Source organism: Streptomyces pilosus (assembly GCF_014649835.1).
Classification (GTDB): domain Bacteria; phylum Actinomycetota; class Actinomycetes; order Streptomycetales; family Streptomycetaceae; genus Streptomyces; species Streptomyces pilosus.
The window spans coordinates 333080-388568 of the sequence record NZ_BMTU01000006.1; the positions used below are offsets into that span (position 1 = coordinate 333080).

58 protein-coding genes and 1 riboswitch (2 of these 59 cut by a window edge) are annotated in these 55489 nt (G+C 73.7%); of the genes, 36 read left to right on the forward strand and 22 right to left on the reverse strand.

Annotated elements, in window-relative coordinates:
- On the forward strand, positions 1-1155 hold the 3' portion of the coding sequence (locus tag IE118_RS18120) for an NADP-dependent succinic semialdehyde dehydrogenase (RefSeq protein WP_189558973.1). It extends 231 nt beyond the left edge of the window; the window shows 1155 of its 1386 coding nt (coding positions 232-1386); its start codon lies beyond the left edge, outside the window; its stop codon occupies positions 1153-1155.
- 25 nt (positions 1156-1180) lie between these two features.
- Positions 1181-1417, forward strand: a complete 237-nt coding sequence (locus tag IE118_RS18125) for a DUF6213 family protein (RefSeq protein WP_004991175.1) — start codon at positions 1181-1183, stop codon at positions 1415-1417.
- A gap of 48 nt (positions 1418-1465) precedes the next feature.
- Here the strand turns inward: IE118_RS18125 and IE118_RS18130 are convergent, their stop codons facing one another.
- Positions 1466-2692, reverse strand: a complete 1227-nt coding sequence (locus IE118_RS18130) for an acyl-CoA dehydrogenase family protein (protein WP_189558974.1) — start codon at positions 2690-2692, stop codon at positions 1466-1468.
- 172 nt (positions 2693-2864) lie between these two features.
- Between IE118_RS18130 and IE118_RS18135 the strand changes: the two genes are divergently transcribed.
- Positions 2865-3506, forward strand: coding sequence for a TetR/AcrR family transcriptional regulator (locus tag IE118_RS18135; RefSeq protein ID WP_189558975.1), 642 nt, complete (start codon positions 2865-2867; stop codon positions 3504-3506).
- 100 nt (positions 3507-3606) lie between these two features.
- Here the strand turns inward: IE118_RS18135 and def are convergent, their stop codons facing one another.
- Positions 3607-4152, reverse strand: coding sequence for a peptide deformylase (gene def / locus IE118_RS18140; RefSeq protein WP_189558976.1), 546 nt, complete (start codon positions 4150-4152; stop codon positions 3607-3609).
- A 146-nt stretch (positions 4153-4298) separates the two neighbouring features.
- Between def and IE118_RS18145 the strand changes: the two genes are divergently transcribed.
- The 6 genes from IE118_RS18145 to IE118_RS18170 all read left to right on the forward strand — a co-directional run bounded on the left by IE118_RS18145 (position 4299) and on the right by IE118_RS18170 (position 10853).
- Complete coding sequence (locus tag IE118_RS18145) at positions 4299-5537, forward strand: Mur ligase family protein (RefSeq protein ID WP_189558977.1); 1239 nt, start codon at positions 4299-4301, stop codon at positions 5535-5537.
- Positions 5538-5561: 24 nt separating this feature from the next.
- Positions 5562-6290, forward strand: coding sequence for a type 1 glutamine amidotransferase (locus IE118_RS18150; protein ID WP_189558978.1), 729 nt, complete (start codon positions 5562-5564; stop codon positions 6288-6290).
- Positions 6291-6489: 199 nt separating this feature from the next.
- On the forward strand, positions 6490-7515 hold the full coding sequence (locus tag IE118_RS18155; protein WP_189558979.1) for a 6-phosphofructokinase: 1026 nt from the start codon (positions 6490-6492) through the stop codon (positions 7513-7515).
- A gap of 170 nt (positions 7516-7685) precedes the next feature.
- Positions 7686-8636, forward strand: coding sequence for a cytochrome c oxidase assembly protein (locus IE118_RS18160; protein WP_189558980.1), 951 nt, complete (start codon positions 7686-7688; stop codon positions 8634-8636).
- Positions 8637-8851: 215 nt separating this feature from the next.
- On the forward strand, positions 8852-10663 hold the full coding sequence (locus tag IE118_RS18165; RefSeq protein ID WP_189558981.1) for a protein kinase domain-containing protein: 1812 nt from the start codon (positions 8852-8854) through the stop codon (positions 10661-10663).
- 13 nt (positions 10664-10676) lie between these two features.
- Positions 10677-10853, forward strand: coding sequence for a hypothetical protein (locus tag IE118_RS18170; RefSeq protein ID WP_189558982.1), 177 nt, complete (start codon positions 10677-10679; stop codon positions 10851-10853).
- 22 nt (positions 10854-10875) lie between these two features.
- Here IE118_RS18170 and IE118_RS18175 read toward each other — a convergent pair whose 3' ends face one another.
- From IE118_RS18175 to IE118_RS18190, 4 genes are read right to left on the reverse strand one after another with little or no spacing between them, the layout of a single operon-like run.
- A complete protein-coding gene (locus tag IE118_RS18175; protein WP_189558983.1) occupies positions 10876-12081 on the reverse strand; it encodes a sensor histidine kinase in 1206 nt (401 codons plus the stop codon).
- Positions 12078-13880, reverse strand: coding sequence for a sodium/solute symporter (locus tag IE118_RS18180; protein WP_189558984.1), 1803 nt, complete (start codon positions 13878-13880; stop codon positions 12078-12080). Before IE118_RS18180 ends, IE118_RS18175 begins: the two co-directional genes overlap by 4 nt.
- A gap of 21 nt (positions 13881-13901) precedes the next feature.
- Positions 13902-14261, reverse strand: a complete 360-nt coding sequence (locus IE118_RS18185) for a hypothetical protein (protein ID WP_189558985.1) — start codon at positions 14259-14261, stop codon at positions 13902-13904.
- Positions 14262-14276: 15 nt separating this feature from the next.
- Positions 14277-15047 carry a LytR/AlgR family response regulator transcription factor gene (locus IE118_RS18190; protein ID WP_189558986.1) on the reverse strand — a complete coding sequence of 257 codons (771 nt, stop codon included), beginning with the start codon at positions 15045-15047 and terminating at the stop codon, positions 14277-14279.
- A 110-nt stretch (positions 15048-15157) separates the two neighbouring features.
- Between IE118_RS18190 and IE118_RS18195 the strand changes: the two genes are divergently transcribed.
- The 4 genes from IE118_RS18195 to IE118_RS18210 all read left to right on the forward strand — a co-directional run bounded on the left by IE118_RS18195 (position 15158) and on the right by IE118_RS18210 (position 20406).
- Positions 15158-15670 carry an Lrp/AsnC family transcriptional regulator gene (locus tag IE118_RS18195; protein ID WP_189558987.1) on the forward strand — a complete coding sequence of 171 codons (513 nt, stop codon included), beginning with the start codon at positions 15158-15160 and terminating at the stop codon, positions 15668-15670.
- Between the two features lie 116 nt (positions 15671-15786).
- Positions 15787-16599, forward strand: coding sequence for a dimethylargininase (gene ddaH / locus IE118_RS18200; RefSeq protein WP_189558988.1), 813 nt, complete (start codon positions 15787-15789; stop codon positions 16597-16599).
- Positions 16596-17822 carry an ornithine--oxo-acid transaminase gene (rocD, locus tag IE118_RS18205; RefSeq protein ID WP_189558989.1) on the forward strand — a complete coding sequence of 409 codons (1227 nt, stop codon included), beginning with the start codon at positions 16596-16598 and terminating at the stop codon, positions 17820-17822. Before ddaH ends, rocD begins: the two co-directional genes overlap by 4 nt.
- An 82-nt stretch (positions 17823-17904) precedes the next feature.
- Positions 17905-20406: a SpoIIE family protein phosphatase gene (locus IE118_RS18210; RefSeq protein ID WP_189558990.1), complete on the forward strand. Its 2502-nt coding sequence runs from the start codon at positions 17905-17907 to the stop codon at positions 20404-20406.
- Positions 20407-20438: 32 nt separating this feature from the next.
- On the opposite strand, the gene IE118_RS18215 is transcribed toward IE118_RS18210, so the two are convergent.
- Positions 20439-20894 (reverse strand): RpiB/LacA/LacB family sugar-phosphate isomerase, encoded by a 456-nt coding sequence (locus IE118_RS18215; RefSeq protein WP_189558991.1) that lies wholly within the window; start codon positions 20892-20894, stop codon positions 20439-20441.
- A 182-nt stretch (positions 20895-21076) separates the two neighbouring features.
- Between IE118_RS18215 and IE118_RS18220 the strand changes: the two genes are divergently transcribed.
- Complete coding sequence (locus IE118_RS18220) at positions 21077-21802, forward strand: lysophospholipid acyltransferase family protein (RefSeq protein ID WP_189559119.1); 726 nt, start codon at positions 21077-21079, stop codon at positions 21800-21802.
- A 78-nt stretch (positions 21803-21880) separates the two neighbouring features.
- Here IE118_RS18220 and IE118_RS18225 read toward each other — a convergent pair whose 3' ends face one another.
- The 7 genes from IE118_RS18225 to IE118_RS18255 form a co-directional block, all read right to left on the reverse strand.
- Positions 21881-22660, reverse strand: coding sequence for an urease accessory protein UreD (locus IE118_RS18225; RefSeq protein ID WP_189558992.1), 780 nt, complete (start codon positions 22658-22660; stop codon positions 21881-21883).
- Positions 22648-23331: an urease accessory protein UreG gene (gene ureG, locus IE118_RS18230; protein ID WP_189558993.1), complete on the reverse strand. Its 684-nt coding sequence runs from the start codon at positions 23329-23331 to the stop codon at positions 22648-22650. Before ureG ends, IE118_RS18225 begins: the two co-directional genes overlap by 13 nt.
- Before the next feature lie 93 nt (positions 23332-23424).
- On the reverse strand, positions 23425-24099 hold the full coding sequence (locus IE118_RS18235; RefSeq protein WP_189558994.1) for an urease accessory protein UreF: 675 nt from the start codon (positions 24097-24099) through the stop codon (positions 23425-23427).
- The gene (locus IE118_RS18240) at positions 24099-25820 is read right to left on the reverse strand and encodes an urease subunit alpha (protein WP_189558995.1); all 1722 of its coding nucleotides are present in this window, start codon (positions 25818-25820) and stop codon (positions 24099-24101) included. Before IE118_RS18240 ends, IE118_RS18235 begins: the two co-directional genes overlap by 1 nt.
- Entirely contained in the window at positions 25813-26124 is a 312-nt protein-coding gene (locus IE118_RS18245; protein WP_189558996.1) for an urease subunit beta, read from the reverse strand. Before IE118_RS18245 ends, IE118_RS18240 begins: the two co-directional genes overlap by 8 nt.
- 16 nt (positions 26125-26140) lie before the next feature.
- A complete protein-coding gene (locus IE118_RS18250) occupies positions 26141-26443 on the reverse strand; it encodes an urease subunit gamma (RefSeq protein ID WP_189558997.1) in 303 nt (100 codons plus the stop codon).
- Positions 26444-26595: 152 nt separating this feature from the next.
- Positions 26596-26883 (reverse strand): type II toxin-antitoxin system Phd/YefM family antitoxin, encoded by a 288-nt coding sequence (locus tag IE118_RS18255; protein WP_189558998.1) that lies wholly within the window; start codon positions 26881-26883, stop codon positions 26596-26598.
- Positions 26884-26951: 68 nt separating this feature from the next.
- On the opposite strand from IE118_RS18255, the gene IE118_RS18260 reads away from it, so the two are divergent.
- The 3 genes from IE118_RS18260 (at position 26952) to IE118_RS18270 (ending at position 28904) form a co-directional block, all read left to right on the forward strand.
- Positions 26952-27587 (forward strand): ATP-dependent Clp protease proteolytic subunit, encoded by a 636-nt coding sequence (locus tag IE118_RS18260; RefSeq protein WP_189558999.1) that lies wholly within the window; start codon positions 26952-26954, stop codon positions 27585-27587.
- Positions 27588-27594: 7 nt separating this feature from the next.
- The gene (locus IE118_RS18265) at positions 27595-27903 is read left to right on the forward strand and encodes a hypothetical protein (RefSeq protein ID WP_189559000.1); all 309 of its coding nucleotides are present in this window, start codon (positions 27595-27597) and stop codon (positions 27901-27903) included.
- Positions 27904-28256: 353 nt separating this feature from the next.
- A riboswitch (cyclic di-AMP (ydaO/yuaA leader) is annotated at positions 28257-28427 on the forward strand.
- A 3-nt stretch (positions 28428-28430) separates the two neighbouring features.
- Positions 28431-28904, forward strand: a complete 474-nt coding sequence (locus IE118_RS18270; RefSeq protein ID WP_189559001.1) for a C40 family peptidase — start codon at positions 28431-28433, stop codon at positions 28902-28904.
- Between the two features lie 105 nt (positions 28905-29009).
- On the opposite strand, the gene IE118_RS18275 is transcribed toward IE118_RS18270, so the two are convergent.
- Complete coding sequence (locus tag IE118_RS18275; protein ID WP_189559002.1) at positions 29010-29477, reverse strand: ATP-binding protein; 468 nt, start codon at positions 29475-29477, stop codon at positions 29010-29012.
- A 212-nt stretch (positions 29478-29689) separates the two neighbouring features.
- Between IE118_RS18275 and IE118_RS18280 the strand changes: the two genes are divergently transcribed.
- Together IE118_RS18280 and IE118_RS18285 are read left to right on the forward strand one after the other, a co-directional pair.
- The gene (locus tag IE118_RS18280; protein WP_189559003.1) at positions 29690-30550 is read left to right on the forward strand and encodes a helix-turn-helix domain-containing protein; all 861 of its coding nucleotides are present in this window, start codon (positions 29690-29692) and stop codon (positions 30548-30550) included.
- Between the two features lie 9 nt (positions 30551-30559).
- Positions 30560-30784: a DUF397 domain-containing protein gene (locus IE118_RS18285; RefSeq protein ID WP_189559004.1), complete on the forward strand. Its 225-nt coding sequence runs from the start codon at positions 30560-30562 to the stop codon at positions 30782-30784.
- A gap of 100 nt (positions 30785-30884) precedes the next feature.
- On the opposite strand, the gene IE118_RS18290 is transcribed toward IE118_RS18285, so the two are convergent.
- Positions 30885-32012: an 8-amino-7-oxononanoate synthase gene (locus tag IE118_RS18290; RefSeq protein WP_189559005.1), complete on the reverse strand. Its 1128-nt coding sequence runs from the start codon at positions 32010-32012 to the stop codon at positions 30885-30887.
- 146 nt (positions 32013-32158) lie between these two features.
- Here IE118_RS18290 and bioB point away from each other — a divergent pair, with 146 nt between their 5' ends.
- From bioB to mug, 11 genes are all read left to right on the forward strand, one after another.
- On the forward strand, positions 32159-33367 hold the full coding sequence (bioB, locus tag IE118_RS18295) for a biotin synthase BioB (RefSeq protein WP_189559006.1): 1209 nt from the start codon (positions 32159-32161) through the stop codon (positions 33365-33367).
- Positions 33360-34640, forward strand: coding sequence for an adenosylmethionine--8-amino-7-oxononanoate transaminase (locus IE118_RS18300; protein WP_189559007.1), 1281 nt, complete (start codon positions 33360-33362; stop codon positions 34638-34640). Before bioB ends, IE118_RS18300 begins: the two co-directional genes overlap by 8 nt.
- A 1-nt stretch (position 34641) precedes the next feature.
- A complete protein-coding gene (gene bioD, locus IE118_RS18305) occupies positions 34642-35358 on the forward strand; it encodes a dethiobiotin synthase (RefSeq protein WP_189559008.1) in 717 nt (238 codons plus the stop codon).
- Between the two features lie 100 nt (positions 35359-35458).
- Complete coding sequence (locus IE118_RS18310; protein WP_189559009.1) at positions 35459-36160, forward strand: class I SAM-dependent methyltransferase; 702 nt, start codon at positions 35459-35461, stop codon at positions 36158-36160.
- A 211-nt stretch (positions 36161-36371) separates the two neighbouring features.
- Positions 36372-37163 (forward strand): ABC transporter ATP-binding protein, encoded by a 792-nt coding sequence (locus IE118_RS18315; protein ID WP_189559010.1) that lies wholly within the window; start codon positions 36372-36374, stop codon positions 37161-37163.
- Positions 37164-37404: 241 nt separating this feature from the next.
- Positions 37405-37830 carry a GNAT family N-acetyltransferase gene (locus IE118_RS18320; protein WP_189559011.1) on the forward strand — a complete coding sequence of 142 codons (426 nt, stop codon included), beginning with the start codon at positions 37405-37407 and terminating at the stop codon, positions 37828-37830.
- 157 nt (positions 37831-37987) lie between these two features.
- Positions 37988-39355, forward strand: coding sequence for a hemolysin family protein (locus IE118_RS18325; RefSeq protein ID WP_189559012.1), 1368 nt, complete (start codon positions 37988-37990; stop codon positions 39353-39355).
- Entirely contained in the window at positions 39352-40365 is a 1014-nt protein-coding gene (locus tag IE118_RS18330) for a hemolysin family protein (RefSeq protein WP_189559013.1), read from the forward strand. Before IE118_RS18325 ends, IE118_RS18330 begins: the two co-directional genes overlap by 4 nt.
- A 58-nt stretch (positions 40366-40423) precedes the next feature.
- Positions 40424-41200: an SGNH/GDSL hydrolase family protein gene (locus tag IE118_RS18335; protein ID WP_189559014.1), complete on the forward strand. Its 777-nt coding sequence runs from the start codon at positions 40424-40426 to the stop codon at positions 41198-41200.
- A 72-nt stretch (positions 41201-41272) separates the two neighbouring features.
- Positions 41273-42715, forward strand: a complete 1443-nt coding sequence (purB, locus tag IE118_RS18340) for an adenylosuccinate lyase (RefSeq protein WP_189559015.1) — start codon at positions 41273-41275, stop codon at positions 42713-42715.
- Positions 42712-43260: a G/U mismatch-specific DNA glycosylase gene (gene mug, locus IE118_RS18345; RefSeq protein ID WP_189559120.1), complete on the forward strand. Its 549-nt coding sequence runs from the start codon at positions 42712-42714 to the stop codon at positions 43258-43260. Before purB ends, mug begins: the two co-directional genes overlap by 4 nt.
- Before the next feature lie 9 nt (positions 43261-43269).
- Here the strand turns inward: mug and IE118_RS18350 are convergent, their stop codons facing one another.
- From IE118_RS18350 to IE118_RS18360, 3 genes are read right to left on the reverse strand one after another with little or no spacing between them, the layout of a single operon-like run.
- Positions 43270-43710 carry a hypothetical protein gene (locus IE118_RS18350; protein ID WP_189559016.1) on the reverse strand — a complete coding sequence of 147 codons (441 nt, stop codon included), beginning with the start codon at positions 43708-43710 and terminating at the stop codon, positions 43270-43272.
- Positions 43711-43765: 55 nt separating this feature from the next.
- Positions 43766-44491 carry an ABC transporter permease subunit gene (locus IE118_RS18355; protein ID WP_189559017.1) on the reverse strand — a complete coding sequence of 242 codons (726 nt, stop codon included), beginning with the start codon at positions 44489-44491 and terminating at the stop codon, positions 43766-43768.
- 2 nt (positions 44492-44493) lie between these two features.
- Positions 44494-45414, reverse strand: coding sequence for an ATP-binding cassette domain-containing protein (locus IE118_RS18360; RefSeq protein ID WP_189559018.1), 921 nt, complete (start codon positions 45412-45414; stop codon positions 44494-44496).
- A 109-nt stretch (positions 45415-45523) separates the two neighbouring features.
- Between IE118_RS18360 and IE118_RS18365 the strand changes: the two genes are divergently transcribed.
- From IE118_RS18365 to IE118_RS18375, 3 genes are all read left to right on the forward strand, one after another.
- Entirely contained in the window at positions 45524-46678 is a 1155-nt protein-coding gene (locus tag IE118_RS18365) for a sensor histidine kinase (protein WP_189559019.1), read from the forward strand.
- A gap of 14 nt (positions 46679-46692) precedes the next feature.
- Positions 46693-47355 carry a response regulator transcription factor gene (locus IE118_RS18370; RefSeq protein WP_189559020.1) on the forward strand — a complete coding sequence of 221 codons (663 nt, stop codon included), beginning with the start codon at positions 46693-46695 and terminating at the stop codon, positions 47353-47355.
- 105 nt (positions 47356-47460) lie between these two features.
- Entirely contained in the window at positions 47461-48627 is a 1167-nt protein-coding gene (locus IE118_RS18375) for an ROK family transcriptional regulator (protein ID WP_189559021.1), read from the forward strand.
- A gap of 137 nt (positions 48628-48764) precedes the next feature.
- Here the strand turns inward: IE118_RS18375 and IE118_RS18380 are convergent, their stop codons facing one another.
- Complete coding sequence (locus IE118_RS18380; RefSeq protein ID WP_189559022.1) at positions 48765-49526, reverse strand: GntR family transcriptional regulator; 762 nt, start codon at positions 49524-49526, stop codon at positions 48765-48767.
- Between the two features lie 166 nt (positions 49527-49692).
- Entirely contained in the window at positions 49693-50580 is an 888-nt protein-coding gene (sigJ, locus tag IE118_RS18385) for an RNA polymerase sigma factor SigJ (RefSeq protein ID WP_189559023.1), read from the reverse strand.
- Positions 50581-50754: 174 nt separating this feature from the next.
- Here sigJ and IE118_RS18390 point away from each other — a divergent pair, with 174 nt between their 5' ends.
- The 3 genes from IE118_RS18390 (at position 50755) to IE118_RS18400 (ending at position 54671) form a co-directional block, all read left to right on the forward strand.
- Positions 50755-51585 (forward strand): alpha/beta fold hydrolase, encoded by an 831-nt coding sequence (locus tag IE118_RS18390; protein WP_189559024.1) that lies wholly within the window; start codon positions 50755-50757, stop codon positions 51583-51585.
- A gap of 132 nt (positions 51586-51717) precedes the next feature.
- Entirely contained in the window at positions 51718-53304 is a 1587-nt protein-coding gene (locus tag IE118_RS18395) for an alkaline phosphatase D family protein (RefSeq protein ID WP_189559025.1), read from the forward strand.
- 98 nt (positions 53305-53402) lie between these two features.
- Positions 53403-54671: a GNAT family N-acetyltransferase gene (locus IE118_RS18400; RefSeq protein ID WP_229846848.1), complete on the forward strand. Its 1269-nt coding sequence runs from the start codon at positions 53403-53405 to the stop codon at positions 54669-54671.
- Between the two features lie 156 nt (positions 54672-54827).
- On the opposite strand, the gene IE118_RS18405 is transcribed toward IE118_RS18400, so the two are convergent.
- On the reverse strand, positions 54828-55489 hold the 3' portion of the coding sequence (locus tag IE118_RS18405) for a trans-sulfuration enzyme family protein (protein ID WP_373298367.1). 514 nt of this gene lie beyond the right edge of the window; the window shows 662 of its 1176 coding nt (coding positions 515-1176); its start codon lies off the right edge, out of view; the stop codon is at positions 54828-54830.

Below are 55489 nucleotides of genomic sequence, written 5' to 3' on the forward strand. Positions count from 1 at the left end.
AAGCAGGCCCGCGCGGAGGCCGCGAAGTGCGCCAAGGCGATGCACTGGTACGCCGACCACGCGGCGCGGCTGCTCGCCGACGAGGAGCCCGACGCCGCCGACGTGAAGGACTCCGGTGCCTCCCGGGTGCTGGTGCGCTACCGGCCGCTGGGCCCGGTGCTGGCCGTGATGCCGTGGAACTTCCCGCTGTGGCAGGTGGTGCGGTTCGCGGCACCCGCGCTGATGGCGGGCAACGTGGGACTGCTCAAGCACGCCTCGAACGTGCCGCAGACCGCCCTGTACCTGGAGGACCTCTTCCACCGCGCCGGCTTCACCGAGGGCTGCTTCCAGACCCTGCTCATCGGCTCCGCCGCGGTCGACGACCTCCTGCGGGACGTGCGGGTGAAGGCGGCCACCCTCACGGGCAGCGAGCCCGCGGGCCGCGCGGTCGCCTCCACCGCCGGTGAGATGATCAAGAAGACGGTACTGGAGCTGGGCGGCAGCGACCCGTACGTCGTCATGCCCTCCGCCGACCTGGAGCGGGCCGCCGAGGTGGCGGTCACCGCGCGGACGCAGAACACGGGGCAGTCCTGCATCGCCGCCAAGCGGTTCATCGTCCACACCGACGTCTACGACGCCTTCGCCGAGCGGTTCACCGCGGGCATGAAGGCGCTGAAGGTCGGCGACCCGATGGAGGAGGACACGGACGTCGGTCCGCTCTCCAGCGCACAGGGCCGCGACGACCTGCAGGAACTGGTCGAGGACGCCGTGCGGGCGGGCGCCACCGTGCTGTGCGGCGGCGAGCGCCCCGAGGGGCCCGGCTGGTTCTACCCGCCGACCGTCCTGGCCGGCATCGGCCGGGAGATGCGCATCCACCGCGAGGAGGCGTTCGGCCCGGTCGCCACGCTGTACCGCGCCGCGGACATCGACGAGGCGGTCCTGATCGCCAACGACACCGAGTTCGGGCTCAGTTCCAATGTCTGGACCCGTGACGACGCCGAGGTGGACCGGTTCGTCCGGGACCTGGAGGCGGGCAGCGTGTACGTGAACGGGATGACGGCGTCCCATCCGGCGTTCCCGTTCGGCGGGGTCAAGCGGTCCGGGTTCGGGCGTGAGCTGTCCGGGCACGGAATCCGCGAGTTCTGCAACATCACGACCGTTTGGCAGGGTGCGTGATGGTTGCCCGACTACGATCCCGACTGTGAACCGCGAAGTGACCCTGCCTCTGATCGTCGACGACCGCGGGACCCTCCAGGTGGCCGCCGCCGATGTCAGCAAGCTGCTGCGCACCGTGGGCGGGCGGTGGGTGCGGCTGGTCGAGGCCGGGGAGGACGGGCTGGACGAGGACACCGTCGCCGCGCTGACCATCGAACTGGCGAAGCTCGCCGACCGCATCGACGTGGCGTGCATCGCCCACAGCAGCGGCGGCGCGCCGTAGGAGGGTGACCCGGCGGTGCCGCCCGCACCGCCGGGTCGTCCGGGTGTCCTAGCGGATGGGCATGCCCGACAGGGTGCGGGCGATCACCAGGCGCTGGATCTCGCTCGTGCCTTCGAAGATCGTATAAATGGCGGCGTCGCGGTGCATCCGCTCGACCGGGTACTCGCGGGTGTAGCCGTTCCCGCCGAGGATCTGGATCGCCTGGGCGGTGACCTTCTTGGCGGTCTCGCTGGCGAACAGCTTGGACATCGAGCCCTCGGCGGCCGTGAACGGCTTGCCGTTGATCGCCATCCAGGAGGCGCGCCACACCAGGAGGCGGGCGGCGTCGATCTGGGTGCGCATGTCGGCGAGCTGGAAGGCGACGCCCTGGTTGGCGATGATCGGGCGGCCGAACTGCTCGCGCGTGGTGGCGTACTCCAGGGCGACCTCGTAGGCCGCGCGGGCGGTGCCCACGGCCATGGCGCCGACGGCCGGGCGGGACGCCTCGAAGGTGGCCATGGCGGCGTTCTTGACGCGCTCGCCGCCCTTCCTGGCCTTCTCGCGGGCGCGGGCGAGCCGCTCGTCCAGCTTCTCCTTGCCGCCGAGCAGGCAGGAGCCGGGGACGCGCACGTCGTCCAGGATGACCTCGGCGGTGTGCGAGGCGCGGATGCCGTGCTTCTTGAACTTCTGGCCCTGGGAGCAGCCGGGGGTGCCCGGCGGGATGATGAAGGAGGCGTGGCCCTTGGAACCGAGGTCCGGGTCGACGACCGCGACCACGACGTGGACGTTGGCGATGCCGCCGTTGGTGGCCCAGGTCTTGGTGCCGTTGAGCACCCATTCGTCCTTGGCCTCGTCGTACACCGCGCGGGTGCGCATGGAGGAGACGTCGGAGCCGGCGTCGGGCTCGGAGGAGCAGAACGCGGCGACCTTGACGTCGTTGGCGTCGCCGTACATCTGGGGGATCCAGGTGCCGATCTGCTCCTCGGTGCCGTTGGCGAGGACGCCGACGGCGGCGAGGCCGGTGCCGACGATCGACAGGGCGATGCCGGCGTCGCCCCAGAAGAGCTCCTCCATCGCCACGGGGATGCCCAGGCCACTTGCGTCGAAGTACTGCTGGGCGTAGAAGTCGAGGGAGTAGATGCCGACCTTGGCGGCCTCCTGGATCACCGGCCAGGGAGTCTCCTCACGCTCGTCCCATTCGGCGGCCGCGGGGCGGATGACGTCGGCGGCGAAGCCGTGCAGCCAGTCCCGCACCTCCTTCTGTTCGTCGTTGAGCTCCATGGTGAACTCGGCCATGACCCCTCCAGCGGCGCGCACGTGCGTGTTACTTCCGGTAACACCGAGTCTGTTACCCGTGGGTAGGAAAAGTCAACTCCTCAGGGCCGGCCGGTATCCCGTTCGATGGCCGCCGGCCCTTCAGTGCTAGTTTGCGCAGGCGTCACCGAACCAGCACGGGTGGGGAGAGCTCATGGACACCACACAGCGGACCGATCAGCAGCGGTCCGCCGACCGACGCCGGCGCGAGCTGCTGGAGGCCGCCGACCGAGTGGTGCTGCGCGACGGTCCCGGAGCCTCGATGAACGCGATCGCCGCCGAGGCCGGCATCACCAAGCCGATCCTCTACCGGCACTTCGGTGACAAGGGAGGACTTTACGCCGCCCTGGCCAAGCGCCACACCGACGCGCTGCTGGACTCGCTGCGGGCCGCGCTGGACGCCCCGGCGGACCGGCGCGAGCGGGTCGAGGCCACCCTGGACACCTACCTGTCGGCCATCGAGGCACGCCCGCAGGTGTACCGGTTCCTGATGCACCCCGCGGAGGGGGCGCCCAGCGAGCAGGGCTTCGACGTCGGCAAGCACTCGGCCCCGCTGCTGCGGCGCATGGGCGAGGAACTGGCCCAGGTGATCGAGGAGAGGCTGGACCTCGGGCCCGGCAGCCAGCAGCTGGCCCGGGTGTGGGGGCACGGCATCGTCGGCATGATGCATGCCGCCGGTGACTGGTGGCTCGGCGAACGCCCCTGCTCCCGCGAGGAGTTGGTGCGCAGCCTGGCCGACCTGCTCTGGGGCCGGCTGGCGGCGGCGGGCGACAAGGTCGGCAGCCCCGGCTTCTGAGGGACCCGGGTGCCGGGGTCCGCAGACCGTCCGGTCCGCAGACCGTCCGGTCCGCAGACCGTCCGGCTTCCGGGCACCACCGGGCCCGGGCGGTCCGCTCTCAGTCCGGGCGGTTCCAGGACGCGCGGCGCGCCCGGCGCATCAGCCTGCGGTGCCGCCACCCCGTCAGGCGGTCGGCGTAGATCCGCCCCTCCAGGTGGTCGTACTCGTGCTGGAGGCACCGGGCGAAGAACCCGGTGCCGTGGACGGTGACCGGTTCGCCGGTCGCCGTGAAGCCCTCGACCACGGCGTGGTCGTACCGCTCCGTCCCCGCCTCCAGGCCGGGCAGCGACAGGCAGCCCTCCGGGCCGCGCACCACCACCCCGTCCACCTCGGCCAGCCGCGGGTTCACCACGTGGCCCCGGTGCCGCACGTCCTCGTCGTCCGGACAGTCGTAGACGAACACCCGCAGGGCCTCGCCGACCTGGTTGGCCGCCAGGCCCACCCCCTGGGCCGCGTACATCGTCGCGAACAAGTCCTCCACCAGACGGGACAGTTCCGGACCGAATCCGGTGACCTCCCGGCAGGGTGCGTGCAACACGGGGTCGCCGAGCAGGGTGAGGGGCCGGACACGTCCGTGGACGCCGGGGATGGAGCCGTCTCGCATGGCGGCAAGAGTACGGTCCTTCCAGCAACGCCCGTCTCACGATGGTGCCGCGGTTCAGGAGTGCGAATGGATCTCGATAGGCTGAGGTCTCACCACGTGGCCGTCAGGCACAGACGCGGCGCGTACGCAAGGAGGATCGAGAACTGATGGCAGGCAACTCGGACCCGCTCTCGCCGCGGGCCAAGCTGGCCGTGACCGCCGGCAAGGCGGTCGCGGCGGCATCCCGCGCCGCCGGACGCGGCAGCGGTTCGGTGATCGGCGGCCGGGTGGCACTCAAACTCGACCCCGATCTCCTCGCCCGGCTCGCCCAGAACCTGGACTGCGTCCTGGTCTCGGCGACCAACGGCAAGACCACCACCACCCGGCTGATCGCCGAGGCGCTCAGGGCCGCGGGCCCCGTCGTCTCCAACGCGCTCGGCGCCAACATGCCGGCCGGCATCACCTCGGCGCTCGCGGGCGGCTCGGACGCCAAGTTCGGCGTCATCGAGGTCGACGAGAAGTACCTGGCCGGTGTCGCCCGGGACACCGACCCGAAGTGCATCGCGCTGCTCAACCTCTCCCGTGACCAGCTCGACCGCGCCGCCGAGACCCGGATGCTCGCGGAGAACTGGCGCGAGGGCCTGGCCGGCTCCAAGGCGGTCGTCGTCGCCAACGCCGACGACCCGCTGGTGGTGTGGGCCGCCTCCTCCTCCCCCAACGTGATCTGGGTCGCCGCCGGCCAGATGTGGAAGGACGACGCCTGGTCCTGCCCGTCCTGCGGCGGTGTGATGCAGCGCCCCGGCGACGACTGGTTCTGCGGCGAGTGCGGCTTCCGCCGGCCCACCCCGAGCTGGGCGCTCTCCGGCGACCACGTGCTCGACCCGCACGGCTCCGCCTGGCCGATCCACCTCCAGCTCCCGGGCCGCGCCAACAAGGCCAACGCCGCGTCCTCCGCGGCCGTCGCCGCCGTGTTCGGGGTGCCGCCGCAGGTCGCCCTGGAGCGCATGTACCAGGTGCAGGCCGTGGCCGGCCGCTACGACGTGGTCCAGTTCGAGGGCCGTGACCTGCGTCTGCTCCTCGCCAAGAACCCGGCGGGCTGGCTGGAGACGTTCTCGCTGATCGACCCGCCGCCGACCCCGGTGATCCTCTCGGTGAACGCGCGCGGCGCCGACGGCACCGACACCTCCTGGCTGTGGGACGTCGACTACACGCGGCTGACCGGCCACCCGATCTGCGTCGTCGGTGACCGCAAGCTCGACCTCGCGGTGCGTCTGGAGGTCGCGAACCAGCAGTTCCAGGTCTGCGAGAACCTCGACCAGGCGGTGCAGCTGTGCCCGCCCGGCCGGATCGAGGTCATCGCGAACTACACCGCGTTCCAGGACCTGCGCCGCCGCGTCGGCAACTGACCACGACACCTCAGGGGACTTGAAGTGAGCGACAACCAGCTGCGGGTCGTCTGGATCTACCCGGACCTGCTCAGCACGTACGGCGACCAGGGCAACGCGCTCGTCGTGGAGCGCCGGGCGCGGCAGCGCGGCCTGGACGTGGCGCGGCTCGACGTGCGCAGCGACCAGCCGATCCCGACCTCCGGCGACATCTACCTGATCGGCGGCGGCGAGGACCGTCCGCAACGGCTGGCCGCCGAGCGGCTGCGCCGCGACGGCGGTCTGCACCGCGCGGTGGAGAACGGCGCGATCGTCTTCTCCGTCTGCGCCGGCTACCAGATCCTCGGGCACGAGTTCATCAACGACCTCGGCCAGCGCGAGCCCGGCCTCGGTCTGCTCGACGTGGTCTCGGTACGCGGTGAGGGCGCCCGGTGCGTCGGCGACGTACTCGCCGACATCAACCCCCAGCTGGGGCTGCCCCCGCTGACCGGGTTCGAGAACCACCAGGGCGTCACCCACCTGGGCCCCACCGCCCGCCCGTTCGCCCAGGTGCGCTTCGGCAACGGCAACGGCACCGGTGACGGCACCGAGGGCGCGTTCAACGGGACCGTCTTCGGCACGTACATGCACGGCCCCGTGCTGGCGCGCAACCCGCAGATCGCCGACCTGCTGCTGAAGCTGGCGCTGGACGTCAACGCGCTGCCGCCCACCGACGACCGGTGGTACGAGGCGCTGCGCACCGAGCGGATCGCGGCGGCGCAGCAGCCCGCCTGAGGCGTCCGCGAGCCGTGGGGACACGGGCGTCGGACGGGCCCGGACGGCCCGTCTGACGCCTGCTCCGCACAGGTGAGCGGTGTCGTCCAGCAGGCGGACGCGGGATGCGGTCCGGGCCCCCACAGCCGCTAGGGTGGCGGGGATCGAGCCGGACAGCGCGGTCCGGTCCCGGCCCACATCGAGAAGGTTGTTTCGGGCTATGCGCATTGGTGTCCTCACCTCCGGCGGCGACTGCCCCGGCCTGAACGCCGTCATCCGGTCCGTCGTGCACCGCGCCGTCGTCGACCACGGCGACGAGGTCATCGGCTTCCGTGACGGGTGGAAGGGCCTCCTGGAGGCCGACTACCTCAAGCTCGACCTCGACGCGGTGAGCGGCATCCTCGCCCGCGGCGGCACCATCCTCGGCTCCTCCCGGGTCCGTCCCGAGCATCTGCGGGACGGCGTGGAGCGGGCCAGGGGGCACGTCCAGGAACTCGGCCTCGACGCGATCATCCCGATCGGCGGCGAGGGCACGCTCAAGGCGGCCCGGCTGCTCTCCGACAACGGCCTGCCGATAGTGGGCGTGCCGAAGACCATCGACAACGACATCGCCGTCACCGACGTCACCTTCGGGTTCGACACCGCCGTCGGTGTGGCGACCGAGGCCCTGGACCGGCTGAAGACCACCGCCGAGTCCCACCAGCGCGTGCTGATCGTGGAGGTCATGGGCCGGCACACGGGGTGGATCGCGCTGCACTCCGGCATGGCCGCCGGCGCGCACGCCGTCGTCGTGCCCGAGCGGCCCTTCGACATCGACGAGCTGACCGCGAAGGTCGGCGAGCGGTTCTCGGCCGGCAAGCGGTTCGCGATCGTGGTCGCCGCGGAGGGGGCCAAGCCCAAGGCCGGGACGATGGACTTCGACGAGGGCGGCAGGGACGTCTACGGCCACGAGCGGTTCGCCGGGATCGCCCGGCAGCTCTCCCTGGAGCTGGAGGCGCGGCTCGGCAAGGAGGCCCGGCCGGTGATCCTCGGACACGTGCAGCGCGGCGGGACGCCCACGGCGTACGACAGGGTGCTGGCGACGCGGTTCGGGTGGCACGCGGTGGAGGCGGTGCACCGCGGTGAGTTCGGACGGATGACGGCGCTGCGGGGGACGGACATCGTGATGGTGCCGCTCGCGGAGGCGGTGGAGACGCTGAAGACGGTGCCGGAGGCGCGGTACGCGGAGGCGGAGTGCGTGCTGTGAGCCTCCGGGTCCTGCCCGGTCCGTGAGGCCGTCCGCGGGCCGGGGACCGGCTGTGGTTCCTCGCACACCCGATGGCTTTTTCCCGACCCCGGTCACTGGAGTGGCTGGGGCCGGCCGTAATGTGAGTGCGGACGGATCGGGTACAACCTGCACGAAAATGGAGCCGGCGGATGGATCACAGCGGGCACGGTATGACGATGGATCTGCCGCCGTTCACGCTGGGGCGGGGGCTCGCCTGGTCGGCGGATCCCTTCTTTCTCGTCGCCTGCCTGCTGGGACTGGCACTGTACGGCTGGGGTGTCGTCCGGCTGGCGCGGCGCGGTGACAAGTGGCCGGTGGGGCGGACCGTCGCGTTCGTCACCGGTGTGCTGAGCATCGTTCTCATGATGTGCACCGCGCTGAACGACTACGGCATGGTCATGTTCAGCGTGCACATGGTGCAGCACATGGTGATCAGCATGGTGTCACCGATCCTGATCCTGCTCGGCGCCCCGATCACGCTGGCCCTGCGCGCGCTGCCGCCCGCCGGGCGGGGCCGCAAGGGACCGCGCGAGCTGCTGCTGATGCTGCTGCACAGCCACTACATGCGGCTCGTCACGCACCCCGTGTTCACCATTCCGCTGTTCATCGCGAGCCTGTACGGGCTGTACTTCACGCCTTTGTTCGACTTCCTGATGGGCTCCCAGGTGGGGCACATCGCGATGATGGTGCATTTCCTCGCCGTCGGCCTGGTCTTCTTCTGGCCGATCATGGGCGTGGATCCCGGCCCGCACCGGCCGGGTTATCTGATGCGCATGCTGGAACTGTTCGCGGGCATGCCGTTCCACGCCTTTTTCGGCATCGCGCTGATGATGGCGTCGACGCCGATGGTGACGACCTTCGAGAACCCGCCCGGTTCGCTCGGCATCGACGCCCTGTCCGACCAGAACGCGGCCGGCGGGATCGCCTGGGCGTTCAGTGAGGTGCCCTCCGTCCTGGTGCTGATCGCGCTGCTGTTCCAGTGGTACGCCTCGGACCAGCGGCAGGCCAGGCGCACGGACCGCGCGGCCGACCGGGACGGGGACAAGGAACTCCAGGCGTACAACGCCTATCTGGCCTCTTTGAACTCACCCGGGAACTGAATTCACCGCTTTTTCGGCCCCCTTGAACGGGCTTTTTCCTCCAGTAGCATGATGCTTTCGGGGGAACCGCGGGGGGAGCGGTCAATGGGAATGCTCATGTCCGTGCAGGGGGTGAACGGGGCGGCGATGCGGAACACCGCCCCCGTTTCCCCTCACCGCACGAGGGAATCCACCGTCGCGACCGAACGCCGTGTCCGGGCCCGGAAGTGATCCGGATGCCGTCGGGATCGCCGGCGTCGGGAGCGGGACGGGTGATCGCTGGCCGGTACGTGCTGCTGCGGCGGCTGGGCGGCGGCGGCATGGGGCATGTGTGGCTCGCCCACGACCAGCGGCTGGCGTGCGAGGTCGCGCTCAAGGAGATCGTCTTCGGTGATCCGGCCGAGCCCGGTCAGGACCGGGACGCCCGGGTCGCGCGGGCCCGCGCGGAGGCACGGCACGCGGCCGGTCTGCGCGGTCACCCGCATGTGGTCACCGTGCACGACGTGCTGGAGCACGACGGGCTGCCCTGGATCGTCATGGAGTACGTCGCGGGCGCCGTCGACCTGCGGGACCTGCTGGCCCGCAGGGGCCGCCTCGCCCCGGCCGAGTGCGCCCGGATCGGGCTCGCCGTCCTGGACGCCCTCACCGCCGGGCACGAGCGGGGGGTGATGCACCGGGACGTGAAACCGGCGAACATCCTGCTCGCGCCGGACCGCGCCGGCGCCCCGTACGGACGGGTGCTGCTCACCGACTACGGCATCTCCGTACAGCCGGACACCGGGGAGACCCGGTACACCCTGGCGTCCGCGCTGATCGGGACCGTCGGCTATCTGGCGCCGGAGCGGGCCGCCGGCGGTCCCGCCACCCCCGCGGCGGACCTGTTCTCGCTCGGCTGCACGCTCTACCACGCGGTGGAGGGACGGGCCCCCTTCGCGCGGGCCTCACCGCTGGCGTCGGTCGCGGCGGTGGTGACGGAGGAACCGCGTCCGCCGCTGCGGGCGGGCGCGCTGGAGCCGGTGCTGCGGGGACTGCTCGTCAAGGATCCGGGCCTGCGCGCGAGCGCGCGGGACACGGAGGCCGAGCTGGCGCGGATCGTGACGCCCCAGTCCGAGACGTATCCGCGCGCGCAGCCGGAGTTCGGCTCCCGCCCGCCGTGGGAGACGGCCCCGCACCCGCCGGCCCCGGTGGGGACGTGTGTCCCCTCCCCCGTGCCGACCCGCCGGCGCCGCCGCCCGCACGCCCTGCGCGCCGTGCTCGCCGGCGGTCTGGGCCTGCTGCTGACGCTGGGCGGCACCTGGTACGCGCTGGCCGGCCGGGAACCCGGCGTCCCCGGCGCGGCCCTGCCCTACGGGGAGGCCGTCGGGCTGGCGGAGCCGCTGGCGGAGGGCGACTGCGTGCGGGCCGAGTGGCCCGGCGGCACCCGGTTCGCCGGCCCGCCCCGGCTCAGCCGCGACCCGGCCTGCACGGGGCGGGCGCCCGACGGGCAGGTGGTGGCGCTGCCGGCGTCGGCTTCGGCCGGGGAGGCGCGGGAGCGGGGCCCCGCGCTCTGCGAGGAGCGGACACGGGAGCTGCGCGGCCGGCTGGCCGACGTGCGGACGGTGGCCGTCGTGCCGGCGCCGGACGGGTTCGAGGCGGCGGGACGGCGCACCGCGTGCCTGGTGCTGGGGGCGCACGGGCCCCTCTACGGCCCGGTCGGCGACCGGCGCCGCCCGGGGACGGCGTTCGCGGACCCGGCGACGATGCAGCGGCGGGACTGTCTGGACGTGCGCTCCGGCCGGGAGGCACGGCTGGTGTCCTGCGCGGGGGAGCACGACGAGCAGGTCCTGGGGTTCGTCCGGCTGGGCGGGGACGTGACGCTCGCCGAGGCCCGCTCCGTGGCGGACGCGGCCTGTGCGCGGGAGGTGCCGCCGCGTGACTACGGCTTCGACCCGTCGGTCCACACGGCCGGGTCGTGGGCCGGCCAGGGAGCCTGGAAATCGGGCACGCATGCGGTCGTGTGCACCGTAAAGAGGCGGAACGGGGGCACCATGGAGGGAGCCGAACCATGAGGAGGGTGTTGCGATGCCCCGTACCACGAACGGTTCCAGTGCGACGAAGACCATGGGGGTGCTCACGGTGGGCGCCCTGGTCGCCGTGACGGCCTACACGGTGGCGCTCGGCAGCAACGGCTGGCTGTGGTTCGGATGGGTCGTCCTCGGCCTGATCACCCTGGGGATGGTGGCCACCCGCAGCGCCTGAGCGGTGCCCGGGGCGGCCTGCCTCACTTCGGGGTGAGCCGCCCCGCCAGGTGCACGCCCGGCTGGTACTTCGGCAGCCGGACGGTGATCTTCATGCCCGCGCCGACGGCCGTCTCGATGACCAGGCCGTGGTCGTCGCCGTAGACCTGGCGGAGCCGCTCGTCGACGTTGGACAGTCCGATGCCCCCGGTGGGGCTGACCTCGCGGGCGAGGATGCGGCGCAGCAGGCCGGGGTCCATGCCGGCGCCGTCGTCCTCGATGACGACGAGGGCCTCGGCACCGGCGTCCTGCGCGGTGATCTGGATGTGGCACTGGTCGGCCTTGCCCTCCAGACCGTGCTTGACGGCGTTCTCCACGAGCGGCTGGAGGCACAGGAAGGGCAGCGCGACCGGCAGCACCTCGGGGGCGATCTGCAGGGTGACGGCGAGACGGTCGCCGAACCGTGCCCTGACCAGCGCCAGGTAGTGGTCGATGGCGTGGAGCTCGTCGGCGAGGGTGGTGAAGTCGCCGTGCCGGCGGAACGAGTAGCGGGTGAAGTCGGCGAACTCCAGCAGCAGCTCCCGGGCGCGCTCGGGGTCGGTGCGCACGAACGAGGCGATCACCGCGAGCGAGTTGAAGATGAAGTGCGGGGAGATCTGCGCCCGCAGTGCCCGGATCTCGGCCTCGATGAGGCGGGTGCGGGACTGGTCGAGGTCGGCGAGCTCCAGCTGGACCGAGACCCAGCGGGCGACCTCGCCGGCGGCACGGACCAGTACCGCGGACTCCCGGGGAGCGCAGGCGACGAGCGCGCCGTGCACCCGGTCGTCGACGGTGAGCGGGGCGACGACCGCCCAGCGCACCGAGCAGTCGGGGGTGTCGCAGGTGAGCGGGAAGGCCTCGCCCCGGCCGGTGTCCAGGGGGCCGGAGAGCCGCTCCATGATCTCGGTGCGGTGGTGGGCGCCGGCGCCGTCCCAGACGAGCACCCGTTCGCGGTCGGTGAGGCACAGGGCGTCGGTGCCCAGCAGGGAGCGCAGTTTGCGGGCGGACCGGCCTGCGGTCTCCTCGGTCAGACCGGCGCGCAGCGGGGGTGTGGCCAGGGATGCGGTGTGCAGGGTCTCGAAGGTGGCGTGCTCGACCGGGGTGCCGAGTCCGGCGAGGCTGGTGGGCCGGGCGGTGCGCCGGCCCAGCCAGAACCCGGCGGCCAGCAGGGGCAGGACGGCGACGAGCAGACCGGCGAGGAAACCGCTCACGGGGACACCTCCGTGCGCTTCTCCTCGGTACGCCGCTCCTCGGTACGCCGCTCCTCGGTACGCCGCTCCTCGGTCCGGAGCTCCTCGGTCCGGAGCTCCTCGGTGCGGAGTTCCTCCGGCAGGTGGAAGCGGGCCAGCACCGCCGCCGTCCCCGGCGGCACCCGGCCGGGGGTGGACAGGGACACCAGGACCATGGTGAGGAAGCCCAGCGGCACGGACCACAGGGCGGGCCAGGCCAGCAGCGCGTGCCAGGGACCCGCTCCCGGGTAGCCGGTCATGGTCGCGGCGACGGCGAGGAACGCGGAGCCGCCGCCCACCAGCATCCCGGCCGCCGCGCCCGGCGGGGTCAGCCGCCGCCACCAGATGCCGAGCACCAGCAGCGGGCAGAACGACGAGGCGGACACGGCGAAGGCCAGCCCCACGGCGTCGGCCACCGGCAGTCCGCCGACCAGGACGCTCGCGGCGAGCGGCACGGCCATGGCGAGCACGGTGCCGAGCCGGAAGTGCCGCACCCCGCGCGAGGGCAGCACGTCCTGGGTGAGGACCCCCGCGACGGCCATGGTGAGGCCGGAGGCCGTCGACAGGAACGCGGCGAAGGCGCCCCCGGCGACCAGCGCTCCGAGGAGGTCGCCGCCCACTCCCCCGATCATCCGGCCGGGCAGCAGCAGCACGGCGGCGTCCGCGTCGCCGGTGAGGGTCAGCTCGGGGGCGTACAGCCGGCCAAGGGCGCCGTAGACCGGCGGCAGCAGGTAGAAGGCGCCGATCAGGCCCAGGACGGCGACCGTGGTGCGGCGGGCGGCCACGCCGTGCGGGCTGGTGTAGAAGCGGACGACCACGTGGGGCAGGCCCATGGTGCCGAGGAAGGTGGCCAGGATCAGCCCGTAGGTGGCGTACAGCGGGCGTTCCTCGCGGGACTCGGCACGGGAGGGCGACAGGGCGTCGTCGGCGCCGCGGCCGGCGGCGGGGACCTCGGCACCCTCCGCGAAGGTGAGCCGGGTGCCGCCCCCGACGCGGTGGGTGCCGGCGGGCAGGGAGACCTCGGTGCCGTCCAGGTCACGGCCGTCGACGGAGCCGTCCACGGTCACGGTCAGCGGCTCGGCGAGGCGGAGGTCGAGGGTGTCGTCGACGCGGACCGTCCGCTGCTCGCGGAAGGCGGCCGGCTCGTCGAAGGCGTGGCTGGGCGCGCCGTCGCTCTGCCAGGCGAGGATCAGGAAGAGGGCGGGGACGAGCAGCGCGGTGAGCTTCAGCCAGTACTGGAAGGCCTGGACGAAGGTGATGCTGCGCATGCCGCCGGCGGCCACGATGACCGTCACCACGACGGCGACGATGACCCCGCCGAGCCAGTCGGGCGCGCCCGTGAGGACGGTCAGGGTGAGTCCGGCGCCCTGGAGCTGGGGCAGCAGGTACAGCCAGCCGACGCCGACGACGAGGGTCCCGGCGAGCCGCCGCACCGTCTGCGAGGCCAGCCGGGCCTCGGCGAAGTCGGGCAGGGTGTAGGCGCCGGAGCGGCGCAGCGGGGCGGCGACGAACAGCAGCAGGACGAGGTAGCCGGCGGTGTAGCCGACCGGGTACCAGAGCATGTCGGGCCCCTGGACGAGGACCAGGCCCGCGATGCCGAGGAAGGAGGCGGCGGAGAGGTACTCGCCGCTGATGGCGGCGGCGTTGAGGCGGGGGCCGACGGTGCGGGAGGCGACGTAGAAGTCGGAGGTGGTGCGGGATATGCGCAGGCCGAAGGCGCCGACGAGGACGGTGGCGAGCACGACGAGCGCGACGGCGGTGACGGCGTAGGTGTAGTTCACGGTGCCGGTGGTCCCCGGGTCTCAGCGGTCCTCGACGAGCCGCACGAAGTCGCGTTCGTTGCGTTCGGCGCGGCGTACGTACCAGCGGGCGAGCAGGACCAGCGGGGGGTAGAGGCCGAAGCCGAGGACCGCCCACTCCAGGCGGCGGGCGTCGGGGGCGGCGGCGAAGACCAGCGGCAGCGGTCCGACGAGCAGGGCGAGGACGGCGAACACGGTGAGTCCGGCGCGCAGCTGGATGCGCATCAGGGAGCGGACGTAGGTGTGGCCGAGGGTGGTCTGCTCGTCGATCTCGGTGCGCGGCCGGTAGTAGCCGGAGGTGCGGCGGGCGCGCCGGGGCGGGCCGGTGACGACCACGCGGCGTTCGGTCGGGTCCTGGGGCACGGGTGCTCCCCCTGTCTAGCTCGTGGTCCGGCGCATCAGCAGGTCGCGCAGTTCGCGGGCGTGCCTCCTGCTCACCTGGAGTTCCTCGGAGCCGATCAGGACGCTCACGGTGCCCGCGTCGAGCCGGAGCTCGCCGATGTGGCGCAGGGCGACGAGGTGACGGCGGTGGATGCGCACGAAGCCGCGGGAGCGCCAGCGCTCCTCCAGGGTGGACAGCGGGATCCGTACGAGGTGGCTGCCGCGGTCGGTGTGGAGCCGGGCGTAGTCGCCCTGGGCCTCGACGTGGGTGATGTCGTCGACGGCGACGAAGCGGGTGACGCCGCCCAGTTCGACGGCTATGTGGTCGGGGTCCGGTTCGTGCACCGGGATCCGCGGGGTGGTCCCGCGGGGGGCGCTGCCGCGCTGTGCGGCGGCTCGCCGGACCGCTTCGGCCAGCCGTTCCCTGCGCACGGGTTTGAGCACGTAGTCGACGGCCTTGAGGTCGAAGGCCTGGACGGCGAAGTCCTCGTGGGCGGTGACGAACACGATGAGCGGCGGCCGGGCGAACCCGCTGAGCAGCCGGGCGAGGTCGAGGCCGTCGAGTCCGGGCATCTGGATGTCGAGGAAGACGACGTCGATGGCCTCCGGCCCGTCGGGGCCCGACTCCAGGGCGCGGTTGATGCGGCGCAGCGCCTCGGTGGCGTCGCCGGCGCCCTCGGCGCTGCCGACGCGCGGGTCCGCGTTCAGCAGGTACAGCAGCTCCTCCAGCGAGGGGCGTTCGTCGTCGACGGCGAGGGCGCGCAGCATGAAGGTGGAGTGTAGGGGTGTTTCCCCCGTGTGGACACGTGCCGCACAGCGGCGCCGGTGACGGGACGCGGTGCGCGGGGCGGCCGGACGGCCCTGGATACAGTGCCCGTATGAGCAGCAGGCCCACGCCGTTCGACGAACTCGACCGGAAGATCGTCACGGCTCTGATGGCGAACGCCAGGACGTCCTTCGCGGAGATCGGCGCGGCCGTCGGGCTGTCGTCGACGGCGGTCAAACGCCGGGTGGACCGGCTGCGCGAGACCGGGGTGATCACGGGGTTCACGGCGACGGTGCGGCCGTCGGCGCTGGGCTGGCGCACGGAGGCGTACGTCGAGGTGTACTGCGAGGGGGCGGCGCCGCCCCGGCGGCTGGCGGAGGTGGTGCGCAACCATCCGGAGATCGCCGCGGCGATGACGGTGACCGGGGGCGCGGACGCGCTGCTGCACGTGCGGGCGCGGGACGTGGAGCACTTCGAGGAGGTGCTGGAACGGATCCGCCAGGAGCCGTTCATCCGCAAGACGATCAGCGTGATGGTGCTGTCCCACCTGCTGCCCGACAGTCCTGAGGCGGGAGTGACGCAGCCCGCCCCGGACGGCGCACCAGACGTGCGCCGGGCGGTGTGAACACGCAGTGATCCTGCGTGGACGCGCAGCTCTTGTTCCTTGTCGTCCGTCCGGCGGGCTTCCTACCGTGGAGGCACCCCCCTGTCGGCACCGCGTGGAAGCGGAGGAACCCCTCTGTGCCCGGATCCCGTGTGGCGCGCCGGCGGCGCTACCTCGTCTGCGAACCCAGACACTTCGCCGTCCGGTACGCGATCAACCCCTGGATGCATCCCGACCGTCCCGTCGACGTCTCCCTCGCCCAGCGTCAGTGGCGGACGCTGATCGACACCTACCGCGACCACGGCCATACCGTGGAGACCGTGAGGCCCGAGCCCGGACTGCCCGACATGGTGTTCGCCGCCAACGCGGCGGTCGTCGTGGAGGGCCGTGTCTTCGGCTCCCGCTACCTCGCCCCGGAGCGGCGCCCGGAGTCGGTGCCGTACGAGGCCTGGTTCAAGGCCGAGGGCTACGACGTCCAGCACCCGGAGTCGGTGTGCGAGGGCGAGGGCGACCTGGTGCCCGCGGGGCGCTGGATCCTCGCCGGCACCGGGTTCCGCACCACCCGGGAGGCGCATCGCGAGGTGCAGGAGTTCTTCGGTGTCCCGGTGATCGGTCTGACGCTGGTGGATCCGTACTTCTACCACCTGGACACGGCGCTGTTCGCGCTGGACGAGGAGAACGTCGCGTACTACCCGGAGGCGTTCTCGCCGGGCAGCCGCGAGGTCCTCGCCCGGCTGTACCCGGACGCGGTGCCCGCCACGCGTGAGGACGCGATGGCCTTCGGCCTGAACTCCGTGTCCGACGGACGCCATGTGTTCATCGCGCCGGAGGCGACGGGCCTGGCCGGCCGGCTCGCCGACCGCGGTTACGTTCCCGTCCCCGTCGACCTGTCCGAGTTCCACAAGGCGGGCGGGGGCATCAAGTGCTGCACTCAGGAGATCCGCTCATGACCTCTGTCGTCCCCGCGCGTACGTCCGCCGAGCTCATCGGCGCCGAGGAGCCGGTCCTCGCGCACAACTACCATCCGCTGCCCGTGGTGGTCTCCCGCGCGGAGGGCACCTGGGTGGAGGACGTGGAGGGCCGGCGGTACCTGGACATGCTGGCCGGCTACTCGGCGCTCAACTTCGGTCACCGCCACCCCGCGCTGATCGAGGCCGCGCACCGCCAGCTGGACCGGCTCACGCTGACCTCGCGTGCCTTCCACAACGACCGGCTGGCCGGGTTCGCGGAGCGGCTGGCGGCGCTGACCGGGCTGGACATGGTGCTGCCGATGAACACCGGTGCCGAGGCGGTGGAGAGCGCCGTGAAGGTGGCCCGCAAGTGGGCCTACGACGTGAAGGGCGTGCCGGACGGCCGGGCGACGATCGTGGTGGCGGCGGACAACTTCCACGGCCGTACGACGACGATCGTGAGCTTCTCGACCGACGAGGTCGCCCGCGCCGGGTTCGGGCCCTTCACCCCGGGCTTCCGGGTGGTCCCGTACAACGACCTGGCGGCGCTGGAGGCCGCGGTCGACGAGACGACCGCGGCGGTGCTGATCGAGCCGGTCCAGGGCGAGGCGGGGGTGGTCGTCCCCGACGACGGTTATCTCGCCGGGGTGCGGGAGCTGACCCGCCGCACGGGGTGCCTGTTCGTCGCGGACGAGATCCAGTCGGGTCTGGGCCGCACCGGCCGCACGCTCGCCGTGGAGCACGAGTCGGTCGTCCCGGACGTGGTGCTGCTCGGCAAGGCGCTGGGCGGCGGCATCGTCCCGGTGTCGGCGGTGGTGGCCCGGCGGGAGGTGCTCCAGGTGCTGCACCCCGGCGAGCACGGGTCGACCTTCGGCGGCAATCCGCTGGCCGCGGCGGTGGGCACGGCCGTGGTGGAACTGCTGGAGACGGGCGAGTTCCAGCGCCGGGCCGCGGACCTGGGCGTGGTGCTGCGCGAGGGCCTGCAGGCGCTGACCGGCAGCGGCGTGGTCGGCTTCCGCACCCGCGGCCTGTGGGCGGGCGTGGACGTCGACCCGGCGATCGGCACCGGCCGCGAGGTGAGCGAGCGCCTCATGCGCGAGGGCATCCTGGTCAAGGACACGCACGGGTCCACCATCCGGCTGGCCCCGCCCCTGACCATCACGGAGGAGGAGTTGCGGGGCGCCCTCGGTACCCTGGAGAAGGTCCTCGTCGGCCACGCCTGATCCGCGGCGCCTCTTCCCGCGCCGCCCGGCGGGGGGAGGCATCCGCTCCCCGGCAGGCCCCTTCCCCCGTTCCCGGGTGAAGATGGGGACACGAGGTGGTGGACCACTGTCAGCGACAGAGAGGTCGGCCGTGACGGGACACCAGGAGCAGGACGGACGTCGGCAGGATTTCCCCGTGGCCGACGCCGCTCCCCTGCTGCTCGATCCGCACGGCATCGTGTCGGGCTGGACCGCCCGTGCCGAGCGGCTGCTGGGACACGGCGCGCCCGGGACGGTGGGCCGGAAGTTCGCCGAACTGCTGATTCCCGACGACGCCGGGCGGATGCCGGACCTGCTGGAGCGGTGCCGTTCCGGCGCGGAGTGGGCGGGGCTGATGACGGCCCTGCACCGGGACGGTCACCGGCTGGCGGTGATGGTGCGGATCACCCCGGCCGTGGAGCCCCGCGGCGGCACCTCGCTGCTGGTCCTGCTCTCCGAGCTGGCCGGCTCGGCCGGCTGGGACATGAGCCGTTCCGTTCTGGAGCAGATGGTCACCGGGACGCCGATCGGCATCGCGGTCGTGGACACCGACCTGCGCTTCGTGTGGTCCAACGCGGCCCTCGAACAGTTCGGCGGCGGCCCGGCCGAGCAGCGCCTCGGGCTGCGGTACGGCGACGTCCAGCCGGGTCTGGACGCCGACTCCGTCGAGGCGCAGATGCGGCACGTGCTGGAGACCGGCGAACAGGTGGTCCGCTTCGAGCACGTGGGCCGCGTGCGGTCGGCACCGATGCGCGACACCGCGCACATGCTGTCGTTCACCCGCCTCGACGACGACCGGGGCGATCCGATGGGCGTGTACTACACCGTCGTGGAGATGACGGAGCGGTACCGCGCCCGTCAGCGGCTGTCCCTGCTCGACCGGGCCGGCCAGTACATCGGCCGGACCCTGGACGTCACGACCACCGCGCAGGAACTGGCGGACGTGGCCGTGCCGGAGCTCGCGGACTTCGTCACCGTGGACCTGCTGGACACGGTGCTGCGGGGTGCCGAGCTCCAGCCGGGCCCGCTCGGCGAGTCCGACCGGGTGCGCCTGCGCCACGCCGGGCACCGCTCGCGCCACCAGGACCTGCCGCGGACGGTCGTGGAGACCGGCGCGGTCGTGACCTACCTGGCGGACTCACCGCCCGTGCGCTGTCTGACCACCGGGCGCTCCTACCGTCAGGAGCAGCTCGACCCGCTCGCCCCGGAGTGGCTGGTGGGGCCGCCGGACGGCCGGGAGTCCACGTTTCTGGAACTCGGGCTGCAAAGCGTGATGATCGTCCCGATCCGGGCGCGGGGCGTCACCCTGGGCCTCACCACGTTCTACCGCCGCCGCCGCGAGGACCCGTTCGACGCGGACGACCTCGCCCTGGCCGAGGACCTGGTGTCCCGTGCCGCCGTCTGCGTGGACAACGCCCGCCGCTACACCCGGGAACGGAACGCCGCGCTGGGGCTCCAGCGCAGTCTGCTCCCCCTCCACCTGCCCGAGCAGGGCGCCGTCGAGGCGTCCGCCTGCTACCGGCCGGCCGACGAACTGACCGGCCTCGGCGGCGACTGGTACGACCTGATCCCGCTGTCCGGCGCCCGGGTCGCGCTCGTCGTCGGCGAGGCACCGGGGCACGGCATCGACGCGGCCGCCGCCATGGGCGGACTGCGGACCGCCGTGCGGACCCTGGCCGCGCTGGACCTGCCTCCCGAGGAGGTGCTGGCGCACCTGGACGACCTGGTGGACCGGACGGCGGGGGACGAGGGCGCCGGGCCGGAGGGGACGTACGGCAATCCCGTGGGGTCCGGCTGCGTGTACGTCGTCTACGACCCCGTGGACGGGCGGTGCACGATGGCCGCCGCGGGGCATCCCTCGCCCGCCGTGGTGGCGCCGGACGGCTCGGTCTCCTTCGTCGACCTGCCGGAAGGGCCCGCGCTGGGCGTGGGCGGCCCGCCGTTCGAGTCGGTGGAGCTGGAGCTGCCCGAGGGCAGCACGCTCGCCCTGCACACCGACGGCCTCCTGCTGCCGTCCGACGAGGAGGGCGACTTCGACACCGACCGCACCCGGCTGCGGCAGGCGCTGGAGCGGGCCGGATCCTCGCCGGCACCGAGCTGCCGGTCCGTGGTGGACGCACTGGTGCCGTCCCGTCCGTACGACGACGTCGCCCTGCTGATGGCCCGCACCAAACGGCTCGACCCCGGCAATGTGGCGGTGTGGGACCTCTCCATGGATCCGGCCGCCGTGGCCGAGGCCCGCAGGACGGCCACCGGGCAGCTGACCCGCTGGGGGCTGGACGACCTGGTCTTCACCACGGAACTGATCGTCAGCGAGCTGGTCACCAACGCCATCCGTTACGCCTCCGGGCCGGTCCGGCTGCGGCTGATCCGCGAGGGTGCGCTGGTGTGCGAGGTGTTCGACGGCGGCGCCACCGCACCCCATCTGCGTCATCCCCGCGCGACGGACGAGGGCGGGCGCGGGCTGCTGCTGGTCTCCCAGATGGCCCAGCGGTGGGGCACCCGGTTCGTGCCCGACGGGAAGATCATCTGGGCGGAGCAGTCGCTGACCGCTCCGCCGGTGTGAGAGGGCGGGCGGCGACGCGGCGCTCCGTCGCGTCAGCCACCGGAGCGCAGGCGGTCGAGACGCGCCGTCCGCTCGACGTTCCGCCGGTCCTCGGGGTCGTCGCTGGGCGTGGCGGCGAACCAGGCGTCGAGGATCTCCGTCAGCAGCGGGGCGGAGGTCAGCCGCAGGCTGAGCGCGAGCACGTTGGCGTCGTTCCAGCGGCGTGCGCCGTCCGCCGTGCCCGCGTCCGTGCACAGGGCGGCGCGCACCCCGGGCACCTTGTTCGCGGCGATCGAGGCGCCCGTGCCGGTCCAGCAGCACACCACCGCCTGGTCGGCCCTGCCCTCGGCGACCTCACGGGCCGCCGCCTCGGAACAGACCGCCCACCGCGGGTCGTCCCCGGGGGTCAGGGCGCCGTGCGCGCGCACGTCGTGGCCGCGCTCGCGCAGTTCGGCGAGGAGGGCGCGGGCGACGGGTTCGTCCATGTCGGAGGAGACGGAGATGCGCATGTGACGAGCCTACTCGCCGGGGTAGGGGCCCTGACGGGCGTTCAGCGGCCGGTGCGCGGCGGACGCGTCGAACGTGGTGCCGGGCCGTGCCGCCCGGTTCTAGACTGGCACCTCACGACGTGCCGGATGACCTGCTGGAACGCGGCGGCACTGCCCGTTCGTCAGAGTCGAGGAGCGTGCTTTTGTTCTACTACCTGCTCAAATACGTCCTGCTGGGCCCGCTGCTGAGACTGGTCTTCCGGCCGCGAATAGAGGGTCTGGAGCACGTGCCGTCGTCCGGTGCCGCCATCGTCGCGGGCAATCACCTGTCGTTCTCGGACCACTTCCTGATGCCGGCCGTCCTCAAACGGCGCATCACCTTCCTCGCCAAGGCCGAGTACTTCACCGGTCCCGGGATCAAGGGCAGGCTGACCGCGTTCTTCTTCCACAGCGCGGGCCAGATCCCGGTCGACCGTTCCGGCAAGGACGCCGGGCAGGCCGCCATCCGCGAGGGCCTCGGGGTGCTGGGCAAGCGGGAACTGCTCGGCATCTACCCCGAGGGCACGCGCTCGCACGACGGCCGCCTGTACAAGGGCAAGGTGGGTGTCGCGGTGATGGCGCTCAAGGCGGGCGTCCCGGTGATCCCCTGCGCGATGATCGGCACGTTCGAGGCGCAGCCGCCCGGCAGGAAGATCCCCCGGATCCACCCGGTGGTGATCCGCTTCGGCGAACCGCTGGACTTCTCGCGCTACGCCGGGATGGAGAACGAGAAGGCCGTCCTGCGCGCCGTCACGGACGAGATCATGTACGCCATCCTCTCCCTCTCCGAGCAGGAGTACGTCGACCGGTACGCGGCCGACGTGAAGGCCGAGGAGGCCGCGCGCACGGCGGAGGACAGGCGCAGGTTCCCGCGCCTGCCGCGCGGCTGATCCCGGGGCACGCCGCCCGGGCGGGGCCCGGGCGGTGACCCGTCCCGCCGGGCCCGGCGCCGGGCGGGGGCGGTGACCTCAGCCGGGCGCCGGGGCGAGCAGGTGCGCTGCGCCGTCGAGGAGGCGGCGCAGCCGCAGCGCGTCCGGTGCCACCGCGGTCACCAGGGCGGCGGGGCCCGGCAGCGGCAGGACGGCGGCGCCCTCTCCCAGTGCTCTCGCCGTGACCGGTTCGTCGTCGAACTCGGGCCGCACCACGACGAGTTGCCCGACGGCCCGGTGTCCGCCGAGCACGGCGGGACCGTCCCAGCCGCCCCGCGTGCCGGGACCACAGGTCAGTTGCTGGTCGAGTACGGGGCGCCCCGCGATCCGTACGGTCAGACGGGTGATCAGCCGTCCGGGTGGCTCCCCGGACCGCCCCAGCACCTGCTCCTCACGGAGCACGAGCCGCGCCCCGCGGGCGAGGTCGGCGTGCGTGGTGGCCAGCAGCGAACTCCCCCTGACCGAGATCAGCTGTTCGGGCAGCCAGTGGAGTTCGCCGCCCGGGGCGACGGTCAGCCGGACGTCGTAACGCGCGTCATCCGTGTGCCGGCCGGGCAGGGCGAGGGTCGCGGCGGCCGACCCGACTCCGAGGCGGGCCCCCGTCCCCACCTCCGCCCGCATTGTGAGGCGGTCCCCGCCGAGGGGGCCGCTCATCGCGCCGACGAGCAGGACGCGCGCCCCGGTGCCGCTCCCCCGCGTCCGCCGGAGGGCCAGCGGCCCGTCGCCCTCGAGCACCGGCAGGCAGGTGCCGCCCCGTCCGTCGGCACGGGCGACGACCCGGGCGCCGGCACGGACTCCGGCGGTGTTCACGCCGTCCACGCGGCGAGCCGGGACCGCACCCAGTCGGCCACGTCCCGGATCCCGTCCTCCTCCCGCAGCGACTGGAGGACCACGGGCAGGCGGCCCCGCTGGGCCCGGGCGTCGGCGGCCATGCGGGTGAGGTCGGAGCCGACGTACGGGGCGAGGTCGGTCTTGTTGACGACCAGGAGGTCGGCGGTGGTCACCCCGGGGCCGCCCTTGCGCGGGATGTCGTCCCCGCCGGCCACGTCGATCACGAAGATCTGGGCGTCGACGAGCCCCCGGGAGAAGGTGGCGGTGAGGTTGTCCCCGCCGGACTCGACGAGGATCAGGTCCAGCGGACCGACCTCGTCCTCGAGGTCCTCCACCGCCTCCAGGTTCGCGGAGATGTCGTCCCGGATCGCGGTGTGCGGACAGGCCCCGGTCTCCACGGCGGCGATCCGCTCGGGCGGCAGGACGGCCGCGCGGAGCAGGAACTCGGCGTCCTCCCGGGTGTAGATGTCGTTGGTGACGACGGCCAGGGACGCCTCGTCCCGCAGGGCCCGGCACAGGGCGGCGACCGTGGCGGTCTTGCCGGAGCCGACCGGTCCGCCGAGTCCGATCCGCAGGGCCCGCCGGACCCCGTCGGGCCGGAGGGCGTCGGCACCCACGGCGCCTGGCCCGTCGTGCGGCGAAGCGTGGTCGAGATGCATGGGTGTCTCCGGTTCCCCGTCCGTCCCGCGTTCGGGTGTCCGGGACCGTTCGGGACGGACGAGCGGGAACGGACCACGGCGGACGACCGCGCGCTAGGTCGCGAACAGCCGCATGTGCCATCCCGCGTGCGCCTGCGCGGAGATCTCCAGCAACGGGGCGGAGTCCGCGGGCAACACGTCCGTCCCCTCACCGGCCGCGCGTTCCGCCGCGCACACGGCCGCCCCGGCCACCTCGTCCATCTCCGGCGCCAGGCGCGCCAGCACCCCGGTCGCCTCGAACGGATCGAGCCCCAGCAGGCGCACCGTCGCCGTGGCCGGGCCGCTCACGCTCTCGTACACCGCGCAGTACGCCGCGTCCGCGGGCCCCAGTCCGGCGGCCCGTGCCGTCACCCCCAGGACCACCGGCTGGTGCGCGCCCTTGGGGAACGCGCGGCGGAGCGCGTCGAGTTCGGCGGACGGCCAGGCCGCTCGCGCCGCACGCGTCAGCTGCCGGCCCAGCCTGCGCGCCGCGGTCCGCAGCGCGGGCGAGGGCGTGCGCGCGTCGGCTGCCGCGTCCAGTTCCACCGGGTCGGTGCCCAGTGCCGCGGCCGCGGCCAGCGACGCGGACACCAGTCCCGCCGTGTGCAGCCGTCCCCGGCAGAAGTCCTCCAGGCTCGCGGCGCCCGTGACCCGCCCCGCCCCGACGGCCGCCTCCGCCCCGCCGGAGTGGGCGTGCCCGCCGGCGGGGAACCGGCCGTCGGCCAGGACGAGCAGCGCTGCCCTGGACATCAGAAGAGGAAGTACCGCTGGGCCAGCGGCAGTTCAGCGGCGGGGGTCGCCTCGACGAGCTCCCCGTCGATGTGCACGGAGAAACTGTCGGGGTCGATCCGCACGTGCGGGCGGGCGTCGTTCTCCCGCATGTCCGCCTTGGTCACCCCGCGTGTGGAGTCGATGGTCACGAACCGCTTTCCCAGCCCCAGCCGCGCGGGCAGGCCGGCCTCGACCGCGGCCTGAGCCACGAAGGTGACCGAGTTGGCGGCGGGCGCCCGCCCGACCGCCCCGTACATGGGGCGCGGCAGGACCGGCTGCGGGGTCGGTACGGAGGCGTTGGCGTCGCCCATCTGGGCGTAGGCGATCTGGCCGCCCTTGAGGACGAGGAGGGGCTTCACGCCGAAGAACGCCGGTTCCCACAGCACGAGGTCCGCCAGCTTGCCGCTCTCCACCGAGCCGATCTCGCGGGCCATGCCCTGGGCGAGCGCCGGGTTGATCGTGTATTTGGCGACATAGCGACGCACCCGGTGGTTGTCGGCGCGGCCGTCGCCGGGGAGGGCGCCGCGCCGCCGTTTCATCACGTGGGCCGTCTGCCAGGTCCGCATGATCACCTCTCCGGCCCGCCCCATGGCCTGCGAGTCGGAGGAGATGATCGAGATGGCACCCAGGTCGTGCAGCACGTCCTCGGCCCCGATGGTGGACGGCCGGATCCGGGACTCGGCGAAGGCCAGGTCCCCGGGCACCGCCGGGTTGAGGTGGTGGCACACCATCAGCATGTCGAGGTGTTCCTCGACGGTGTTGACGGTGAACGGCCGGGTGGGGTTGGTGGAACTGGGCAGGACGTGCGGTTCGCCCACCACGGTCATGATGTCCGGGGCGTGACCGCCGCCGGCGCCCTCGGTGTGGTAGGCGTGGATGCCGCGTCCGGCGATCGCGGCGAGCGTGTCGCCCACGAAACCGGCCTCGTTGAGGGTGTCCGTGTGGATGGCGACCTGGACGCCGGTCCGCTCGGCGGCGGTGAGCGCGGCGTCGACGACCGCCGGCGTGGCCCCCCAGTCCTCGTGCAGCTTCAGCCCGACGGCACCGCCCCTGATCTGCGAGAGCATCGCCTCCTGGGAGACGGTGCTGCCCTTGCCCAGGAACCCGATGTTGAGCGGGTAGGCCTCCATCGCCTCCAGCATCCGCGCCAGGTGCCACGGGCCGGGCGTGACGGTGGTCGCCTTGGAGCCCTCGGCGGGACCGGTGCCGCCGCCGACCAGGGTGGTGACGCCGGAGGCCAGCGCCTCGTCGGCGATCCGCGGGCAGATGAAGTGCACGTGCGCGTCGACGGCGCCGGCCGTCAGGATGCGCCCGTTGCCGGCGACGATCTCGGTCTCGGGGCCGATGACCAGGTCCGGGTGGACGCCGTCCATGGTGTCGGGGTTGCCCGCCTTGCCGATCGCGGTGATGCGGCCGTCACGGATGCCGACGTCGGCCTTGACCACGCCCCAGTGGTCGACGACGACGGCGCCGGTGACGACCGTGTCCGGTGTTCCGGCCGCGCGTGACGCGGTGGCCTGGCCCATGGACTCGCGGATGACCTTGCCGCCGCCGAAGACGGCCTCGTCGCCCGCGCGCCGGGGGCCGCCGCAGCGGTCCTCCTCGATCTCGATCAGCAGGTCGGTGTCGGCCAGCCGGATGCGGTCACCGGTCGTCGGGCCGTACAGGTCGGCGTAGGCGGCCCGGGAGAGCTCAGGCATCGAGCGCACCTCCGACCCGGCCCCGCAGCCCGGGCACGACGCGGTGTCCGGCGAGCGGGACGAGTTCCACCTCGGCGGGGATGCCGGGCTCGAACCGCCTGGCGGTGCCGGCGGCGATGTTCAGCCGTTTGCCGTGGGCCGCCGAACGGTCGAACTCCAGCCCCGAATTGGCCTCGGCGAAGTGGTAGTGCGAGCCGACCTGGACGGGCCGGTCGGCGGCGTTGAGGACGGTCAGCCGGGTGACCTCGCGGCCCTCGTTGCAGACGATCGGGCCCTCGGCGAACAGGATCTCTCCGGGAATCACGGCGGCCGCTCCCCGCTCAGACGATCGGGTCGTGGACGGTGACGAGCTTGGTGCCGTCCGGGAAGGTGGCCTCCGCCTGGACGTCGTGGATCATCTCCGCGACACCGTCCATGACGTCGTCCCGGGTGAGCAGCCGCCGCCCGGAGGCCATGAGTTCGGCGACGGTGCGGCCGTCCCTGGCGCCTTCGAGGACGTGCGCGGTGATGAGGGCGACCGCCTCGGGGTGGTTCAGCCGCAGCCCCCGGTCGCGGCGCCGCCGCGCCACATCGGCCGCGACGTGGATCAGCAGCCTCTCCTGCTCGTGCGGGGTCAGTTGCACGGCGCCCACCTCACAGTCCTCGCTCCGGGCCGTGCGGGGCCCGGTGGCCGTGACCACGCGGGGTGTCCCCCGGTGGCGTGGCCCCGGAGGCTAGCCGGGCGGCGTTTCGGGGACGTTAACCGCGCGGGTGCCGGGCCGTCCGGTCCCCCGGCTCACGCGCCGCCCGTCCCCCGGTGCTCCGCGGCGATGCCGAACCGCTGCCGTTCGCCAGGGGCGGACGCGACGTCGCGCACGCCGGCCACCGTGCTGATCACCCGCTCCTCCGCGGGCTCCGGACGCTCCTCGATCTCTTCGAGTCGTCGCAGGTCATCGGCGGACACGAGGGCGACGAGGGGCTTGCCGTGCCGGGTCACGACGACCCGCTCACCGCCGTACACCACGCGGTTGATCAGGTCGGCGAGCTCAGCCCTGGCTTGCGTCACCGGAATCTCGTAGGCCATGACTCCATTCTAACGTCACGTACGTCCTGTACATTTTTTACAGCGACCGCCGAACAGGAGGGGCCCTCATGACCCGACCGTCCGCCCGTCACGTCCTCCCCGGGTTCACCGAGGGCACGGCGTCCGGGCACCGCTCCACGGATCCGTACGCGAGGCTGCTCCGGGAGCGGATCGTCGTCCTCGGCACGGCGCTCGACGAGACCGCCGCGAACGACGTCATGGCGCAGCTCATGCTTCTGGAGCAGCACGCACCGGAGCGGGACGTCTCGCTCTGCATCAACTCCCCGGGCGGCTCCTTCCACGCCGCCTCGACCCTCCACGACACCCTGCGCTACGTCACCTGTGACGTGGAGACGGTCTGTCTCGGCCGGGCGGAGGGCACGGCCGCGCTGCTGCTGGCCGCGGGCGCTCCGGGCAAGCGGCTGGTGCTGCCCGGCTCCCGGCTGGTGCTCCGTCAGCCGGCCTGGACCGAGCCGGTCCAGGGGCGGGCGAGCGAACTGGCGGCCCGCGCCGAGGAGATGGACCGGCTCCGCGCGCGCACGGCGGAGATGCTCGCGCGGTACACCGGCCGCACCGCGGAGCGGGTCCGGGCGGACATGGAGCGGGACCTGGTCCTCGACGCGCAGGCCGCGGTGGACTACGGCCTGGCCGACCGGATCGTGTCCCACCGCAAGGGTGCCCACGCCGGCACCGGCCCGAGGTGAGCCGCGGATGCTGCCTCCGGAACTGCCCCCGCTGCCCGCCCTCACCCGCGCGGAGGCCGAACTGATCGACCGGTACCTGGAGGTCGTCGACCTGCTCGGCCGGGTCAACCCGGCCCTGAGCGGGGACACCTACCGCGGGCTGCGCGCGGCGCAGGCCCTGGTCGGCAAGGCCGTCGCGCTGCGTGACGCGCTGACCGTGATGCACCGGCGCGGCGAGACCGAACTGCACTCCTCCACGCTGGCCCGCGCCCTGCGGGTGCTGGACGGGGAGCGGCGCACGGCACGGGTCACGCTGCCGCCGGAAGGCGGCAGTTGAGGGTGGCGACCGCGGCACGGGACCGCGCTGCGACACGCCTTCAATCGGACCAAAAGGCGTACCACCATCCGGCGTAGGCGAACCTCCTGTTTCGGAGCGGTCCAAGTTGCGCGACCTGCGCGGCCGGTAGCCGGAAGACGGCGTTCCACCGCTGGTCCGGGGCTCACCGGGGTGCCGGGCGGTGGCTCGAACAGCACCCCGTCCACCCGAACGGATGAGTGGTGAGTAACAACACAAACCCCACGTTCCGTTGTGTTTTCGATCGCGCGATGCGCCAAGATCCCTGACTGACGACAAGCCCCCGCCGCCGCGGCGGGGCGATCCGGGCGGACGCCGAGTCCTGCCGCCGCCCGGATGACCGGTCGACAGGAGTGGATCGGCAGGAGTGGAGGACCCAAGCACGACGGGTCGCCGGGACCCCGGTTCCGAGCAGCCCTTGGGGTGAAGCCGCACGTGTGCGGCCGGGCCACTTCGCCAGCCCGAATCCGACAGGTCATCCTTCACAGGCGGCTGACGAAGGGTTGCGCATGACTGCGCTCAATCGTGTCCCGTCTCTCATGGCCCGGGCCGGTACGGCCTCCGCCCTCACCCTGGCCGCCGTGGGCGGCTCCATCGTGGTCCCCGGCGGTGCCTCGGAGGCTGCCGCCGCGAGCCATGCCACCAAGGCACTGAGCATCGCCGCGTCGAAGAAGGGCTCCCCGTACCAGTGGGGCGCCGTCGGACCGAACCGGTTCGACTGCTCGGGCCTGACGCTGTACTCGTTCAAGAAGGCGGGCAAGAAGCTGCCGCGCACGGCCGCCCAGCAGTACAACAAGACCCGTCACATCTCCGCCGGCAGCCGCAGGGCCGGGGACCTGGTGTTCTTCCACTCGGGCGGCTACGTCTACCACGTGGGCATCTACGCGGGGAAGGGGAAGATCTGGCACGCCCCCAAGACCGGGGACGTGGTGCGTCTGCAGAAGATCTGGACCCGGAGCGTCTCGTACGGCCGCGTGGGGTGACCCGGCGGGGCGGCGGCGCCCCCGCGCGCGCCGCCGCCCCGCCCTCCCGCGCGCCGTCGTACCGCGCCCCGCCCTCCCGCGCGCCGTCGTCCCGCTCCGCTGTGCCTAGGACTCCTGTTGTCCCGCCGCCGTGACCGCTTCGGCGGCCTGGACGCCCTGCACCCAGGGCAGGTCGACCGAGACCGTCTTGCCGCCCTCCCGCGTGGGGCGGATCCTCAGTCTGCCGCCGCACTCCGCGGTCAGGCAGCGGATGATCACCAGCCCCCGCCCGTTGTCCTGCTGCACCGCGGCCGGCAGCCGTTTGGGGAACCGCGGATGACTGTCGGTCACGCCGATGTGCACCCGCTCGTGACGGACCAGGACGACGTCCACCGTGAACGTGGGTGACTGACCGAACGTGTGCTGCACCGCGTTGGTGGCGAGTTCGGAGACGATCAGCCGGACGGTGTCGGACAGCTCCGCGTCCGCCGGCATGCCCCATTCCACCAGTGTCCCCACGACATGGGCGCGGGCGGCGGAGACCGAGGCGGGATCGCTCGGCAGAGTGACGGATGCTTCCAGGTGGTCTGCCATGGCGACGTCGTCCCTTTCCCACGGGGCCGCAGTCCGACACTGAGCGGCTGGTTCGAGTACGGTCCCGCACTGGTGGTTCGTCGCCAGACTGCCATCACCGCACGGCACGGGGCGGCGATCCACCAAGATATGCATATATCTGTCGCTCAAAGCGGTGAACTCTGCGACGGGAGACCGTATCCGGGCGACTCGGAAGGAGTAAGGAGAAGCCCATGCAGCACGGTCCCGCGGTGCGCCGCCGCAAACTGGGCGCCGAATTGCGCGCACTGCGCACCTCGGCGGGGCTCACCAGTGGCGAGGCCGCCCGGCTGGCGGGCTGGCACCAGTCGAAGGTGAGCCGGATCGAGACGGGCACCAGCGGGGTGAGACCGGCCGACGTGCGATTACTGCTCGACGTCTACGGGGTGGCCGATCCGCAGCTGCGGGAGTTGCTGCTGGTGCTGTCCGGCACCGGTGACGGCGGTGACCGGCACCACTGGTGGCACGCCTACCGGGGCGTGCTGCCCCCCACCTACCGGGACTTCATCAGCCTGGAGTCGCAGGCGAGCGCGATGCGCACCCTGGAGACCACGGTGATCCCGGGGCTGCTGCAGACCCCCGAGTACGCGCGCGCGGTGACGGAGGCGGCCCTGGAGGGGGCGTCGGAGGAACGCCTCGACACACTCGTGGAGGTGAGGCTGGCCCGGCAGGACATCCTGCACGCGGAGCCGCCCCTGGAGCTGAGCGCGGTCCTGGACGAGGCGGTGCTGCGCCGTCAGGTCGGCGGCCCCGGAGTGATGGCCCGTCAGCTGTCGCGGCTGGTGGAGGCGGCCCGGCTGCCTCAAGTCCGCCTGCAGGTGATGCCGTTCGGAGCCGGGGCGCACATCGGCGTCACCGGCCCTTTCGTCATCTTCTCGTTCTCGCGCACTTCTGATCTCGACGTGGTTGTTCTCGACCACTTGACGAGTAGCCTCCATCTGGAGCGGAAAGAAGACCTCCGGGCCTACTCGGAGGCCTTCAACACCCTGTCGATCCACGCCCTTTCACCCGAGGAATCGTTGGAATTCATCGCCGGCGCAGCCGCCGGCGCGTAAGGAGGCACGATGCCCGCACCGCTCCGGACCGTCCCTTCCAGCCTCGCGCTGCACGGTGTGCGGTGGCTGCGCAGCAGCTACAGCACGGGGGCGAACAACTGCGTCGAGACCGCCAGGCCGTCGGCCGGCCCCCTCGCCGGGCTGCTCGCGGTACGCGACTCCAAGGTCCCCGACGGGCCCGCGCTGCTCTTCTCCCCCGGACGCTGGGCGGAGTTCGTGACCGCGGTCCGCTGACCCGGCCTCGCACCCGTCCGGTCCACCGATCCGACCGGTACAGCCATCGACCCTGACCGGTCATCCGTCATCGCGCGACGCACGGCCGTGCCACGCCGACTCATGGCCGCGTTTCGCCGACCACCCGTACAGCGCGTTCGATCTCCGCCCCGGACAGGTCCGCACGGGCGGTCAGTCTGAGCCGTGAGACGCCGTCGGGCACGGAAGGAGGACGGAAGCAGCCCACGGCCAGGCCGGCCGCCCGGCAGTCGGCCGCCCATCGCACGGCCTGCTCCGGGGAGGGAGCCCGCACGGAGACGACCGCGGCGTCCGGACGCACCGCTTCCAGACCCGCGGCCGTCAGCCGCCCGTGCAGTTCCCGCGCCACCGCACCGGCCCGCGCCGCGCGCCCGGGTTCCCGCCGCAGCAGCCCGAGCGCCGCGAGGGCCGCGCCGGCCGCCGCCGGTGCCAGTCCCGTGTCGAAGATGAACGTCCGTGCCGTGTTGACCAGGTGCCCGATCACCCGGGCCGGGCCGAGGACCGCCCCGCCCTGGCTGCCGAGCGACTTGGACAGCGTCACGGTGACGACGACGTCGTCAGCGCCCGCGAGACCCGCCGCGTGCGGGGCGCCGCGCCCGCCGTCACCGAGCACCCCGAGGCCGTGCGCGTCGTCGAGGACCAGGCCCGCTCCGCGCTCCCGGCACACCGCGGCCAGCTCCGCGAGCGGGGCGGCGTCGCCGTCCACCGAGAAGACCGTGTCGGACACGGCCAGGGCGGGACCGTCGTGTTCCTGGAACGCCTTGCGCACGGCATCGGGGTCACCGTGCGCGGCGACGTGCGTCGCACCGCGGGCCAGCCGGCAGCCGTCGATGAGCGAGGCGTGGTTGCCCGCGTCGGAGACGATCCTGGACCCGTGCGGGGCGAGGGCGGTGACGGCGGCCAGGTTGGCGGCGTAGCCGGAGGAGAGGACCAGGGCCGCTTCGAAGCCGCAGAACGCGGCCAGTTCGCGCTCCAGCTCCGCGTGGAGTTCGGTGGTGCCGGTGACCAGCCGGGAACCGGTCGCGCCGCCGCCCCAGGTCCGCGCGGCCGCCGCGGCGCCCTCGGTGACCTCGGGATGCCGGGCCAGCCCCAGGTAGTCGTTGCTCGCCAGGTCGAGCAGCGGCGTGTCGGCGGCCCGCGGGCGCAGGGTGCGGACGAGTCCGGCCCGGCGGCGCAGTTCCGCCTGCTCGTCGATCCAGCCGAACGCCATGGGCCCTCCGCGGTTTTGTAGGCAGTGCACAGACACTAGCGGGCGGCCGGACGGCCCACTGTGTGGCGATACCCACACCCGTGAGCGCCCCCATTGTACGAACCCTCCTTGGCCGGAGCGGGTCGGGTACGACAGGATCGGCTCTCATGGACCTGCTGAACACGCTGGTGGACAAGGGGCTTCGGCGCGAGACGCCGACCCGCGCGGAAGCACTGGCCGTCCTCGCGACGTCCGACGACGACCTGCTCGACGTGGTGGCCGCGGCCGGGAAGGTGCGGCGGCACTGGTTCGGCCGGCGGGTGAAACTCAACTATCTCGTCAACCTCAAGTCCGGTCTGTGCCCTGAGGACTGCTCCTACTGTTCCCAGCGGCTCGGCTCCAAGGCCGACATCCTGAAGTACACCTGGCTCAAGCCCGACGAGGCCTCCGAGGCCGCCGCCGCGGGCCTGGCCGGGGGCGCCAAGCGGGTGTGCCTGGTGGCGAGCGGCAGGGGTCCGACCGACCGTGACGTGGACCGGGTCTCGGACACCATCAAGGCGATCAAGGACCGGAACGAGGACGTCGAGGTGTGCGCCTGCCTCGGCCTGCTCTCCGACGGCCAGGCGGAGCGGCTGCGGGAGGCGGGCGCCGACGCCTACAACCACAACCTCAACACGTCCGAGTCGACCTACGGGGACATCACGTCCACGCACACGTACGCCGATCGGGTGGACACCGTGCGGAAGGCGCACGCGGCCGGTCTGTCCGCCTGCTCCGGGCTGATCGCCGGCATGGGCGAGTCCGACGACGACCTGGTCGACGTGGTCTTCTCGCTGCGCGAGCTGGACCCGGACTCGGTACCGGTCAACTTCCTGATCCCGTTCGAGGGGACGCCGCTCGCCAAGGAGTGGAACCTGACCCCCCAGCGGTGCCTCAGGATCCTCGCGATGGTGCGGTTCGTCTGCCCGGACGTCGAGGTGCGGATCGCCGGCGGCCGTGAGGTCCACCTGCGCACGATGCAGCCGCTCGCGCTGCACCTGGCCAACTCCATCTTCCTCGGCGACTACCTCACCAGCGAGGGCCAGGCCGGCAAGGCGGACCTGGAGATGATCGCGGACGCCGGGTTCGAGGTGGAGGGCGCCGGCCAGGTGACGCTGCCCGAGCACCGCGCGGGCGGCGGCTGCGGGTCGCACGAGGGCGGCGGCTGCGGGCCCCATGAAGGTGGCGGCTGCGGGTCGCACGAGGGCGGCGGCGTGTGCGGTTCGGCGACCGCCGCGGAGGCGGGGCCCGGCGGGAGCGCGGCCGAGGAGCCGCGCACCGACCTGGTCGCCGTGCGCCGCCGGGGCGCCGGGACGGACCTCGCGCCCAATGCCTGAGCGATCCGTCGCCGAACTGCTGGAGCTCGACCGGCGGCACGTGTGGCATCCGTACGGGCCCATGCCGGGCCGTCAGGAACCGCTCGTCGTGGAGGCGGCGAGCGGGGTGCGGCTGAGGCTCGCCGACGGATCGGGCGAACTGGTCGACGGGATGTCGTCCTGGTGGTCGGCGATCCACGGCTACAACCACCCGGTGCTCAACGAGGCCGCGCGCGGGCAGTTGGAGCGGATGAGCCATGTGATGTTCGGCGGGCTCACCCACGAGCCCGCCGTGCGGCTGGCGAAGCTCCTTGTCGACATGTCGCCGGACGGTCTGGAGCACGTGTTCCTCGCCGACTCCGGGTCCGTGTCGGTCGAGGTCGCGGTGAAGATGTGCCTGCAGTACTGGCGTTCGCTGGGCCGGCCGGAGAAGCGGCGGCTGCTGACCTGGCGGGGCGGCTACCACGGCGACACCTGGCAGCCGATGTCGGTGTGCGATCCCGAGGGCGGGATGCACGAGCTGTGGAGCGGGGTGCTGCCCCGTCAGCTCTTTGCCGGCGCGCCGCCCGCGGAATACGAGGAGTCCTACGCCGACCACCTGCGGGAGACGGTGGAGCGCCACGCGGGTGAACTGGCGGCGGTGATCGTGGAGCCGGTGGTGCAGGGCGCGGGCGGGATGCGGTTCCACTCCCCCGCGTATCTGCGGGTGCTGCGCGAGGTGTGCGACGAGCACGACGTGCTGCTGGTGTTCGACGAGATCGCGACGGGGTTCGGGCGGACCGGCGCGCTGTTCGCGGCGGAGCACGCGGCGGTGACACCGGACGTGATGTGCGTGGGCAAGGCGCTGACCGGCGGTTACCTGACCATGGCGGCGACGCTGTGCACCGGGCGGGTGGCCGAGGGCATCTCGCGCGGTGAGGTGCCGGTGCTGGCGCACGGTCCGACGTTCATGGCCAATCCGCTGGCCGCGGCCGTGGCCTGCGCCTCGATCGGGCTGCTGCTCGGGCAGGACTGGCTCGCGGAGGTCAAGCGGATCGAGACGGGGCTGCGGGACGGACTGGCGCCGGCGGCCGGGCTGCCCGGCGTGCGGGAGGTACGGGTGCTGGGCGCCATCGGGGTCGTCCAGCTCGATCACGCCGTCGACATGGCGGCGGCCACTCGGGCGGCGGTGCGTGAGGGAGTGTGGCTGCGGCCGTTCCGCGACCTGATCTACACCATGCCGCCCTACGTGACGGGTGACGCGGACGTGGCGCGCATCGCCCGCGCGGTGTGCGCGGCGGCGGAGGAGGGATGACATGCCGGTGATGGTGATCACGGGCACCGGCACCGAGGTCGGCAAGACGGTGGTGACCGCGGCGGTCGCCGCGGCGGCGCTGGCGGCGGGCCGGTCGGTGGCCGTCCTGAAGGCGGCGCAGACGGGTGTGCGGCCGGACGAGCCGGGCGACGCCGAGGAGGTCGCGCGGCTCGCCGGGGCGGTGACGACGGCCGAGCCGGCCCGCTACCCCGAGCCGTTGGCGCCCGCCACGGCGGCCCGCCGGGCGGGGCGCGCCCCCGTGCGTCCGCACGAGGTCGCGGAACGGGCCGCCGAGCTGGCCGCCGGGCACGATCTGGTGCTGGTGGAGGGCGCGGGCGGGCTGCTCGTACGGTTCGACGCGGCCGGCGGGACGCTGGCGGACGCGGCGGCACTGCTGGCCGCGCCGGTCCTGGTGGTGGCCCCCGCCGGGCTCGGCACCCTCAACGCCACAGAGCTGACGGTCCGCGAGCTGCGCGGGCGGGGGCTGGAGGCGGCGGGTGTGGTGATCGGCAGCTGGCCCGGCGAGCCGGATCTGGCGGCGCGCTGCAATCTGCTGGACCTGCCGGACGTGACCGGGGTTCCGCTCCTGGGTGCCGTACCGGCCGGGGCGGGCGCCCTCGACCCCGCCACCTTCCGCGCGTCGGCACGTGACTGGCTGGCCCCCCGTCTGGAGGGCCGCTGGGACGCCGGGGCCTTCCGGACACGCGAGGCCCCCTGACGGCGGCGGGACGCCGCGTGGCACCCGCGTGGCGTCGGCCGGGATTCGCCGGAGGGGGCCGGGGGGAGAATCGCCGTAGGTCCCTTCCGGGGAGGTCCTCATGCAGCTACGGTCCGCCCGAACCGCGAGAGCGACGCGGGACCCCGTGCACCACCCCGTGTTCGCCCGCATCTACGCCCGGGCCAGCGTCGCCGCCGAGACCCGCATGGGGATGGCGCGGGTGCGCGACAGCCTGCTCGGCGGACTGTCCGGGCGGGTGATCGAGGTCGGCGCGGGCAACGGCCTCAACTTCGCGCACTACCCGGGCGCCGTCTCGGAGGTCGTCGCCATCGAACCGGAGCGGGAGCTGCGGGCGCTGGCCGTGGAGGCCGCCCTCCGGGCCCGGGTTCCGGTGGACGTGGCGCCGGGTGTGGCGGAGGCGCTGCCGGTCAAGAGCGAGGCGTTCGACGCGGCGGTGTTCTCGCTGGTGCTGTGCAGCGTGCGGGACGTGGCGCGGGCGCTCGCGGAGGCACGGCGGGTGCTGCGGCCGGGCGGTGAGGTGCGGTTCTTCGAGCACGGCCGGGGCGGCGGTCCGGTCATGCGCCTCACCCAGCGGACGCTGGACCGCACGCTGTGGCCTCCGCTGGCCGGGGGCTGCCACGTGGCGCGGGACCCGGTCGGCGCGCTGCGCGGGGCGGGGTTCGAACTCGGCCCCTACCGGCGGATGACGATGCCGGAGAAGGGGCCGGTGCTGCCCCAGTCGTACTGCGTTCTCGGCACCGCCTGGCGGCCGGCGGACGAGACGGCGGAAGCCCGGCGCTGATCACCGCCCCGGCCGCGCTGCCCGGCCGGGGTGTCCTGCGCGGCCCTCGCCCCTCCTCACGGAGGGACGCTCCGGTACGGCCTCACGACCAGAAAGGTGCCCCTTACACCCGCTCCGGGAGCAGGACTCACGGGGGATGTCGGACGTGGGCGCGGTCACACTACCCTCGGCGCGACAGCCACGACCGGACGTCCATGCGGAGGAGGCGGCCTTGTCCACATCTGCTGCGGAGCGCGCCCCGGGCGTCGCGCCGGGTGACGGGTTCGCGGCCCGCGCCCGCGGCCTGACCAAGGCGTACGGGACGGGCGAGACGACCGTCCTCGCCCTGGACTCGGTGGACGTGGACATCGCGCGCGGCCGGTTCACCGCGGTGATGGGTCCCTCGGGTTCGGGGAAGTCCACGCTGATGCACTGCCTGGCGGGTCTGGACACCGTCTCGGCCGGACAGGTGTGGCTGGGCGACACCGAGATCACGGGGCTGAAGGACCAGGAGCTGACCCGGCTGCGGCGGGACCGGATCGGGTTCATGTTCCAGTCGTTCAACCTCATCCCGACCCTGAACGCGCGCGAGAACATCACGCTGCCCATCGACATCGCGGGCCGCCGGCCCGACGGTGAGTGGCTGGACCGGGTCATCGACACGCTGGGCCTGCGGGACCGGCTGCGGCACCGGCCCGCGCAGCTGTCGGGCGGTCAGCAGCAGCGGGTGGCCTGCGCGCGGGCCCTGGCCTCACGGCCGGAACTGATCTTCGCGGACGAGCCGACCGGCAACCTCGACTCACGGGCCGGTCTGGAGGTGCTGGGCTTCCTGCGCGAGTCCGTGGACCGGCTGGGCCAGACGGTCGTCATGGTCACCCACGACCCGGGGGCGGCCGCCCACTCCGACCTGGTCCTCTTCCTCGCGGACGGCAGGATCGTGGACGAGATGCGGCAGCCCACGGCGGAGTCGGTACTGGAACGGATGAAGCGCTTCGACATGTCCCGGGCGGCCGGGAAGGACTGAGCGCCGTGCTGCGGGCCACGCCGGGGAGCTTCCTCGCGCGCGGGACCGGAGCATGACCGGATCGTCCCCTGCCGTACCTGCTCCCGGGCGGCCGTGGCGGGCAGCGCGGCGGCCCTGCGCCGCCGGCGCCGCGGGCGTCGGGGGTGAACGTGCCGGAGGCCCTCGCGCACCTGTGGGCGCGCCGGCCGTCCGGATCGTGGAATCGCGCGCCGGCCGCACCCCCACGTGCTGGGATCGGCACATGAGTGAACCGCGTGTACGGGCCGCCGGGCCCGAGGACCTCGACCGGGTATTGGCCTTCTGGAAGGTGGCCGCCGAGGGCACGAGCATCAGTGACGACCGGGCCGGCGTGGAGCTGCTGGTCGCGCGCGATCCCGGTGCGCTGCTCCTGGCCGAGGAGGACGGCGAGCTCGCCGGTACGGTGATCGCGGGCTTCGACGGCTGGCGCTGTCACCTCTACCGGCTGGCCGTGCACCCGGACCGCCGCCGCCGGGGCATCGGCTCGGCGCTGCTGGCCGCCGCGGAGGAGAGGTTCGCCGGGCTCGGCGGGCGGCGCGCGGACGCGATGGTGCTGCAGCGCAACGAGACCGCGCACCATGCCTGGGCCGCGGCGGGGTATACGCCGGAGGAACGGTGGCGGCGCTGGGTGAAGCCACTGACCGGATGATCCACGGCCCCGGCCGTTCTTTACTGTTGCCTCGGCCCGGACGGGCCACTCGTTCCTCCATGAAAGGTTGTGTGCGTCCGCCCATGGGCGAGCCCCCGGTCCCACGTCATCGAGCATCTGTTCCCGTCCTGTCCGACCATGGGAACGAGGTGACCCGATGACCGAAGTGCTCCTCCTGCTGGCGGCGATCCTGCTCTCGCTCGCCTGCGGCGCGTTCGTCGCGGCCGAGTTCTCCCTCACCACGGTGGAGCGGAGCGAGCTGGAACGCGCCGTCGAACGCGGTGAGCGGGGAGCCGCGGGTGCCCTCAAGGCCGTACGGAGCCTGACCTTCCAGCTCTCCGGCGCGCAGCTCGGCATCACGGTCACCAACCTGGTGATCGGCATGCTGGCGGAGCCGTCGATCGCGGCGCTGCTCGCGGGCCCGCTGCAGGGCCTCGGCGTCTCCGGCTCCGTGGCGCGCTCCCTGGCCCTGGTGATCGGCACGGCCCTGTCGACCGTGTTCCTGATGGTGGTCGGCGAACTGGTACCGAAGAACTGGGCGATCTCCTCGCCGCTGGCCGTGGCCAAGCGGGTCGGCAACGCCCAGCGCTGGTTCAGCGTCGCCTTCCGGCCGTTCATCACCCACCTGAACAACACGGCCAACCGCCTGGTGCGGCGCCTCGGCCTCGAACCGGCCGAGGAACTGGAGTCCGCGCGCGGGCCGCAGGAACTGGCCGCGCTCGCCCGGCACTCCGCGAAGGAGGGCGTGCTGGAGCCGGACACCGCCGAGCTGTTCGTCCGCACCCTGAACCTCGCGGACCTCACCGCGGAGAACGTGATGACCCCGCGCGTCCAGGTCATCGCCCTGGAGGTGCGGGCGACCTGCGAGGACGTGCTGAACGTGACCCGGGCGACCGGACTGTCCCGGTTCCCCGTCTACCGCGAGACCCTGGACGCCGTCGTCGGCACCGCGCACGTCAAGGACGTCCTGGCGCTGCCCGCGGAGCGCCGCGCCCGGGTGCCGGTGTCGGAGCTGATGCGGGAACCGCTGCTGGTCCCCGGGTCGCTGACGGTCGACCGTCTCCTCGACCGGCTGTCCGGGCGGCGCACCATGGCCGTGGTGATCGACGAGTACGGCGGCACGGCGGGGGTGGCCACCCTGGAGGACATCGTCGAAGAGGTCGTCGGCGAGGTGCGGGACGAGCACGACCCGCACGAGACCCCCGACCTGGCCCGGGAGGGCACCGACGAGGACGGGCGGACGCTGTTCTCGGCCGACGGGGCCGCGCGCCTGGACCAGCTCGCCCGGGTCGGCCTGCGCGCGCCGGAGGGGCCCTACGAGACGCTCGCCGGGCTGGTGGCCGCGCGGCTGGGGCGGATCCCCGACGCCGGTGACGCCCTGGAGGTGGCGGGCTGGCGGCTCGAAGTGGTGGACGCCTCCGGCCGCCGCGCGGCGCGCGTCCTGCTGCACGCGCCCGCCGGCGACGGACCCGCGACGGAAGCGCGGAACGCGGGGACCAAGGACGACGAGGGGGCACGGCGATGACCGTCGTACAGCTGCTGATCGGACTGGCGACCCTGGTCGTCAACGCCTTCTTCGTGGGCGCCGAGTTCGCCCTGATCTCGGTGCGCCGCAGCCAGATCGAGCCGTACGCCGACCAGGGCGACCGGCGCGCCAGGAGTGTGCTGTGGGGCCTCGAGCACGTGTCGGCGCTGATGGCGGCCGCGCAGCTCGGCATCACCCTGTGCACGCTCGTCCTCGGCGTCGTCGCCGAACCGGCGATCGCGCACCTGCTCGAACCGGTCTTCCACGCGGTGGGTGTCCCCGACGGCGCCGGGCACGCCGTGTCGTTCGTGATCGCGCTGACGCTCGCCACGTACCTGCACATGCTGCTCGGGGAGATGGTGCCGAAGAACGTCGCCCTCGCCGAGCCGGTGCGCACCGCGCTGCTGCTCGGTCCGCCCCTGGTGACGCTGTCCCGTGCGCTGCGTCCGGTGATCTTCACGGTCAACGCGTTCGCCAACACGCTGCTGCGGCTGCTGCGGGTCGAGACGCGTGACGAGGTGGTGGCGTCCTTCTCGGACGCCGAGCTGGCCCAGATCGTGAAGGACTCCGGCGAGGCGGGACTGATCGACGACCGGGCGCAGGAGCGGCTGCACGACGCGCTGGAACTGGGCCGCCGTCCCGTGCGGGACGTGGTGATGCCGCTGGAACGGGTGGTCTACGCGCGCGTGGGCGTCACCCCGGAGGGGCTGGAGCGGCTGTCGGCCGAGACCGGCTTCTCCCGGTTCCCGGTGGTCGACGAGCAGCGGCGGATCGTCGGCTACCTGCACGTGAAGGACGCCCTGGACGCCTCCCCGCGCGACACCCCGTTCCGGACGGCGGACATGCGGGCCATCGCCCGGGTGCGGGAGAGCACGCCGATGGACGACGTCCTCACCGCCATGCGCCGCAGCCGGACGCACCTGGCGGCCGTCCTCGGGACGGACGGGCGGCTGGCGGGCCTGGTGACGATGGAGGACGTGCTGCAGGAGCTGTTCGGACAGCGGGCCTGAGCGTGAGGGAACCCGACCGACCGCCGGGTATGTGCCAGGGGATACCATCTCCCTCGCCATGCAGACGAATCCCACCCACAGCAGCCTCGTCGCCCTCGGCGACTCCTTCACCGAGGGCATGTCCGACCGGCTCCCCGACGGCACCTACCGCGGCTGGGCCGACCTCCTCGCCGGGCGGATGGCGGCCACCGCTCCCGGCTTCCGGTACGCCAACCTGGCGGTGCGCGGCAAGCTGATCCGGCAGATCGTCGACGAGCAGGTCGGGGTCGCCGCGGACATGGGCGCCGACGTCATCACCCTGGTCGGCGGGCTCAACGACACCCTGCGGCCCAAGTGCGACATGGCGCAGGTGCGGGATCTGCTGACGGAGGCGGTGGAGCGGCTGGCCCCGCGCTGCGAGCAACTGGTGCTCATGCGCAGTCCCGGTCGCCACGGACCGGTGCTGGAGCGGTTCCGGCCACGCATGGAGGCGCTGTTCGAGTGCGTGGACGAGCTGGCCGGGCGGCACGGCGCACTGGTCGTCGACCTCTACGGGGCGCCCGCGCTCGCCGACCCCCGGCTGTGGGACGTGGACCGGCTGCACCTGACCGCGGACGGGCACCGCCGGGTCGCCGAGGCGGTGTGGCAGACGCTGGGCTACGCCCCGCGGGACCCGGAGTGGCACCTGCCCCCGGAGGCGACGCTGCCCCCGGGCTGGGCGGCCCGGCGGGCGGCGGACGCCCGGTTCGCCCGGCAGCACCTGCTGCCGTGGATCGGCCGCCGCCTCACCGGCCGCTCCTCCGGCGACGGCCTGCCGCCGAAGCGGCCCGAGCTGCTGCCGTACGAGACCCGGTAGCGGCGCCCTGTACTTTCCTCCAGGTCACCCCGTGGCGCCGGCCTGCAGGAATCGCCAGTAGACTCCCTGTACGTGACTGCTGCGCCCGCCAAGCCCCGTATCCCGAACGTCCTCGCCGGACGCTACGCCTCGACCGAGCTCGCCACGCTCTGGTCCCCCGAGCAGAAGGTGAGGCTGGAGCGGCAGCTCTGGCTGGCCGTGCTGCGGGCCCAGAAGGACCTCGGGATCGAGGTGCCCGACGCGGCGATCGCCGACTACGAGCGGGTGCTCGACCAGGTCGACCTGGCCTCGATCGCCGAGCGCGAGAAGGTCACCCGCCACGACGTGAAGGCGCGGATCGAGGAGTTCAACGACCTCGCCGGGCACGAGCACGTGCACAAGGGCATGACCTCCCGCGACCTCACCGAGAACGTCGAGCAGCTGCAGATCCGGCTCTCCCTCGAACTGGTCCGCGACCGCTCCGTGGCGGTGCTGGCGCGCCTGGGCAGGCTGGCCGCCGAGTACGGCGAGCTGGTCATGGCCGGACGTTCGCACAACGTGGCCGCGCAGGCCACCACCCTCGGCAAGCGGTTCGCGACCGCGGCCGACGAGCTGCTGGTCGCGTACGGCCGGGTGGAGGAGCTGCTCGGCCGCTACCCGCTGCGCGGCATCAAGGGCCCGGTCGGAACGGCGCAGGACATGCTGGACCTGCTCGGCGGTGACGCGGGCAAGCTCGCCGAGCTGGAGCAGCGGATCGCCGGGCACCTGGGCTTCTCGCAGGCGTTCACGAGCGTCGGCCAGGTATACCCGCGCTCGCTGGACTACGAGGTCGTCACCGCGCTGGTGCAGCTGGCCGCCGCACCGTCGTCGCTTGCGAGGACGATCCGGCTGATGGCCGGGCACGAGCTGGTCACCGAGGGCTTCAAGCCGGGTCAGGTCGGCTCGTCCGCGATGCCGCACAAGATGAACACCCGTTCCTGCGAGCGCGTCAACGGCCTGATGGTGATCCTGCGCGGCTACGCCTCGATGACGGGCGAGCTGGCCGGCGACCAGTGGAACGAGGGCGACGTGTCCTGCTCGGTGGTGCGCCGGGTCGCGCTGCCGGACGCGTTCTTCGCGCTCGACGGCCTGCTGGAGACGTTCCTGACGGTGCTCGACGAGTTCGGCGCCTTCCCGGCGGTCGTCGCCCGGGAGCTGGACCGCTACCTGCCGTTCCTCGCCACCACCAAGGTCCTGATGGGCGCGGTGCGCGCGGGCGTCGGCCGTGAGGTCGCCCACGAGGCGATCAAGGAGAACGCCGTCGCCACCGCTCTCGCCATGCGGGAGCGGGGCGCCGAGCGCAACGACCTCCTCGACAAGCTCGCCGCCGACGAGCGGCTGCCGCTCGGCCGGGCCGAGCTGGAGGCCCTGATGGCGGACAAGCTCTCCTTCACGGGCGCGGCGAGCGACCAGGTGGGCCTCGTGGTGGGCCGGATCGACGAGATCGTGAAGCAGCGGCCGGAGGCCGCCGCCTACACCCCCGGGGCGATCCTCTGAGGCGCTTCACCCAGGAGGAACTGCAGGCCGCCCGCGACCGCCTCGTACCGGACGTGGCCGCGGACGGCCTGCGGGTGCTGTTCTGCGGGATCAACCCGGGTCTGATGACGGCCGCGACCGGCCACCACTTCGCCCGCCCGGGCAACCGCTTCTGGCCGGCCCTGCACCGCTCCGGATTCACGCCGGAACTGCTGCCGCCGTCGCAGCAGGAGAAGCTGCTGTCGTACGGGCTCGGCATCACCAACGTGGTGGCGCGGGCCACCGCGCGGGCGGACGAGCTGAGCGCCGAGGAGTACCGCGAGGGCGGGCGGCTGCTCGCCGCGAAGGTGGCCCGGCTGCGCCCGCGCTGGCTGGCCGTGCTCGGCGTCACCGCCTACCGCGCGGCGTTCGACGACCGGAAGGCGCGGGTGGGGCCGCAGGCGCGGACCATCGGCGGGACACGGGTGTGGGTGCTGCCCAATCCGAGCGGGCTGAACGCGCACTGGACGCCGGCCACGCTCGCGGAGGAGTTCGGCCGGCTGCGGGAGGCCGCGGCGGACCGGTGAGGCCGGCGGTCAGGGCGGGGCCGTGTCCGTGACCACGGCCAGCAGCCGCAGCCCCTCCCCCGGGTCCCGGTCGGCGACCGCCACCGCGACCCAGCGTGCGGTGCCCGGGACCTCCCACAGCCACGCCACGTCCGCCCGGGCGCAGAGCCCGGCCCACGGCTCGGGTATGTCCTCCCGCTCGGTGCGCAGCAGCAGCGTCCGCAGGTTGAAGGGGCTGACGTCCCCCCAGCGCGGGGCCAGCACCTCGTAGAGGGCGTCGCGGCCCTTCTCGAACTGGTCCGCCGCGACCGCCAGGTCGGCGGGGTCGCCGTCGCCCGGGCCGGGGCCGCACTCGAGGACCGCCACATGGTGACCGGGCGCCCCGGAGCCGGTGTCCGACGGGCCGCGCTCCGCCGGGAAGGGGCGGTGGCACAGCTCGTCGATGAGGGCGATGTGCCGTGCGATGTCCATGGGTCCAGTAAACCCGTCGCCACTGACACTTGGCGGTGCGTCAGCCCGCCGCCCCTCAGGCGTCCCTGCGGCGCAGGCTCCACGCCCCGGCGAGCAGGGCCGCTGCCGTCCACAGCGCGGTCACGGCAAGTCCCGTCCAGGGGCCCAGGGTTCCCTCGGGGGTCTGGCGCAGGACCGCTTGGCCGGCCCGGTCGGGCAGGAAGTCGGCGGCGGTCCCGGCGGCGTCGCCGATCACGAAGGACACCACCAGGATGAACGGGATCAGCACGGACAGGGTCGCCGCCCCGCTGCGCAGCAGGGTGGCGAGGCCGGCCGCGAGGAGCGCCATCAGGGTCAGGTAGACGGCGCAGCCGACCACGGCGCGGACCTGTTCGGCCGTGCCGAGGCCGCTCGCCGCGCCGCCGAGTCCCGCCCGCGCCGCGAGAAGGGCGGCGAGGGCGGTGAGCAGCCCGACGAGCAGGACGGGAAGGGCGATCGCCGTCGCTTTCGCGGCGAACCAGCGTCCCCGCTGCGGGACCGCGCCGAGGGAGAGCCGCAGGGCTCCGTCGTGGTACTCCGCCGCCACGGCCATGGCGCCGAAGGAGACGGCGGCGATCTGACCGGGGGCGACGCCGGACAGGGCCGTGAACAGCGGGTCGGACTCCGGGTCCGAGGCGCCGTCCGCTCCGGCGACGGCGGAGAACGCCGTGGTCACCGCGAACAGCGCGCACAGCGCCCCCGGGAGCGAGCGGACGGTGCGGATCTTCAGCCACTCCGCGTGGAGCACGGGTGCGAACTGCATGGTCAGGCCTCCTGCGGCTGGGCGGCGAACTCGGTCTCGGCGGCGGTCAGATCCAGATAGGCCTGCTCCAGCGTGCCTTCGTCGGCGGTGAGTTCCAGGATCGGTACGCCCGCGGCGGAGACGAGGCGTCCGATGTCGTCCACGCGGGCGCCGGGCACGGTCCAGTGCCCGTCCGGGTGTTCCTCGGGGTCGTGCCCGTGCCGGGCGAGGGCGGTCCTCAGGGCGGCGGCGTCGGAGGTGCGGATCCGGACGGACGGGCGGACGCGCGCGTCGATGAACTCCCGCATGGGTGTGTCGGCGAGCAACCGGCCCCGGCCGAGGACGACGAGGTGGTCGGCGAAGACGGCCGTCTCGTTCATGAGGTGGCTGGAGACCAGGACCGTGCGTCCCTCGTCGGCCAGGCGGCGCAGCAGCGCGCGGATCCACACGATGCCCTCCGGGTCGAGACCGTTGGACGGTTCGTCGAGCAGCACCACCCCGGGGTCGCCCAGCAGCGCGGCGGCGATGCCCAGCCGCTGGCACATGCCCAGGGAGTACGTCCGCACCCGGTCGCGCGCCACCGCCCCGAGGCCGGTCTCCTCCAGTACCCCGTCCACCCGGCGGTCGGGGATCCGGTGACTCGCCGCGAGGACGCGCAGGTGGTCGCGGCCCGAGCGGGAGCCGTGGGCGGCCCGCGCGTCCAGCAGGGCGCCGACGCGGTGCAGAGGCCGGGTCAGGGTGGTGTAGGCGCGTCCGCCGACGGTCGCCGAGCCCGACGTCGGGTGGTCGAGGCCGAGCACCAGGCGCATGGTGGTGGACTTGCCCGCGCCGTTGGGGCCGAGGAAGCCGGTGACGCGGCCGGGCAGGACGCGGAAGGTGAGGTGGTCGACGGCCCGCCGGGTGCCGTACTCCTTGGTGAGGTCCTGGACGTCGATGCTGGTCATGTGCCCCAGCGTGGCCGCCGGAGGGGTGACGGGGCCTCCCCCGGGCGGGGATTCCCGCTCCCCCGCGCGGGGGAGGCGGGGGCCCGCGGGGCCCTGGCACGATGACGGAATGATCCGCATGCTGCGCCCTCTCCTGCGCGGGAGGACCTACACGCGCCTGCTGCATCTCTGGGTCCCCGGACTGCCGTTCAGCGTGTGGATGTTCATCGATCCCGGCAAGCCGTGGGTGCCCGCGGTGGTGCTCGTCCCCCTGGGACTGGTCCCCGCGGTGCGCAGGGGCGAGGGCGTGCAGGCCCTGCTGCTGCTGACACCCGACGAGCGGGAACCGGGCTTCTCCCAGGAGCCGTCGGCGACGTGGCGGGACCGCCGGCGCACCGCGCTGTGGGTGGCGGTGCGGGTGGCGCTGGCGATCGTGACGGTGTGCCTCACGGTGTGGCTGCCGCTCCTGTCCTACTCCCTGGCCGAAGTGGCCGCGGGAACGGTGCCCGGGGGCGTGCCGGTGCTGGAGGACGCGGCCCCGCACTGGGCGTACGCCCTGCTGGTGCCGCTCCCACTGGCCGCGCTGTACGCGGTCGTGGTGGGGCTCGGCGAGCTGGTCACGGCGACGGCGCGCCGGCTGCTGGGGCCCTCGCCCGCCGAACGCCTCGCCGCGCTGGAGGCCAGGACCGAGCAGCTGCTGGAGCGCACGCGCATCGCGCGGGAGCTGCACGACTCCATCGGCCACGCGCTGACCGTCGCCGTCCTGCAGGCCGGTGCCGCGCGGGCGGCGGGCGATCCCGCCTTCACCGAGCGGGCGCTGGCCGCCGTGGAGGAGACGGGCCGGGCGGCGCTGGAGGATCTGGAGCGGGTCCTGGGCGTGCTGCGCGAGCCGGAGAGACCGGCGGGCAGCCGTCCGGGGCTCGTGGACGCCGACCGTCTGCTGGAGTCCGCCCGGGCCTCCGGCGCGGAGGTCGACGCCGAGGTGACGGGCCCGCTGGAGACGGTGCCGGGGCCGGTGTCCCGCGAGGGCTACCGCATCCTGCAGGAGTCGCTGACGAACGCGCTGCGGCACGCGGGGGCGGTCCCCGTACGGGTCCGGATCGGTGTCGCCGACGGCACCCTGCTCCTCGACGTCCGCAATCCGCTGAGGGAGGACCCGCCCGGTGCCGGGCGCGGCAGCGGCCTGCGCGGCATACGCGAGCGCGCCGCGCTGCTCGGCGGCCGCGCGTGGACGGGCCCCGACGAGGGCGACTGGCGGGTGCGGGCCGAGCTGCCGCTGGGCTGATCTAGGCTGGCCGGATGCCGGTGACCGTGCTCCTCGTCGACGACGAACCTCTCGTACGCGCGGGTCTGCGGGCCGTGTTGGAGGCGCAGCCCGACATCGAGGTCGTCGGGGAGGCGGCCGACGGGGCGGCGGTCGTTCCGCTGGTGCGGCGACTGCGGCCGGACGTGGTCGCCATGGACGTGCGCATGCCGCTGCTGGACGGCATCGAGGCCACGCGCGCGCTGCTGCGGTCGGTCGATGCGCCGCCGAAGATCCTCGTGGTGACGACGTTCGAGAACGACGAGTACGTGTACGGGGCGCTGCGCGCGGGCGCGGACGGGTTCCTGCTGAAGCGGGCGCGGCCCGCGGAGATCGTGCACGCGGTGCGGCTGGTCGCCGAGGGCGAGTCGTTGCTGTTCCCGGCCTCGGTGCGCCGCCTGGCGGCCGAGTACGGCGAGGACGGCGGCAACCGGGCCGCGCGGGCGGTACTGGAGCGGGCGCGGCTGACCGAGCGGGAGGGCGAGGTACTGCGGCTGATGGCGCGGGGCCTGACCAACGCGGAGATCGCCGGCCGGCTCGTGGTGGGGACGGAGACCGTGAAGTCCCATGTGAGCGCGGTCCTGGCGAAGCTCGGGGCGCGGGACCGGACCCAGGCGGTGATCGCGGCCTACGAGTCGGGCTTCGTGGCGCCGGGGTGAGCCGTCTCCGCGGGGCGGTCCCGGGTGCTCCGGCCCGGAGGTCGCCGGGGTCCGCCGCGCCGAGTACGATCCGCCCAACACGCGCACGAGCTCGGAGGACGGACGGTGGGTCGGCTGACCGGCGGGGACCCCTCGCTGCTGCGAAGGATCAACTCCGCGGTGGTGCTGCACGCGTTGCGGGCCACGGACTGCGCGACGCTGACCGAGGTCACCCGGGTCACTGGACTGTCCCGGCCGACGGTCGAGGGCGTCGTGGAGGGGCTCATCGAGGCGGGGCTCGTCGTGGAGACGGCGGCCGGGGAGGGCACCGCGCGACGGCAGGGCCGGCCGGCGCGGCGGTTCCGGTTCCGGGCGGAGGCCGGGCATCTGCTCGGTCTGGAGATCGGCGTCCACCGGGTGGCCGCGCTGCTGGCCGACCTGGACGGCCGGGTGATCGGCGCCGAGGCACGGGACGTCGACGAGACGGTCGACGCGGACGAGCGGCTGGAGCGGCTGCGCGCGGCCGTCGCGGAACTGCTGCGCCGGGCGGGTGTCCCGCGGGGCTCGCTGCGGGCCGTGGGCGTGGGCACCCCCGGCATCGTCGAGGCGGACGGCACCGTACGGCTGGGCACGGCGCTGCCCGGCTGGACGGGCCTCGGCCTCGGGGAACGGCTCGGCAGGTCCTTCAAGTGTCCGGTGCTGGTGGAGAACGACGCGAACGCGGCGGTCGTCGCCGAGCACTGGAAGGGGGCCGCCAAGGACACCGACGACGTGGTGTTCGTCCTGGCCGGGCTGAGCCCGGGCGCCGGGTCGCTGATCGGCGGGCGGCTGCACCGGGGGTTCGGCGGGGCGGCCGGGGAGATCGGGGCGCTGCACCTGCTGGGCCGGGAGGCGACCCCGGAGGCGCTGCTGTCGACGACGGACGAGCCGCTGCACCCGCTCGACGAGCAGGCGGTCGCCGCGGTGTTCGCCCAGGCCCGCGAGGGCGACCAGCGGGCGCTCGCGGCCATGGACCGCTTCATCCGCCGCCTGGTCCACGACGTGGCGGCGCTGGTGCTGGCCCTCGACCCGGAACTGGTCGTGATCGGCGGCTGGGCGGCCGGCCTGGACGGCGTGCTGGAGCCGCTGCGCGGCGAACTGGCCCGCTACTGCCTGCGCCCGCCGAGGGTCTCCCTGTCCCTCCTGGGCGAGGCGGCGGTCGCCACGGGGGCGGTACGGCTCGCCCTGGACCACGTGGAGGAGCAACTGTTCGCTGTCGAGGGCACGGTGACGGCGCGCCGGCGCGGCGCCTGACGCCGGTGCGGCCGGCCGCCGGGGGCCGCGCGGAAACCCGGGGCCGGTCGCGCGGTTCCCCGCGCCCCTGAGCGTGTGGTGGCCCACCGGCGTCCCGGGCGGGGAGGCGCGAGGCGCCCGCGCCGGGACGCACGGTGTCAGGAGGCCTGGCGTTCCGGGCCGTGGTGGATCTGCACGCCGCCGGAGTCGCCGAACGTCAGCCGGCAGGTGTCCGCGCGGTACGTCGCGACGGAGAGCGCCGCGGTGCGGCCGCGGGCGATGAAGCGGGTGGTGACGACGAGGACGGGCGCGCCCGGCAGGCGGTCCAGCTCCCGGGCCTCGTCCGCGCGGGCCGAGCCCAGTTCGACGGCGTTCTCCTGCCGTTCCAGTTCCAGGCGCTGGAGCTCGCGCAGCACCGCACGCGCGCGCGCCGCGCCGGACGGCGCGTCGATGGCGGGCAGGGCGGGCACCGAGTCCGCCGGGACGTAGAGCAGTTCGGCGGCGACGGGCTGACCGTGGGTCACGCGGGAGCGCCGCACCACGTGCACGGGCTCCTCGCGGCCGGTCACCAGGGTCTCGGCGACGGCGGCGGGCGGCACCTCGAGGACGCAGTCCAGGGCCTGCCAGGCGTCCGACGGACCTCCCGGCCAGGCGTGCTGTGCGGTGCCGACGGAGACGCCCATGCGCGGCGGGGCGACGGTGGTGCCCACCCCGCGGCGGCGCTGCAGCCTGCCCTCGAGCTCGAGCTGTTCCAGGGCCTGCCGCAGCGTGGCCCTGGCGACGCCGAAGCGGGCGGCCAGGTCGCGCTCGTTGGGCAGGATCTCGCCCACGGCGAACTCCGAGTCCAGCGCCTCGCTGAGCACGGTCCTGAGGTGCCAGTACTTCGGTTCCGGCACCGTTTCCAGCTGCGTGGTCCCCACCCTGTCCTCCACGTTCGCCGTGTCCGGCCGCGTTTTAGCGCCCTTGTTTATTAAAGGTTGTTTCACTTATCAGCGACGATAAGGCGGCCCTCACCCTTGGTCAATACCAATCGGCACGGCGAAGGGCCCCCGCGAACCGGCGGGGGCCCTTCGCGCGCGGCGGCTCCTACGGGACGGCGGGGAGCGAACGGAGCTTGTCGGGGTTGCGGATGACGTACACCGCCTGGACGCGTCCGTCGGCGATGCCGAGCTGGACGACGGAGTCGGGCCGGCCGCCGGACAGGACCAGCAGCGCGGGACCCGCGTTGAGCTCCAGGACGTGGACGGTCAGGTCCTGCGCCTCCTTCCGCGCCACCCCGAGCAGGAAGCGTCCCACGTGATCGGCGCTCTCCAGGACCCTGAGCGGGGCGCGGGACTTGCCGCCGCTGTCGCCCACGAGCCGCACGTCCGGCGCGAGCAGCTCCATCAGCGCCGCCATGTCGCCGCCGGACGCCGCCGCCAGGAAGCGCTCGGTGAGGTCGCGGCGCAGGGCGGGGTCGACGTCGTAGCGCGGACGCCGCTCCTCGACGTGGCGGCGGGCGCGTCCGGCGAGCCGGCGCACCGCCGGCTCGCCGCGGTCGAGCATGGCGGCGATCTCCGCGTACGGACAGCCGAACGCCTCGCGCAGGACGAAGACCGCGCGTTCCAGCGGTGAGAGGGACTCCAGGACCACGAGGACGGCCAGGGAGACGGAGTCGGCGAGCACCGCCCGCTCGGCGGTGTCCGGGACGGTGTCGCCGAAGTCGGTGACGTACGGCTCGGGCAGCCACGGGCCGACGTAGGTCTCGCCGCGCGCCTTGATCCGGCGCAGCCGGTCGACGGCGAGGCGGGTGGTGACGCGCACCAGGTAGGCGCGCGGTTCGCGCACCGCGGACCGGTCGCCGCCCGACCAGCGCAGCCACGCGTCCTGGACCACGTCCTCCGCGTCGGCCACCCGGCCCAGCATGCGGTAGGCCACCCCCAGGAGGACGGAACGGTGCTCTTCGAAGACGTCGGTCACGGTGTCGGCGGTCACAACCCCATCCCAGCCGACCCGCACGGCCCTGTCCAGGCGGCACCGGCGGGTCCGGCGCGCGGCGCGGGGCCGGGTCCGCGCCCACGGGGCTACCGGCTGGTAGCAATTGCTGACAAGCTGTCTACGGCGTCAGGCGGCGCCCGTTTCCGCGAGTCCCAGACGAGGAGCACCCTCATGTCCGCGACCGTCTCCTTCAAGGTCACCTCTCCCCTCGGTCCGCAGCCCGTGACCCTGTCCTACGCGCGCGTGGGGCGCGGCGCACCGCTGCTCCTGCTGCACGGCATCGGTCACCACCGCCAGGCCTGGGACCCGGTGGTGGACATCCTCGCCACCGAGCGCGAGGTGATCGCCGTGGACCTGCCCGGATTCGGCGCCTCCCCGTCCCTGCCCGACGGTCTCACCCACGACCTGCCCACCATGAACGCCGCCCTCGGCGCCCTGTGCGAGACCCTGGAGCTGGACCGGCCGCACGTCGCCGGCAACTCCCTCGGCGGTCTGCTGGCCCTGGAACTGGGCCGCGAGCGGCTCGTACGGTCCGTCACCGCCCTGTCCCCTGCGGGCTTCTGGACGCAGGCCGAGCGCCGGTACGCCTTCACCGTGCTGCTCGGGATGCGCCGGATCGCCGAGCGGATGCCGCTCCCGCTGGTCGAGCGCCTCGCCCGTTCCACGGCCGGCCGGGCGGCGCTGACCAGCACCATCTACGCCCGGCCCGAGCGCCGTTCACCGGAGGCGGTGGTCGCCGAGACGCTCGCGCTCGCCGGGGCCCCCGGTTTCGCCGAGACACTGCGCGCGGGCGCCACCGTGCGCTTCACCGACGACGTGCCCGGCATCCCGGTGACCGTCGCCTGGGGCGCCCGGGACCGGCTGCTCGTCCCGCGTCAGGGGATCCGCGCGAAGCGGACCATCCCCGGGGCCCGGCTGGTGCGGCTGCCGGGCTGCGGTCACGTCCCCATGAACGACGACCCCGCGCTGGTCGCCCGCGTGATCCTCGACGGCAGCCGCTGAACGGTCGGCGGGCGCAGGCTCTCCAGCCGCCCGACGCGGCGAACTGTTCACCCGGGGTTGGCCTGCGCGCCGCGCCGCCCGCGTAGGTGTGGCAGCGCACACTGGCCGGATCCAGTCCCGGGAGGCGTCTCCATGTCACACCGTCCGTTCCCAGGCCGTCGCGCCGTGCTGCGCGGCTCGCTCGCGGCCTCGGCCGCCCTCACGCTGCCCACTACGCTGGGCGCGGCGCCCGCCTTCGCCCGCTCCGGACGCCCGCGGGCCCCCTGGGGCGTGCAGGCGGGCGACGTGACGGCGAACGCGGGACTGGTGTGGGTGCGGTCGGACCGCCCGGCCCGGATGATCGTCGAGACCTCGGCGACCGAGTCGTTCCGGCGTGCCCGCAGTTGGCGCGGTTCGCTGCTCGGCCCGGGCACCGACTTCACCGGCACCACACGGCTGCACGGGCTGCCGCCGGGCGAGCAGATCCACTACCGGGTCCTGCTCGCCGACCCCGACGACCCGCGCCGCGGCGGCGAGCCGGTCACCGGCACCTTCCGTACGGCGCCGGCCCGGCGGCGCGACGGTGTGCGGTTCCTGTGGTCGGGCGATCTGGCCGGGCAGGGCTGGGGCATCAACCCCGACCTCGGCGGCTACCGCATCTTCGACGCGATGGCCCGGCTCGACCCCGACTTCTTCCTGTTCAGCGGCGACACCGTGTACGCCGACGGGCCCGTCGCGGCGACCGCCGCCCTCCCGGACGGCCGCGTCTGGCGGAACGTCACCACCGAGGAGAAGTCCAAGGTCGCGGAGACCCTCGCCGAGTTCCGGGGGAACTTCCGCTACAACCTGCTCGACGAGAACCTGCGCCGGTTCAACGCCCGGGTGCCGTCGATCGTGCAGTGGGACGACCACGAGGTCCGCAACAACTGGTACCCCGGCCAGCGGATCGCGGACACCGACACCCGCTACACGGAGAAGAGCGTCGACGTCCTGGCGGCCCGCGCGCGGCGCGCGTTCGGTGAGTACTTCCCGACGCCGGCACCGCGGCCGGGTGCCCGGGAGGGGCGGATGTACCGGGTGCTGCGGCAGGGACCGCTGCTCGACGTGTTCGTGCTGGACATGCGGACGTACCGGAACGCCAACTCTCCCGGTGACCGGACCGTCGACCCGCAGGGCATCCTCGGGCGGGAGCAACTGGACTGGCTCAAGGGGGAGCTGGCGCGGTCACGGGCGGTGTGGAAGGTGATCGCCGCCGACATGCCGATCGGCCTGGTCGTGCCGGACACCACCGAGGGCCGGCAGCACGTGGAGGCGGTGGCGCAGGGCGATCCCGGGGCACCGCTGGGCCGTGAGCTGCAGATCGCGGAGCTGCTGCGGTTCGTCAAGCACCGGCGGATCACCGGGACGGTGTGGCTGACGGCGGACGTGCACCACACCTCCGCGCAGCACTACCGGCCCGAGCGGGCCGCGTTCGGTGACTTCGAGCCGTTCTGGGAGTTCGTCTCGGGACCGCTGAACGCCGGCGCCTTCCCGGCGAGCGCGCTGGACGGCACGTTCGGTCCGGAGCGGGTGTGGGTGAAGGCGCCGACCGCCTCGAACGTCTCCCCCGCCGACGGGTACCAGTTCTTCGGCGAGGTCGACATCGACGGCGACAGCGGTGAGTTGACCGTGCGGATGCGGGAGCAGGACGGCACCGTGCTGTTCACGAAGACACTGCGGCCGGGCCTGGTCGGTCAGTAACGCGTCACCCGACGCCGAAGCACGCCTTTACCCGTCAGTCACAGGGCGTTCGTGATCAGGAAACACGATTCCTTCACAGTGGCTGTATGAGTCGAGACATGTCTGACGTGACCAACACCCCCGACGGGGGCCCCGCGCACGGCCACCGTCACCCGGCCGGACTCGCCGCCCGGTGCACGGCGGCGTTCCACGCATGGTGGGTACGCCGCCACGGCCACGCGCCGCCGGCGCACGATACCGGCGACGCCCCGCCGCCGTCCGGGGCGTCCGGGGCAAGCGAGCGCGTGCTGCGGCGGATGCGGACGACGGTGAGGGACGAACCGGGCGCGCTGGCCGCGCTGTGCACGGCGCTGGCCGAGCGCCGGGTCGACATCCTGAGCCTGCAGACGCACCCGCTGGGCGAGGACACCGTGGACGAGTTCCTGCTGCGGGCGCCGGCGGGGACCGATCTGACGGCCGCGGTGTCGCACGCCGGGGGCACCGACACCTGGACCGAGCGGGCCGACGCCCACGATCTGGTGGACGCCCCGACCCGGGTGCTGGGGCTGGCCGCCCGCACCGCCACGGACGCCGCCGAACTGCCGCTGGCACTGCGCCAGTTGCTGGGCCGGTGCACGATCCGTTCCCAGCCCGCGGTGTCCGTCTCCGGCCGGACGGCGGAGACCACCGTGCCGCTGGACGGTTCCCTGGAGGGCACCGTGATCCGGCTGCGCGATCCGGAGGGCGGGGTGCTGACCGTGGAGCGGCCGCATCTGCCCTTCACCCCGACCGAGTTCGCCCGCGCCCGGGCCCTGGTGGAGCTGGACGCCCGGCTCGGCCCGAGGATCCCGCGCGGCCGTGATGTGCTCACGCTGCCGGAGGGCAGTGACGTCTCCGTGCGCCGGGCGGACACCGGCGACCTGTCCGCCGCGCTGGCGATGCACGAGCGGTGCTCCCCCGAGACCCTGCGCCGGCGCTACCACGGGCCGGTGGGGGACGCGGACCGCTATCTGAACCACCTGCTCGGTCCCCGCTTCGGGCGGACCCTGGCCGCCCAGACCGCCTCGGGCCGGATCGTCGCCCTCGGTCATCTGCTGTGGGACGGGGACGAGACCGAGGTCGCGCTGCTCGTGGAGGACGCGTGGCAGCGCCGCGGCATCGGCGCGGAGCTCCTCGCCCGGCTGGTGTCGATGGCGGCCCGGGCGGGCTGCGCCCGGGTGTACGCCGTGACGCAGGCGTCCAACACCGGCATGGTCGCCGCGATGCGCGGGCTGGGGCTGCCGCTCGACTACCAGATCGAGGAGGGCACCCTGGTCATCACCGCCCGCCTGGACGGCGTGCCGGCGCAGCGCGCGCGGGAGTCCGGCGACCGGATCGGCCGCTCCTAGGCCGCCGGGTGCGGCCGGGTGCGGCCGGGTGCGGCCGGGTGCCGCCGGGTGCGGCCGGGTGCGGCCGGGTGCGGCCGGGTGCCGCCGGGTGCGGCCGGGTGCGGCCGGGGCGACGGCCCGGCGGGCGGCGCCGGGCCGTCGCGGAGCCCAGGGGCCTCAGCCCTGGGCCAGGGCCTCCGGGCGGGCCGGCGCCGCCTCCCGCTCCCCCAGGGCCGCGTCCAGGTCGGCCCACAGGTCCTCGACGTCCTCCAAGCCGACCGAGAGCCGCAGCAGCCGGTCGCTCACCCCGGCCCCGCGGCGGTCGTCGGCGTCGACGATGCGGTGGCTGATGGACGCCGGGTGCTGGATGAGGGAGTCCACGCTGCCGAGGCTCACCGCCGGGGTGATCAGCCGTACGCCCGCGATCACCTCGTGCGGGTCGCCGTTCACCTCGAAGGAGACCATCGCCCCGCCGATGCGGGGGTAGTGCACCCGGTCCACCCGCGGGTCGGCGGCGAGCCGGGCGGCGAGCTCCGCGGCGTTCGCGGAGGCGGCCCGCACCCGGACCGGCAGGGTCGACAGGCCCCGGAGCAGCAGGTAGCCGGCCAGGGGATGCAGGACGCCGCCGGTGGCGAACCGCACCTGGCGCAACCGTCCCGCGAACTCCTCGTCGCAGGCCACCACGCCCGCCAGGACGTCCCCGTGACCGCCGAGGTACTTGGTGGCGCTGTGCAGCACCAGCCGCGCCCCGTGCTCGGCCGGGCGCTGGAGGACCGGCGTGGCGAAGGTGTTGTCGACGAGCAGCGGCACGGAGCCGCAGGCATGGGCGACGGCCCGCA

Coding starts and splice junctions, on each gene's coding strand:
- bioB (WP_189559006.1), top strand. CDS start 32,159: ATGGACCTGCTGAACACGCTGGTGGACAAGGGGCTTCGGCGCGAGACG.
- IE118_RS18170 (WP_189558982.1), top strand. CDS start 10,677: ATGCCCCGTACCACGAACGGTTCCAGTGCGACGAAGACCATGGGGGTG.
- IE118_RS18325 (WP_189559012.1), top strand. CDS start 37,988: ATGACCGAAGTGCTCCTCCTGCTGGCGGCGATCCTGCTCTCGCTCGCC.
- IE118_RS18165 (WP_189558981.1), top strand. CDS start 8,852: ATGCCGTCGGGATCGCCGGCGTCGGGAGCGGGACGGGTGATCGCTGGC.
- IE118_RS18320 (WP_189559011.1), top strand. CDS start 37,405: ATGAGTGAACCGCGTGTACGGGCCGCCGGGCCCGAGGACCTCGACCGG.
- IE118_RS18330 (WP_189559013.1), top strand. CDS start 39,352: ATGACCGTCGTACAGCTGCTGATCGGACTGGCGACCCTGGTCGTCAAC.
- IE118_RS18260 (WP_189558999.1), top strand. CDS start 26,952: ATGACCCGACCGTCCGCCCGTCACGTCCTCCCCGGGTTCACCGAGGGC.
- IE118_RS18235 (WP_189558994.1), bottom strand. CDS start 24,099: ATGTCCAGGGCAGCGCTGCTCGTCCTGGCCGACGGCCGGTTCCCCGCC.
- IE118_RS18160 (WP_189558980.1), top strand. CDS start 7,686: ATGGATCACAGCGGGCACGGTATGACGATGGATCTGCCGCCGTTCACG.
- def (WP_189558976.1), bottom strand. CDS start 4,152: ATGCGAGACGGCTCCATCCCCGGCGTCCACGGACGTGTCCGGCCCCTC.
- IE118_RS18355 (WP_189559017.1), bottom strand. CDS start 44,491: ATGCAGTTCGCACCCGTGCTCCACGCGGAGTGGCTGAAGATCCGCACC.
- IE118_RS18390 (WP_189559024.1), top strand. CDS start 50,755: ATGTCCGCGACCGTCTCCTTCAAGGTCACCTCTCCCCTCGGTCCGCAG.
- IE118_RS18285 (WP_189559004.1), top strand. CDS start 30,560: ATGCCCGCACCGCTCCGGACCGTCCCTTCCAGCCTCGCGCTGCACGGT.
- ureG (WP_189558993.1), bottom strand. CDS start 23,331: ATGCATCTCGACCACGCTTCGCCGCACGACGGGCCAGGCGCCGTGGGT.
- IE118_RS18310 (WP_189559009.1), top strand. CDS start 35,459: ATGCAGCTACGGTCCGCCCGAACCGCGAGAGCGACGCGGGACCCCGTG.
- IE118_RS18255 (WP_189558998.1), bottom strand. CDS start 26,883: ATGGCCTACGAGATTCCGGTGACGCAAGCCAGGGCTGAGCTCGCCGAC.
- IE118_RS18130 (WP_189558974.1), bottom strand. CDS start 2,692: ATGGCCGAGTTCACCATGGAGCTCAACGACGAACAGAAGGAGGTGCGG.
- IE118_RS18370 (WP_189559020.1), top strand. CDS start 46,693: ATGCCGGTGACCGTGCTCCTCGTCGACGACGAACCTCTCGTACGCGCG.
- IE118_RS18195 (WP_189558987.1), top strand. CDS start 15,158: ATGAGCAGCAGGCCCACGCCGTTCGACGAACTCGACCGGAAGATCGTC.
- IE118_RS18400 (WP_229846848.1), top strand. CDS start 53,403: ATGTCTGACGTGACCAACACCCCCGACGGGGGCCCCGCGCACGGCCAC.
- IE118_RS18155 (WP_189558979.1), top strand. CDS start 6,490: ATGCGCATTGGTGTCCTCACCTCCGGCGGCGACTGCCCCGGCCTGAAC.
- IE118_RS18290 (WP_189559005.1), bottom strand. CDS start 32,012: ATGGCGTTCGGCTGGATCGACGAGCAGGCGGAACTGCGCCGCCGGGCC.
- IE118_RS18360 (WP_189559018.1), bottom strand. CDS start 45,414: ATGACCAGCATCGACGTCCAGGACCTCACCAAGGAGTACGGCACCCGG.
- IE118_RS18350 (WP_189559016.1), bottom strand. CDS start 43,710: ATGGACATCGCACGGCACATCGCCCTCATCGACGAGCTGTGCCACCGC.
- IE118_RS18395 (WP_189559025.1), top strand. CDS start 51,718: ATGTCACACCGTCCGTTCCCAGGCCGTCGCGCCGTGCTGCGCGGCTCG.
- IE118_RS18335 (WP_189559014.1), top strand. CDS start 40,424: ATGCAGACGAATCCCACCCACAGCAGCCTCGTCGCCCTCGGCGACTCC.
- IE118_RS18190 (WP_189558986.1), bottom strand. CDS start 15,047: ATGCTGCGCGCCCTCGCCGTCGACGACGAACGCCCCTCGCTGGAGGAG.
- IE118_RS18280 (WP_189559003.1), top strand. CDS start 29,690: ATGCAGCACGGTCCCGCGGTGCGCCGCCGCAAACTGGGCGCCGAATTG.
- IE118_RS18275 (WP_189559002.1), bottom strand. CDS start 29,477: ATGGCAGACCACCTGGAAGCATCCGTCACTCTGCCGAGCGATCCCGCC.
- IE118_RS18240 (WP_189558995.1), bottom strand. CDS start 25,820: ATGCCTGAGCTCTCCCGGGCCGCCTACGCCGACCTGTACGGCCCGACG.
- IE118_RS18270 (WP_189559001.1), top strand. CDS start 28,431: ATGACTGCGCTCAATCGTGTCCCGTCTCTCATGGCCCGGGCCGGTACG.
- IE118_RS18300 (WP_189559007.1), top strand. CDS start 33,360: ATGCCTGAGCGATCCGTCGCCGAACTGCTGGAGCTCGACCGGCGGCAC.
- IE118_RS18145 (WP_189558977.1), top strand. CDS start 4,299: ATGGCAGGCAACTCGGACCCGCTCTCGCCGCGGGCCAAGCTGGCCGTG.
- IE118_RS18265 (WP_189559000.1), top strand. CDS start 27,595: ATGCTGCCTCCGGAACTGCCCCCGCTGCCCGCCCTCACCCGCGCGGAG.
- IE118_RS18135 (WP_189558975.1), top strand. CDS start 2,865: ATGGACACCACACAGCGGACCGATCAGCAGCGGTCCGCCGACCGACGC.
- rocD (WP_189558989.1), top strand. CDS start 16,596: ATGACCTCTGTCGTCCCCGCGCGTACGTCCGCCGAGCTCATCGGCGCC.
- bioD (WP_189559008.1), top strand. CDS start 34,642: ATGCCGGTGATGGTGATCACGGGCACCGGCACCGAGGTCGGCAAGACG.
- IE118_RS18215 (WP_189558991.1), bottom strand. CDS start 20,894: ATGCGCATCTCCGTCTCCTCCGACATGGACGAACCCGTCGCCCGCGCC.
- IE118_RS18210 (WP_189558990.1), top strand. CDS start 17,905: ATGGGGACACGAGGTGGTGGACCACTGTCAGCGACAGAGAGGTCGGCC.
- IE118_RS18365 (WP_189559019.1), top strand. CDS start 45,524: ATGATCCGCATGCTGCGCCCTCTCCTGCGCGGGAGGACCTACACGCGC.